This is a genomic window from Streptomyces sp. NPDC020845 (genome assembly GCF_044334165.1).
Classification (GTDB): Bacteria; Actinomycetota; Actinomycetes; order Streptomycetales; family Streptomycetaceae; genus Streptomyces.
On record NZ_JBIRSJ010000023.1, the window covers coordinates 1 to 56,253 of the forward strand.

Here is a 56,253-nt window from a genome sequence, read left to right on the forward strand (position 1 = left end):
GTGTCACCGCCCAGCGCGTAGGCTTCGTCGGCCGCGCGCACGTGTACCGCGTCCCGGTCCGGATCGGCGTAGACCGCAACACTCGCGATCCCGGCGTCCCGACAGGCACGGGCAACGCGGACCGCGATTTCGCCACGATTGGCGATGAGCACCTTGCGCACGATGGCTCCCTCCTTGAAACAAGCCGAGTTTAGGTACTGGCCACACCCCAAGCCGAGAAGAACTCGGGCGTGAGGTTGACCACACGGAGCGTGAACCCTGCCGAGAAGAGGCAGCCGACTCCCCCGTCGTTCCACGGTACGCCCGGTTTTTCGGGCCGCAGGGCGGTTCGCGTTGTGGCCGGGTTCACCGGTGGTCGGAGCGGCGGTCCGGCGCGTTTCTTTGTGGAATCCCTACGAACGGAGGGCGGAAACTTTGCCGCGGCGTTCCGGTCGTACAAGTGTGTTCGCGCCCTCTTGTCGGGGGGCTTACCCGTTAGTAGCGTTCGCGATGTCGAACCTTCGATGTCGAACCTTCTCGGAGGGACGGCCCCGAACCGGTGCAGCGGAAGAGGTGGGCGGGGTGGCGCGCAGACCCGTGGCCGTGGTGACGGCCGTGATGCTGATCGTGGAGGCGGCCGGGATAGCGCTGCTCAACTGGATCCTGGGCCTGGTGGTCGACCGACAGCAGATGTCCCTGGCCGGCCTCGACACGGACGCGATGTCGATCGGCACATGGGTCGCGGGCGGGCTCTTCGGCCTCTACCTGCTGCTGTGCGCCGTAGTGCTGCTGCGCGCCGGCGTACGGGACCGCGCCCCCGGGCGCGTGGCCCGCATTCTGCTCATCACCTGCGCGGTGGTGCACGCCCTGGTGGGCGCCTTCGTGGTCGGCCTGGTCGGCTGGACGGCCTTCGCGCTGATGATGGTGATGCTCGGCCTGATCGTGCTGAGCCTCCTGTCGTACGACGAGTCGGCGGGCGCGGCCGAGCCCGACGCCGCCGCCCCGGGCACCACGGGGGCCCGGGGCGCCTCGGGCGGGGACGCGCCGCATCCGGATCCGGCGTGACGCATCCGGATCCGGCGTGAGGGGCTGAAGGCCGCTGGCGTTCTGCCTGGCCGGGGGCGCCTGGGCTCCCGGGGTCACTGCCCGGCGTCGGCCCACAGGTCGGTGATGCTCACGCCCAGCTCGGCCAGGAGCCGGCGCAGCAGCGGCAGGGACAGCCCGATGACGTTGCCCGAGTCTCCCTCGATGCCGTCGACGAAGGGCGCCGAGCGCCCGTCGAGCGTGAACGCGCCCGCCACATGCAGGGGTTCGCCGGTGGCGACGTACGCCGCGATCTCGGCGTCGGCCGGCTCGCCGAAGTGGACCGTGGTGGAGGCGGTGTCGGAGGTGCGGCGGCCGGTCGCCGTGTCGATCAGGCAGTGCCCGGTCCGCAGCACGCCGGAGCGGCCGCGCATGGACTTCCAGCGGGCGGTGGCCTCCTCGGCGTCCGCGGGCTTGCCGAGCGCCTGCCCGTCGAGTTCCAGGACCGAGTCGCAGCCGACGACCAGTGCCCCGGCCGCCGCCGGAAGCGCGGCCACGGCGCCCGCCTTGGCTTCGGCCAGTATGCGCGCCAGCTCGGCGGGGGTGTCGGCGCTCAGCGCGTCCTCGTCCACACCGCTGACGATCACCTCGAACGCCAGCCCGGCCTGGCGCAGCAGGGCCTGACGGGCGGGGGAGGCGGAGGCGAGGATGAGGGTGTGCCGCGTGTCAGTCATGCGCCCAGGGTAGGCGGCGGCCCCTGCCCCCCAACCCGCCCCTCCCGCAGCATCGACTTGCGCCCGCAGCAGAGGGGCACGCCGGGCGGCCGAGGGGCACGCGGAGCCGAGGGGCACGCCGGAGCCGAGGGCTCCCGCTCACCACTCGCGGACCGCGTCTGCCGGAGGGAGGCGGGCCGCGCGTTGGGCCGGGAGGCAGGCGCCCAGGACGGTGACGGCGATGGTGAGCAGCAGGACTCCGCTGAGCGCGGTGGCGCCGGGGAGGGGGACTCGGTCCGTCAGGTAGGGGCCGAGGTCGGGGCGGTCGCGTAGGCCGGCGGCGGTGGCGGCCGCGCCTGCCGTGCCGAGGGCGGCGCCGAGCGCGGCGCCGCACGCTCCGACGACGGCCATCTCGGTGATCAGCATCGCCAGTACGGACCGGGTGCGGAAGCCGACGGCCTTGAGGATGCCGATCTCGCGTACCCGCTGCCGGGCCAGCGCGCCGGTGACCACCAGTGCGCCGATGAGGGCGAGCAGGCCGAGCACGACGAGGAGGATCCGGCCGGTGGCGCGGATCAGCTTCAGGACCCCGGGCAGCGCGGTCATCTCCTGCTGCAGGCTGGCCGCGGAGTAGCCCTTGGCCTGGACGGAGCGGAGCACGTTGCCGACGTGGTCGGCGGAGTCGGCTACGACGGTGATCCGGTCGTAGCCGACGGTGCGTACGTACTGGTCCGCCGGAACACCGGCCTTGGCGGCGGCCCAGCGCACCACGGTGGCGTCGTCGGCGTAGGCCGCGTCCGGGCCGTCCAGCTGCCAGCTGGGCTGGAAGAGGCCGACGACGCGGATGTGCGCGGCGGCCCCGCGGCCCTGGCCGGCGCTTTCGGCGTGCGTGGTCTCGACGGTGATCTTCTTGCCGAGCAGCGGGGAGAGGTCGTTCCCCTGGGCGTGTTCGGGCAGCACGATCTCTCCTGGGCGCAGCGGGAAGAGCCCGGCGCGTACGGAGCGGGTGACCGGCGGTTTGAGGGCGGGGCGGGCGGTGGTCGCGTACAGCAGGGCGCCCGGCGCGCCGGGGCCCTTGTAGCCGAAGGAGACCTGGGCGCGCGGCTGTACGGAGGCCACGTGCCGGATGTCCGCGAGCTGGCGGACCGCCGTGCCGGTCAGCGGCTTGGCGCCGTGGCGGCCGGCCAGGCGCTCGACGGTGACGCTGCGGTTGGCGGTGCCTTCCTGGACGCGCTGGTCGGCGGCTTCCTGCGCGCGGCCGGAGACCGCGAAGGCGGTGAGGCAGACGGCGACGGCGATGGCCAGCAGGGCGACCAGGCCGACGAAACGCCGCCACATGGAGCGCACATTGGCGGCGGCGAGGCGGTAGAAGGTCATGGCCGGGCCTTTGGCGTCGGGCTGTCGGCCGGCGACAGATCGCGGGCCTCGGGGATCACGTGGCCGTCGGTCACGCTCAGGACGGTGTCGGCGACGTCCGCGACGGCGGGGCTGTGCGTCACCAGCAGTACGGCCCGCCCCTCGTCGGCGGTCTCGCGGAACAGCCGCAGCATCCGCCGTTCGTTGTCGGCGTCCAGATTGCCGGTGGGTTCGTCGGCCAGCACCGTTCCCGCGCCGTTGACCAGCGCGCGGGCGAGGGCGACGCGCTGCTGCTCCCCGGCGGACAGCTCGCCGGGACGGTGGTCGGCCCGCCCGGCCAGGCCGACCCGGTCCAACAGCTCCCGCGCGGCGCGGCGGGCGTGGTGTGCGTCGCCGGGGCGGGGGAGGGCGACATTGCGCAGCGCGGAGTGCTGCGGCAGCAGATTGGCGGTCTGGAAGACGAAGCCGATGCGGCGGCGGCGCAGATCGGCGCGCTCGTTGTCGCTCAGCTGCCAGGCGTCGCGCTCCTCGATCCGTACGGAGCCGGAGTCGGGAGGCAGCAGCAGGCCGAGGATCTGCAGCAGGGTGGTCTTGCCGGAGCCCGAGTGGCCGACCAGGGCGGTGATCCGGCCGGGGGCCGGGCACAGGTCGGCGCCGCGCAGTACATCGACGCGGTGGTCGCGCAGCGCGAAGGACTTGTGGACGGCGCGCGCTTCGGGCGGCTGGGGGAGGGGGTTCACCGGGGTCACCCGTCCGCCTCCTGTTTTCCGCCCTGCGGTTCGTTCTGTGTCCCGCTCTGCGTTCCGCTCTGCTTCGGCTCCCGCGGTCCGTTCTGCTTCGGCTCCCGCGTTCCGTACTGCTCCTTGAGCTGTTTCTTCAGTTGCCATACGTGCCAGGTCGTCTTGAGGTCGCAGCCGCCCTCCGCGTCGGCCCGGTACAGGTTCGGCAGCCGGGGGCAGCCGCGCCGGGCGTCGATGCCGCGCGCGACGGCCTCGCGTAAGGGCGCGTCGGCCTTCCCTCCCGCGAGCAGATAGGCGCGCACCACCGTGGCGTAGCCGCTGACCGAGTCCAGCCGCTTGGGGTCGGTCGCCCACGGGCGGAGTTGCCGCGCGGTGACCCAGCGGGCGGGGCGAGGCGGCCGGCCGGTGTCGGCGAGGCCGGTGGCGAGGGTGGCGGCGGCGGTGACGCGTTCGGCGTCGTTCAGGGGCCAGGGCGTGGTCCGCGGGGCCTGGGCGGGGGCGCCGGCCCGGTCGCAGGCGAGGGCGGTGCGGGCCCACTTCTCGGCGCTGTGCGCGGTGACCGTATGGGGCACCACCTGGGCCGAGCGGCACAGCGCGGCCGCGGCGGAGGTGGTGCGTCCGCCCGCGCCCGCGAGGGCGGCGGCCGCGGCGGTGGTCAGCCGGGTGGCGGGGTCGCCCGCCGCGCGGGGGTCGGTGGCCACCTTGCCCAGGGCCTTGGCGAGGCGGCCGTCGTGGGTGGGTTCGCCGGAGAGCCCGCGCAGCAGGAGGGCGTAGAAGGAGGCTTCGGGGCTGCCGAGGTAGCCGCCGGGGTCGCGGACCGCGCCGCCGGGCAGGGTGTTCGCCCGGATCCGGTCGCGCGCCTTGTCGAGGGCGGCAGCGGGGGCGCCCGCGGCCTTGGCGACGAAGGTGGCGTAGTAGAGGTCGGGGTAGCTGAAGGTGGCGGCGTTACGGCTGAGGACGGTGCCCCACACCTCGGGGTCGAGCTCGGCCTTCTGGCCGGCCGACTCCCGCAGCCGGGCGTACTGGTAGGCGTCCAGCAGCGCCTGGTACCGCTGCTTCCCGCCCAGGGAGGTGAATTCGGCGGTCTTCGGCGGGGTGACGGCGGCGAGCCGGGCCGGGACGGGGGCGTTGAGCAGGCGCAGGCCACGGGCGACGTCCGCCGACTCGCTCAGGGTGCCCGGGTGCGCCGCTGCCTTGTGCAGCCAGGGCAGGGTGGCCCGCCGGTCGGCCTCGGTGATGCCGCCGTGGGCGCGCAGGATCTCCAGCGCGGTGGCGGTGGCCGCGGCCCGGTAGGCGTTTTTGGCCTGTTGACCGGCCGGTTCGGCGGGTTCGGCGGGTTCGGTGGGCTGGGAGCGGGCGGCGCGCCGGGGCAGCGGGGCGCGGTACCAGCCGTCGGCGGTGCGCATCCGGCGTACGTCGGCGGCGTCGCGGTCGTTCAGCAGCCCGTCGGCGCCCGATGCGGCGAGCGGGACCAGCCAGCCGCGTCCCCACAGCGGGGAGGAGCCCAGCGCGTCCTGGCGGAAGAATTCGGCGGTCTTGTGGTTCAGGTCGAGCCGGGGCGGGGTGCCCAGGAGCGCTCGGGTGCGCTGGGCGTAGGCGTTGTCCTGTGGCCCGGTGGGCTCGTCGCGCAGGAAGGGCGGGTAGTACAGCTGGTTCTGAGCGCTCATCAGGATCGACAGCTCCTCGGTCACCGGCCGGCGCTCGCCGCTGTCGGACGCGGCCGACTGGCAGCCCGTCAGCAGGGCGGCGGCCAGCGCGCCGGCCAGTGCGCCGGCGGCGAGCGCGGCCGCGCGGCGCGGCGGTGAGGACATGCGGAAGCTCATGGCGGCGTCGCAACTCTCGAATGTGGGTACGGGGAAAGGGCTGCCGGGCCGGATGACGGCCGGCCCGGCAGTCGGCCGGCCGTGGGTCAGAAGGCCCCGGCGTACACGCACTTCTCCGACACGAAGATGTCGGGCGTGACCTGGCCGGAGCCGCAGCTACGGGTCGAGACGTAGACCGTCGCCCCGCTGGGGTCCATGGTTCCGCTGTTGTCCGCGATCCAGGCGTTGTTGTTGGTCCAGGTGACCTGGCCCAGGGACTCGCTGACCATGGTCAGCGTCGCCTTGGGCTCCTTGGAGATCTCGATGGACACCCCGACGCCGTGGGCCTCCAGCTCCGTGCGGTTGTTGATCCATATGGCGTTGGCCGGGTTGTTACCCAGCAGCTTGACTGAGGCGGTCCAGTCACAGGTGTCCCAGTAGGTCGCGCAGTGCCAGGCGTTGACCTCCCACAGGTCGCCGCCGGGGATCCGCCACTGGCTGGACGCGCTGGTGGCGCCGGCCGGCGAGGTGACCAGCATGACGGCCGCCGCGGCGACCGCGGCGCTCACTGCCGCTCTGGTGATTCTCAGGGATTTGCGCACGATGCACACTCCTCGGTCGAGGCCCTTTCGGGGCAGAACGGACACGAGGGCCATGTGCATTTTGAGTCCCCCGTGCCGCTTGCAACCGTATTGCTCGGTATACGGCATGCGAAAGTAGCTACAACGCATATGACCTGATGTCAGCTCATAGATCTGGAGGGTGTGATGTGTTCAACTGTGTCCGCCGGTGGCCTTTGTGCTGAACGCGTGGTTGTGACCAGGGATCTTCACAGACCGTGATCGTGTACCGGGCCGAACGAGTTGAGAGGGCTCGGTGACCGTTCGGGAGGGGTTGTGATCAATTGAAGCCCAGTTCGAACAGCCTCGGCCGCCGGTCAGGGACCAGGGCTTGGCCGGCGGTCACGGCCGCAGGCTCAGCAGCACCATCAGCGTCAGGGTCGCCACCGCGAGCACCGTGCCCGCGCGGCGGAGCATGTCCTGGGCCCGCCGCAGCTCCTCGGGCGGCTCATCGGGCGGATCGGACCACAGCATGCACTCGATCCTGCGCCGTCCCATGGCCGTGGCGCCTGAGTACGCGTACTCAGGCGCCACGGGCGGAAGGGACAATTTCTGCGAAAAAGGTGCCGTCGCGAAAGCGGTGACCTGGGAAGGGTCGCCTCAGGTCGGTCGCTACTCGGCGCGACCGGCACTCAGCGCGACCGGCACTCAGCTCGGCCAGTACGTCGTACGCCACGCCCGCGGCCCCGGGTGTGGCACCCGGCGGGCGGGGACGGTACGGGCCGGGTCGGACCACTCGGGTGGCGCGCCCTCGCCCTGCGCGGCGGCCGCGGCGGCCGCCGCGCGCGCTTGCACCACCGCGAGCGCGGCGGCCAGCTCCTCTGGGGTGGGATTGCCCCGTACGATCTTGATCATGGAAACAGCCCTTCCTGAGGAGGGATGGGGGATGTTGCCTACAGCGGGATGTTGCCGTGCTTCTTGGGGGGCAGGCTCTCGCGCTTGTTGCGCAGCGAGCGCAGGCCCTTGACGATGTGGCGGCGGGTGTCGGACGGCATGATCACCGCGTCGACGTAGCCGCGTTCGGCGGCGATGTACGGGTTGAGGAGCGTGTCCTCGTAGTCGGCGATCAGCTCGGCGCGGGTCGCCTCGGGGTCGTCGGCGGCGGCGATGGTCCGCCGGTGCAGGATGTTCACCGCGCCCTGGGCGCCCATGACCGCGATCTGCGCGGTCGGCCAGGCCAGGTTGAGGTCCGCGCCCAGGTGCTTGGAGCCCATGACGTCGTACGCGCCGCCGAAGGCCTTGCGGGTGATGACCGTGATCAGGGGGACGGTCGCCTCCGCGTAGGCGTAGATCAGCTTGGCGCCGCGCCGGATGATGCCGTTGTACTCCTGGTCGGTGCCGGGCAGGAAGCCGGGCACGTCCACGAAGGTCAGGACCGGGACGTTGAAGGCGTCGCAGGTGCGCACGAAGCGGGCGGCCTTCTCCGAGGCGTCGATGTCCAGGCAGCCCGCGAACTGCAGCGGCTGGTTGGCGACGATGCCCACCGGGTGGCCCTCGACCCGCCCGAAGCCGGTGATGATGTTCGGCGCGAAGAGCGGCTGGGTCTCCAGGAACTCGCCGTCGTCCAGGACGTGCTCGATCGCCTTGTGCATGTCGTACGGCTGGTTCGCCGAGTCCGGGATCAGCTCGTCCAGCTCCCGGTCCTCGTCGCTGGCCGCCAGGTCGGCGTCGTCGGGGAAGGCCGGGGGCTCGGAGAGGTTGTTGGACGGGAGGTAGGACAGCAGCGCCTTGACGTACTCGAAGGCGTCCTTCTCGTCGCCGGCCATGTAGTGGGCCACGCCCGAGGTGGTGTTGTGCGTACGGGCGCCGCCCAGGGCCTCGAAACCCACGTCCTCGCCGGTGACCGTCTTGATCACATCCGGTCCGGTGATGAACATATGCGAGGTCTGGTCGACCATCACCGTGAAGTCGGTGATCGCGGGGGAGTAGACGGCCCCGCCCGCGCACGGCCCGACGATCAGGCTGATCTGTGGGATGACGCCCGATGCGTGAACGTTTCGCCGGAAGATCTCGGCGAACAGGCCGAGGGCGACCACGCCCTCCTGGATCCGGGCGCCGCCGCCGTCGTTGATGCCGATGATCGGGCAGCCGGTCTTCAGGGCGAAGTCCATGACCTTGACGATCTTCTCGCCGTAGACCTCGCCGAGCGAGCCGCCGAAGATCGTGAAGTCCTGGGAGTAGACGCAGACCGGACGGCCGTCCACCGTGCCGTAGCCGGTCACCACGCCGTCGCCGTACGGGCGGTTCTTCTCGATGCCGAAGTTGGTCGAGCGGTGCCGCGCGAACTCGTCGAGTTCGGTGAACGAGCCCTCGTCGAGGAGCAGGCCGATCCGCTCGCGCGCGGTCAGCTTGCCCTTGGCGTGCTGCTTCTCCACCGCTCGCGCCGAGCCCGCGTGCGTGGCCTCGTCAATGCGGCGCTGGAGATCCGCGAGCTTGCCCGCGGTGGTGTGACGATCGGGAATCTCGGAGGAGATCTCAGGCTCGGACATCGGGATGCGGCTCCTGCTCGTCCTCGGGGGCTTATGGGATCAGGCCCTGAAACGGGGGTTGGCGGGCGGGAAAGGGGGCTTGCGCCGGCTGGGCTACCGGCTCGTAGCGTATCGGCGGGACTGCATGTGGGCACTGCGTCGTTGGCCACACCTCCTGACCCTAGGCTGGCCCTTATGACGCCTTCTGACACCCCGGGGAGCCCGGGAACCCCGGGCGGCCCCGGCGGCCGCTGGTCCGATCTGGAACGTCCCCCGCTGGTCGGCACCGCGCTGCGGCGCGCGCTGGTGCGTCCCGGCAGGCTGTGGACCGAGCTCGACGTGGTGCAGGCGACCGGCTCGACCAACACCGACCTGGTGACCCGGGCGGCCGCCGGGGCCCCGGAGGGCGCGGTGCTCATCGCCGAGGAGCAGACCGCAGGGCGCGGCCGGCTGGACCGCACCTGGACCGCCCCGCCCCGCTCCGGGCTGTTCTTCTCGGTGCTGCTGCGGCCGGGCGCCGCCGGGGTGCCCACCGAGCGGTGGGGGTGGCTGCCGCTGCTCGCCGGGGTCGCCGCCGCCGGGGCGCTCTCCCGGACGGCGGGCGTGGACACCGCGCTGAAGTGGCCCAACGACCTGCTGGTGACGGTCGGCGGGGAGGAGCGGAAGTTCGGCGGGATCCTGGCCGAGCGGACCGGCGACGCGGTGGTCATCGGCGTCGGCCTGAACATCTCGCTGCACGCCGACGAGCTGCCCGTGCCCACGGCCGGGTCGCTGGCGCTCGCCGGCGCCGTCTCCACCGACCGGGACCCGCTGCTGCGCGCGGTGCTGCGGTCGATCGAGGAGTGGTACGGGGAGTGGCGCCGGTTCGAGGGCGACCCCGGGCCGTGCGGGCTGCAGGAGACGTACGCGGCCGGGTGCGCCACCCTGGGCCGTAGGGTGCGCGCCGAACTGCCCGGCGGCGGGGAGCGCGTCGGCGAGGCCGTCGCGATCGACGGCGACGGGCGGTTGGTGCTCGCCACGGAGGGCGGCGTACAGGAGCCGGTCTCCGCCGGGGACATCGTGCATCTGCGCCCCGCGTCATAGCCCCTCGGGTGGCCGGAAAGCAGAGATCGCGAGAAATTTTTGCGCCCCTGAGCAAAGAGTTTTCCCAGCTTCGCAGGGGAGAGTGAGCTAGGGCACACCTGACGTATCGTTGTGGCGGTCCGCCCAGTTCGGGGCGGCCGTGGGCCGGAACCGAACCGGAAGAGGGAACGGAAGGGCAGTGCGCAGGGATCGGACAGGGGGCCGCCGGTGACCGCCGACGACATGGATTCCGGCGCGGCTCCGGAGGCCGGGGCCCGGAACGCGGTCGGCGACGAGGCGACGGTCGGTGAGGCGATGGCCGGCCGGGAGACTGCGGCCGGCGGGGAGACTGCGGCCGGCGAGCGGGCGGCTTCCGGCGAGCGGGCGGTCGTCGATGAGGACACCGCGGCCGACGAGGACACCGCGGCCGGTGCCGACGAGATCGAGCTCGACCCCCTCTCGCTACGGCTCGAGCAGCTGATCCTCGGGGCTGAGCGGCAGTACACGCCGTTCCAGGCGGCCCGCAGCGCAGGGGTGTCCGTGGAGCTGGCCACCCGCTTCTGGCGGGCCATGGGCTTCGCCGACATCGGCCAGGCCAAGGCGCTCACCGAGGCGGACGTGCTGGCGCTGCGGCGGCTGGCCGGTCTGGTGGAGGCCGGGCTGCTGAGCGAGCCGATGGCCATCCAGGTGGCGCGGTCGACGGGACAGACCACGGCCCGGCTGGCCGACTGGCAGATCGACTCCTTCCTGGAAGGGCTCACCGAGCCGCACGAGACCGGGATGACGCGCACCGAGATCGCCTATCCGCTGGTGGAGCTGTTGCTGCCGGAGCTGGAGGAGTTCCTGGTCTACGTCTACCGGCGGCAGCTGGCGGCCGCGACCGGCCGCGTGGTGCAGGCGGCGGACGACGCGGAGATGGTCGACCGGCGGCTGGCGGTGGGCTTCGCCGACCTGGTGAGCTTCACCCGGCTGACCCGGCGGCTGGAGGAGGAAGAGCTCGGCGAGCTGGTCGAGGCGTTCGAGACCACGGCCGCCGACCTGGTGGCCGCGCACGGCGGGCGGCTGATCAAGACGCTGGGCGACGAGGTGCTGTACGCGGCGGACGACGCGAGCATCGCCGCCGAGATCGGGCTGCGGCTGATCGAGACGCTGACCCACGACGAGACGATGCCCGAACTGCGGGTCGGGATGGCCTTCGGGACCGTCACGACCAGGATGGGCGATGTCTTCGGGACGACGGTGAACCTGGCCAGCCGGCTGACCTCCATAGCCCCCAAGAACGCGGTCCTGGTGGACGGCGCGTTCGCGGAGGAGCTGGGGCGGCTGCGGGCGGCCCCGGTGTCGGAGGCCCAGGCCGCCGAGGAGGCGGCCGCCGCGGAGAAGGAGGGCGAGGAGCCGCCCTCGTACCGCTTCGCGCTCCAGCCCACCTGGCAGCGGCCGGTGCGTGGGCTGGGCGTCGTGGAGCCCTGGCTGCTGACCCGGCGGGGGTGAGCCGCGGTGCTGATCCTGCGGGTCTGACCTGGCGGTGCCGATCCGGCTTCCGGGACGGCCGGACGCCGCTCGTGGTTCCGAGTACTAAGGAACTGCGTACTCCTGTGCGCAGTTCCTGTGCCTGTTCGCCGAAGGCCGGGGTGCATCCCCTCCGTCTCGCGCTAGCCTACCTGCGCGCGATGGGAGTGGATCTTGGCGATCCCCGGCGGGCCCTGAGCCCGATGCCCTCGCGCTGTCGGCCTGTACCGAAGACAGAAGCCAGGAGCACTGTGAGCCAGCCTTACGAATCGGTCGCCCAGCCGACTGCCGTTCCCCCGCCGGGCTGCCCGGCGCATGCCGGCGGCACCGGAGCCGAGCCGCTCTACACACCCGAGTTCTTCCGGGACCCGTACGCCGTCTACAAGCGGCTGCGCGAGACCCACGGCCCGCTCGCGCCCGTGGAGCTGGACCCGGGCGTCACGGCCGTGCTGTGCGTCGGGTACGAGACGGCTCTGGAGATCATGCGGCGGCCCGAGATGTTCTCCAAGGATCCGCGGAACTGGCGGGCGATGAACGAGGGCCGGGTTCCCGAGGCCACCCACTCCGCGCAACTGCTCAGGCCCCGGGCCCAGGCCGGCTGGGTGGACGGGGAGGCGCACCGGCGGCTGCGCAGCGCCATCGACGACAGCATGAGCCGGATCGACCTGGGGGCGCTGCGCGGCTATGTGGAGCGCATAGCCGACTCGCTGATCGACCAGTTCGCCGTGGTGGGCGAGGCCGATCTGATCCCCGAGTACTGCCAGCTGGTCACGATGCTGGCCGTCGGCGAGCTGTTCGGTTGCCCGAAGGACATCGCGGACCGGCTGTTCGCGGGCATGGCGCGGCTGCTGGACGGTCGCGACCCGATGGCCGCGGCCCAGGACATCGACGCGACGCTGAAGGACCTGATCGAGCTCAAGCGGGGAGAGCCGGGGCCGGACGTCACCTCCTGGCTGATCGCCCATCCGGCGCGGCTGGACGTCGAGGAGCTGGTCGAGCAGCTGCTGCTGCTGATGGGCATGTTCGTCGAGCCGGTGGCCAGTCTTGTCAGCAACGCCCTGCGGGTGCTGCTGACCGACGAGCGCTTCGCGGGGGACCTGGCGGGCGGGGGCATGCTCGTCGAGGACGCTCTGGACGAGGTGTTGTGGACCGCACCGCCGCTGGCCAATCTGGCCGTGCACTGGCCGCTGCGGGACGTCACGATCAGCGGGACCCGGCTGCGCGCGGGCGAGCCCGTGGTGATCAGCTTCGCCGGGGGCAACCAGGACGCGCTCGACTCCTCCCAGCACAAGCAGGGAAACCGGGCCCACCTGGCCTTCAGCGCCGGGCAGCACACCTGCTCCGGCCGCAGCCAGGCGCGGCTGGTCGCGACCGCGGCCATTGAGAAGCTGCTGGACCGGCTCCCGGACATCGAGCTGGCCGTCGCCGCGGAGAAGCTGGAGTGGCGCCCGGGGCTGTACCAACGCGGGCTGACCGCGCTCCCGGTGCGGTTCGCGCCCGTAGGCGAGCCGCCGAAGAGCGAGCCGGCTGCCCCGGCCCAGCAGATCCCGGCGGCCCCCGCGGCCGCGTCGGCACCTGTTCCGCAGGTTCCGGCGGACCCGCAGGTCCCGCCCGCCCCGACGGGTCTGCCGGCCGTGCCGGGCGCGGAGGGGGCTGCCGCGGCGGAGCCCGGTGGCGCTCCGGGGGACGCGGAAGCGGAGGCGGCCAAGCCCAAGCCCACCGGCGTACTGGCCTTCCTGGCCAGATGGCGGCGCTCCCGCAAGTGACCGGCGCCGCCTGGCCTCCGGCCGGCCCGTACGGCGTCCGTTCGTCGGTCCGGTCGATGTCTCGTCGCCCCCGGTGCCCACTGGCCGGGGGCGGCGCGGGCTGCGATGATCCGTCCCGACGTGTTCACGGTCGTTAACCGGGAGGGTCGTGTGGATGAGCAGCGCTACGGCGAGTGGGTCGCGGTCCGGCGGGAAGGCTTCGTGGCCGAACTGGTGCTGGACCGGCCGAAGGCCATGAACGCCGTCTCCACGGGGATGGCGCGGAGCATCGCCCAGGCGTGCGCCGCGCTGGCCGAGGACGGGTCCGTACGGGCCGTGGTGCTGTCCTCCACGCACGAGCGGGCGTTCTGCGTCGGCGCGGACCTCAAGGAGCGGAACTCCCTGAGCGACGCCGAGCTGGGGCGGCAGCGCCCGCTGGCCCGCGCCGCCTACACCGGGGTGCTGGAGCTGCCGATGCCGACGGTGGCCGCCGTGCACGGCTATGCGCTGGGCGGCGGCTTCGAGCTGGCCCTGTCCTGCGATCTGATCGTCGCGGACGGCACGGCGGTGGTCGGGCTGCCCGAGGTCTCGGTCGGGGTGATCCCGGGCGGGGGCGGCACCCAGCTGCTGCCCCGCCGGGTGGGGGCCGCCCGCGCCGCCGAGCTGATCTTCACGGCGCGGCGGGTGGCCGCCGCCGAGGCCCGCGAGCTGGGCCTGGTCGACCGGCTGGTGGCGGATGGGGAGGACCGTACCGAGGCGCTGGAGCTGGCCGGGCGGATCGCCGCGAACTCACCGGTCGGGCTGCGGGCGGCCAAGCGGGCGCTGCGGGTCGGTTACGGACTGGATCTGCGGGCAGGGCTCGAGATCGAGGACGCGGCGTGGCGGTCGGTGGCCTTCTCCGGGGACCGGGCGGAGGGCGTCGCGGCCTTCAACGAAAAGCGCACACCGAACTGGCCCGGCGAATAACCCGGGACGGGACAAGGCGGAATTCGCCGAACATTCCTACGCTGGACTGTGCGGTGTGCGCGGCAGGGGAATGCGAGGCGTGGTGACGGGCGAGGGTGATGCGCGGCTGATGGCCGTGGTGGGACTGGCGCAGTCGATGGCGGCCGCGCACATCCCGCGGGAGGCGGTGCGGTCCGCGGCGGAGGCCGCGCGCCGCGCGCTGGGCGGGAGCTTTGCGGCGGTCTCGGTGTGGGAGCGGGAGCTGGGGCGGCTGCGGGTGCTGGTCAACAGCGGGGAACTGGCCGCGGGGGAGGAGGAGTTCCCCGAGCACGAGTTCTATCCGGTGCATGAGTTCCCCGAGATCACCGAGTTTCTGCATGAGGAGTGGGCGCGGGGCGGGGAGCCGCACGCCTGGGTGGAGGTGGCTGCCGGGCCGGACGGGGACGGCTGGGGTCCGGGCCCGGGCAGGGATACGAGTACGGGTACGGATACGGCCGGCGGCCTTCGGGGGGCGCTGCGCGGCGTCAGCCCCGGCCGGGTGGCGGCGCTGCGGCGGCGCGGGCGGGGCAGCTGTGTGGTCGCGCCGATCGTGCTGCACGGGCGGGCGTGGGGTGAGCTGTATGTGGCGCGGCGGGCCGGGGAGCCGGTGTTCGGCCGGGCCGACGCGGACTTCGCGACGGTCCTGGCCGCGGTGACCGCCGCCGGGATCGCGCAGACCGAGCGGCTGGAGGAGGCCCGCAGGCTGGCCTTCACCGACCCGCTGACCGGGCTCGGCAATCGCCGTGCGGTGGACATACGGCTGGACGAGGCGCTGGAGGAGCACCGCCGGGACGGGGCGGTGGTGAGCCTGGTGATGTGCGACCTCAACGGGCTCAAGCAGGTCAACGACACACTGGGCCATGCGGTGGGCGACCGGCTGCTGGAACGGTTCGGCTCGGTGCTCTCGCTGTGCGGCGCCATGCTCCCGGGGGCCCTGGCGGCCCGGCTGGGTGGCGATGAGTTCTGTCTGGTGGAGGTCGGTCCCTCGGCGGACGAGGTGGTGCGGGTGGCCGATGAGCTGTGCCGCAGGGCCGCCGAGCTGGAGCTGGGCGAGGGGGTCGCCTGCGGGGTCGCCTCGACCGGCGATCCGATCGGCCCCGTACACACCGCCCGGCGGCTGTTCCGGCTGGCGGACGCCGCCCAGTACCGGGCGAAGGCCGCCCGCTCGGCGAAGCCGGTGGTCGCGGGGCGGGAGGGCGGCCCGGAGGACCCGGTGGTGCGGCTGGCCGACAGCGCCGCCTCGGACCGCTTGGCCCAAGGCCCCGAGCGCCGTCGCTTCAGGGGCCGCCTCTGAGACGTGATCCGTGGCCAGGGCCCGGGACCGGTTCAGGGGGTCGGCGCCCGGGGCCGGCCCAGGGGGCGGGTGACAGACAGGGATTCACTATCTATGGTGCCTGAATATGGATATGCATTCTGTGGTGCTGGGCACCTCCGGGACGACTGCCGCCGATGTGATCGCCGTCGCGCGCGACGGCGCGTGGATCGAGCTGTCCGAGGAGGCCCTGGCCGCCGTCGCCGCCTCGCGCCAGGTCATCGACGACCTCGCCGCCAAGCCCGAACCCGTCTACGGCGTCTCCACCGGCTTCGGCGCCCTCGCCGTCCGCCACATCAGCCCTGAGCTGCGCGTTCAGCTCCAGCGCAACATCGTGCGCTCGCACGCCGCCGGTATGGGGCCGCGGGTCGAGCGCGAGGTGGTGCGCGCGCTGATGTTCCTGCGGCTGAAGACGCTCGCCTCGGGCCGCACCGGCGTGCGCCCGCTCGTCGTACGGACCATGGCCGCAGTCCTCAACGCGGGGATCACGCCCGTGGTGCACGAGTACGGCTCGCTGGGCTGCTCCGGCGACCTCGCGCCGCTGTCGCACTGCGCGCTGACGCTGATGGGCGAGGGCGAGGCCGAGGGCCCTGACGGGGTGCTGCGCCCGGCTGGTGAGCTGCTGGCCGAGCACGGCATAGAGCCGGTCGAGCTGCGCGAGAAGGAAGGGCTCGCGCTGCTCAACGGCACCGATGGAATGCTGGGCATGCTGATCATGGCCTGCGAGGACCTGGGCCGGCTGTTCACCGTCGCCGATGTGACGGCCGCGCTGTCGCTGGAGGCGCTGCTGGGCACCGACCGGGTGCTGGCGCCCGAGCTGCACGCCATCCGGCCGCACCCCGGGCAGGCGGCGAGCGCGGACAACATGCTGCGGGTGCTGGCCGGATCGGGCCTCACCGGACACCACCAGGACGACGCACCGCGCGTCCAGGACGCGTACTCGGTCCGCTGCGCGCCCCAGGTCGCGGGCGCGGGCCGGGACACCCTCGCGCACGCCCGGCTGGTCGCCGACCGCGAGCTGGCCTCCGCGGTGGACAACCCGGTGGTGCTGCCGGACGGCCGGGTGGAGTCCAACGGCAACTTCCACGGGGCGCCCGTCGCCTACGTGCTGGACTTCCTCGCCGTCGCCGTGGCCGACCTCGCCTCGATCGCCGAGCGCCGCACCGACCGGCTGCTGGACAAGAACCGCTCCCACGGCCTGCCGCCGTTCCTGGCCGGGGACGCGGGCGTGGACTCCGGGCTGATGATCGCGCAGTACACCCAGGCGGCGCTGGTGAGTGAGCTCAAGCGGCTGGCGGTGCCCGCCTCCGTCGATTCCATCCCGTCCTCGGCGATGCAGGAGGACCATGTCTCGATGGGCTGGTCGGCGGCGCGCAAGCTGCGGACGGCGGTGGACAACCTGACCCGGGTGCTCGCGGTCGAGCTGGTCGCGGCCACCCGTGGGATCGAGCTGCGGGAGGGCCTCGCGCCGGCCCCCGCGAGCCGGGCGGTGCTGGCGGCGGTGCGCCGGGCGGGCGTCGAGGGCCCGGGGGAGGACCGCTATCTGGCGCCGGACCTGGCGGCCGCGGACGCGTTCGTACGGTCGGGACAGCTGGCGGAGACGGTGGAGCAGGTGACCGGCCCGCTGGCCTGAGCAGGGCCCAGCAGGCGTAAGCGCTAGCGCTGGTGCGCCCCTAGTACGCCTCTGGCCGTGTACGGCGGACGGAGGCGGTCACCATGGCGACCCCCAGCCCCAGGAAGGCGGTGCCGCCGACCAGGTAGGGGGTGACGTCCACGCTGCCGGTGTCGGCCAGGTTCTCGCCGGAGGCGGCGGGCTGGGTGCTCGTCTGCTCGGCGGGGGCCTGGCTGTCCCGCTCGACGGTGGCGTTCGCGGACGGGACGAACCACAGGGCGCACAGCAGCGAGCCCGCGGCGGCGGCGGTCAGCAGCGGTCGGCGTGCGGACAACGGCATCCTCCTTGAGGCTGTGGTGAATTGGCCCCGTGCGTCCGATCGTAGTGACAACTGCGGGTCGCGCGGAAGCGAGACGGCCCGGAGGCATACCCTCCGTCGTATGGGCAGTCCTGAGACGTCATGCTTTGTGCGACTTTGCTTGATTTTTGCCTCGGGGGTCTTGGGGGATCCGCTATCCCGACGCGCCGAGGTGGAACGGAGCGCTGCGCTTCGGCGTCCTGGAGGATAAGAGGGGACGGGACGACTGCGCCGCACGGGTGCCGGGTACCCCGGTCGGGCCACGGGCTTGACCGGCGTCTTTGCTAAGTGGCCTTCCGCACAGTTTTACTGTGCGTGGAACCGGCCAAAAGGTACAGGCGTTCTTGTCAGATAGGTCCGGGGTTTCTGGGGTCCAGATCAATGGAGAAGCGTGTGATGACGGACGGCAAGCGTCGTAGGGGGCTGGTGGCCGCGGCCGCCGTGCTCGGCGGAGTACTGACCCTCGCGGCGTGTGGTGGGGGCGACGACGGCGGCAGCGACGGCAACAAGAACAACGCCGGCGGCGACAAGTCGCAGTCGCAGGTGGACGAGGCGGCGGCCAAGGACGCGTCGGAAGCCCACATCAAGATCACGCCCAAGGCTGGAGCGACCAACGCGGGCATCAACAGCGACGCCAAGGTCACCGTCGCCGGCGGCACGCTCAAGGACGTGACCATGACCTCGGCCGCGACCGGTACCAAGGTCCCCGGCTCCATATCGTCCGACGGGAAGTCCTGGAAGCCGAGCGGACAGCTGGAGCGGTCCACCCAGTACAAGATCACCGCGATCGCCGAGGACTCCAAGGGCCGCAAGGCGACTGAGAACTCCTCCTTCACCACCGTCTCGCCGGCGAACAGCTTCATCGGCAACTTCACGCCGGAGAGCGGTTCGACGGTCGGCGTCGGGATGCCCGTGTCGATCAACTTCGACAAGGTGATCAGCGACAAGAAGGCCGTCCAGTCGGGCATCAAGGTCACCTCCAGCAGCGGTCAGCAGGTCGTCGGCCACTGGTTCGGCAGCCAGCGCCTGGACTTCCGGCCGCAGGAGTACTGGAAGGCCAACTCGACGGTCACCCTGAAGCTGGACCTCGACGGCGTCGAGGGCGCGCCCGGGGTGAAGGGCGTCCAGGAGAAGACCGTCACCTTCAAGATCGGCCGCTCCCAGGTCTCCACGGTCGACGCCGAGGCCAAGACCATGAAGGTCGTGCGCGACGGCAAGCTGTTCAAGACCATCAAGATCTCGGCCGGCAGCCCGGAGAACACGACGTACAACGGTCAGATGGTGATCTCCGAGAAGTTCAAGGAGACCCGGATGAACGGGGCGACGGTCGGCTTCACGGACAACGACGGCAAGGGCGAGTACGACATCAAGGACGTGCCGCACGCCATGCGCCTGACCACCTCGGGCACTTTCATCCACGGCAACTACTGGGGCGCCAAGTCCATCTTCGGCGCGGTCAACACCAGCCACGGCTGTGTGGGCCTGTCGGACACCAAGGGCGCGAACGACCCGAACACCGACGGGACCTGGTTCTACAACGAGTCGCAGATCGGTGACGTCGTCATCGTGAAGAACTCGAAGGACAAGACCGTCGCGCCGGACAACGGCCTGAACGGTTGGAACATGAGCTGGAGCGAGTGGGTCGCGGGCAGCGCCACCGGCGCCTGACGCACCCTTAGCACTCCCGCCCGGGCGGCGGTCGGCCTTCTCAGGCCGGCCGCCGCCCGTCGGCTTTCTTAAGCGTGCTCTCATCCCGTCCTTATCCGCTCATCACATGACGCCCCTACCGTCGCGCGCATGTTCTTCACCTACCTCCGGCGCGAGCTGCGCCGCCGTAGAAAGGCGGCGCTCGTCGTCGCCTCGGGTCTGGCACTGGGCATCGCGCTCGTCATCGTCGTCACCTCGGTGTCCTCCGGCATGGAGCGCGCGCAGGACAAGGTGTTGGAGTCGCTGTACGGGCTGGGCACCGATATGACCGTCACCAAGGCCCGCCAGGCGTCCTCGGGCAGCGACCAGAACTCGCGCCCGCGCTTCGAGTTCGACGCCCGCGACAGCGACGACGACAAAGAGCAGAGCAGCGACCGGGTGATGGTGCAGGGCTTCCAGACCCTGTCCGCCGCGACCGTGACCAAGATCGGAAAGCAGAGTGGGGTCGCCGATGCGGTCGGCGGGCTGAATCTGCAGGTCCTGAAGGTCAGCGGGCAGTTCAAGCGGGGTGAGTTCAAGCAGAACCAGAACTCCGGCGGCAGCAACCGGCAGGGCGGCCCCGGCGGCGCGGGCGGCGGGCCGCAGGGGCAGGTCGAGGGCGGCGGCGCCCAGTTCGACGTCAACTCCTTCTCCGTCTACGGGGTCGACGTCGCCCATCTCGGCCTCGGCCCGCTGACCTCCTCCAAGATCAGCAAGGGCAAGACCTTCACCAGCGCGCAGAGCGACGCCAAGGTCGCGGTCGTCGACGGCTCGTACGCCAAGGAGAAGAAGCTGGCGGTGGGCGACGACATCACCATCTCCGGCACCAAGTTCGAGGTCATCGGGGTCGCGACCGCCGACAGCGGCTCGGCCGCCGCCAATGTCTACATTCCGCTCAAGCGGGCGCAGACCCTCTCCGACTCCAAGGACAAGGTCACCACCGTCTACGTCAAGGCGGCGGACTCGCAGCGGATCGACAGCGTCAAGTCGGCCATCCAGAAGAACGTCTCGGGCACCACGGTCACCACCTCCGCCGACCTCGCCAAGACCGTCTCCGGCTCCCTGTCCACCGCCTCCGACCTCGCCTCCAACGTCGGCAAGTGGCTGTCCATCGCCGTCCTGGCCGCCGCCTTCCTCGTCGCCGGGCTGCTCACCTCCTCGGCGGTCAGCCGCCGGGTGCGGGAGTTCGGCACACTCAAGGCGCTGGGCTGGAAGAGCGGCCGGGTCACCCGCCAGGTCGTGGGCGAGGCCCTGGTCAACGGCCTGCTCGGCGGCGCGCTCGGGATCGGGCTCGGCCTCGCCGGCGCGTACGCGGTGACCGCGATCAGCCCCAGCCTCACCGCCGAACTGGGCTCCTCGGGCGGCGGCATGGGCCTGGGCGGCGGTCCGGGCGGCGGCGGACCCGGGGGCGGCATGGGCGGAGGCATGGGCGGTGGCATGGGCGGCGGGCTGCGCCAGGCCGCGGCCAAGACCCTGGATGTGGCGCTCACCGCCCCGGTCTCCACGGCCACCATCGCGCTGGCGGTCGGCCTCGCCGTCGCCGGCGGGCTCGTGGCTGGCGGCTTCGGTGGCTGGCGCGCCTCGCGGCTGCGCCCGGCGGACGCCCTGCGCCGCGTCGAGTAGCCCGGCATCCGCCCAACCCCCCACCCCCTGCCCCACCCCCTGCCCCACGCCTGAACGCCTGACCAGGAGTCAAGGAGTCACCCCATGTACCAGCTCAGCGGCGTCACCAAGCGCTACCGGCGCGGCAAGGACACCGTCGACGCCCTCGCCGGTGTGGATCTGACCATCGAGGACGGCGGCCGTCTGGTGATCCAGGGCCCCACCGGCGGCGGCAAGTCCACCCTGCTGCAGATGCTCGGCGGCCTGGACCGCCCCACCTCCGGCTCGGTCGAGCTCGACGGCGTCGATCTGGCCTCGCTCAGCGAGGCCAGGCTCACCAAGGTCAGATCCGAGAACATCGGCTTCGTCTTCCAGAGCTTCAATCTGATCCCCACGCTCACCGCGCAGGAGAACGTGGAGACCGCCCTGGTCCCGCTGGGCGTCAAGGCCGTCGAGCGGCGTACGCGCGCCGCCGAGGCGCTGGAGTCGGTCGGGCTCGGCGAGCGGTTCGGGCATCTGCCCGGCGAGATGTCGGGGGGCCAGCAGCAGCGCGTGGCGATCGCCCGCGCGCTGGTCAAGCGCCCCAAGGTGCTGCTCGCCGACGAACCGACCGGCAATCTGGACGAGTCGATGCGCGACGAGATCATGACCCTGCTCGAGGGGCTGTGGGAGGAGCACGGCCTGACGTTTGTGATGGTCACCCACGACAGCGCCCTCGCCCGCCGCGCCCCGCGCCTGGCCACGATCGAGAAGGGCAAGGTGAAGATCACCGAGCGGGCCGCCTAAGACCGTCTGGCGGTCAGCGCCGCAGGTCCTTGGCGCGTACGTAACGCAGCCCGCAGGCATCCTCGTACGGGTCGCCGTCGTCTCCGAACAGGCTCAGCAGCGGCTGCATCGGAAGCCAGGTCAGCCCGTAGGCCCAGCGCCGGACTGCCTGCCAGAAACGCGGCCGCCCGCCGTCCGCGTCGCGCACCACCCGGGCGGCGAACAGGAATTTGCCGATCGTCGTCCGGAAGATCCAGGGCCCCAGCACATGGTGGAGGAAGGACAGCCCGAACACCCCGGCCAGGATGGTGCCCCAGAACGGCTCCGGCCCACCGAGGGCGGGAATCAGCCGTACGGCGATGGCCATGCCGCCGAAGAGTGCGACCAGGCCGTCCACGGTCGCCGAGAACCACCGCCGGAAATCGCCGATGGCCTCGGGGACGGCGGGCGGCTGGGGCTGTGGCTGTGGCTGTGGATGCGGGGGATGGGCGTACGGGTGCGGGTAGGGCTGCCGCCCCTGGGAGTCGATCATGGTGGGCATCCTGCCGTGCGTCTGTGACGGTCTTTTCTCAAGACGGTGCGCGGCCGGTATCGATGCGGTGAGAGGGGTGTGGTGCCGCGCCGAGTGGCGGCGCCGCCGCACCCCGGGAGAATGGGCCGAGGGGATTTCGTCCGGCCGCCGCGACGGCCGGGGCCCGACCCGGAGGCGCCGATGCCCGAAGTCACCGAGCCCTACCAGCCCGGCACCCCCTGCTGGATCGATGTGGTGGCCTCCGACCAGGTCGCCGCCCTCGACTTCTACGCCAAGGTCCTCGGCTGGGAGGGCAGCCCCGGCCCGCCCGAGACCGGCGGATACGCGCTGTGCACCCTCAAGGGCAAGCCCGTCGCCGGCATCATGTCGGCCGAGGCGATGGGCGACCAGCCGGCGCCGCCGCCCGTGTGGACCACGTATTTCGCCTCCGCCGACGCCGATGCCACGCTCCAGGCGATCACCCGCAACGGGGGCACCACGTTCACCCCGGCCGTCGAGGTGATGAACCTGGGGCGGATGCTGGTGGCCGCCGATCCGACCGGGGCCGTCTTCGGCGTCTGGGAGGCGCGGGAATTCCCCGGCGCGGGCATCGCCAACGAGCCGGGCGCGCTGATCTGGAACGAGCTCAACACCACGGACATCGAGGCGGCGGCCGCCTTCTACGCGGCGGCGCTGGGGCTTGAGACCGCCCCGATGGAGGGCGCCGAGGACTACTTCTCACTGTCCGTGACCGGCCGCCCGGTGGGCGGGATGCGGCCGCTGGGCGCAGCGGCCCCGTCCGAGGCGGCCTCGCACTGGCTGGTCTACTTCGCGGTCGCGGACACCGACGCGACCGCGGCGAAGGTGGCCGAGGCGGGCGGGACGGTGTGCAAGGAGCCCTTCGACATGGTGGCGGGCCGGATGGCCGTGGTCCAGGACTCGCAGGGGGCGTCGTTCGCCGTGATCGCCCCGAAGCCGATGAGCGCGTGAACGCAGTGGCTGTCAGGCCCTATCGGCCCGCTTGAGCACGAAGTAGCCGCCGCTGGAGCCGAGATACGCGTACTGGTGCTCCGGGTGCAGCTGTTTCGCGTACGCGATGAGGTCTTCGGCCGTGCGCTCCGGCTCTTGCAGGGCTATGTAGTCCGGCACGACATTCTGTGTATTGCCGACCCACAACACCCGGCAGCGGCTGGTGAGCCTGCTGATCGGCCCCACGTTCGCCTCGACCGACGCCCCGTCCGGGATCCGCTCCAGCAGCCGTTCGACCTCGGTGACTTCCTTCGGCTTGTCGAAGAAGTCCGGGTTGGTGAGGTTTTCCAGGGGCAGTGAGGCGGTCAGCGCCAGCGCCGCGCCGGCCACCATGCCGGGCAGCTGCCGGGCGTACGAGGCGAGCCAGGGGCGGTGGCTGTCGCGGGCGCGGTCGATGGCGTCGACGAGGGCGAGCGCGACGATCGGCATCAGCACCGCGCTGTAGTGCCAGTCCGTGCCCCAGTAGTGGTCGTCGTGGGAGACGAAGCGCCAGCCGAGGGTGGGCACGGCGGCCAGCAGCAGCGGGGAGCGCAGCGCGAGCAGGCCGCTGGTGGGCAGCAGCACCCACAGCAGGGTGCGCACGGCGGTCTCGAAGGGGATGGTCCCGGTCTGCTCGCCGCCGCTGCCGACCTTGTTCCAGTAGTCGTACGAGCCGGAGCCGTTGAAGCTCGGGATGATCACGCCGAGCGCGAGAGCGGAGGCCAGTACGCCGAAGCCGATGAGGCCGAGCGCGAGCGGGACGATCCGCGGCGGGCGCTCCCGCCAGGTGCGGACCAGGATCACGGCGCCGATCGCGGCCACCGTGGCCCCCATGTCCTCCTTGACGAAGACGAGTGGGACGGCCCACAGCATCGCCGCGTACCAGCGCCTGCGCACCACCGCCTCCAGCGAGAAGGCCAGCAGCGGCATGGCGAAGGCGATCTCGTGGAAGTCGAAGTCGACGGCCCGCTGAACGCCCCAGGACAGCCCGTACGCGACGCCGATCGCCAGCCCGCGGCCCCGCCCCAGCAGCTGGGCCGCGACGCGGGTGACGGGGATGGTGGAGACGGCGAAGAGGGCGGCCTGGACGACCAGCAGGGTGACGGGGGTGGGGAAGACCCGGTAGAACGGGGCGATCAGCGCGGTGACCGGGCTGAAGTGGTCGCCGAGGATATTGAAGCCGGGGCCCTTGAGGTCGGCGACGGGGGTCTGGAGATGGGCGTAGGAGCGTATCGCCTGCTCGAAGATGCCCAGGTCCCAGGACATGGTGGCCATCCGCCGATAGCGGGTGATCGAGATGGCCGCGAAGGCCACGAAGAAGGCCGCGGCCAGCCAGTACGGGTCCCGGCGGGAGTGCCGCGGCCCGCCTGCCGGGGCGTCGTCCGGCTGGGCGCGGTCCAAGGTGGCGGCGGTCGCCCCCTCGGCGCTGGTGCCGGGCGGGAGTGCGGCAGCCGTGTCCATCCAGGGTCCTTATCGTGTGGGCGGTCTGTGCGAAAAGATACGCGAAGGAGGCCGGACGGTTGCAGAGACGGTTTGGGCAGGTTCTGATTCCGGGGCTGGCCGTGCTGCTGGCCGTCGCCGGGTGCACGTCCGGGGCCGAGAAGGACGGCGACGGGCGGGACGGCGGAGAGCAGAGCAGCAGCGGTGCGCAACAGGGCGACGGCCGGGCGGTCAGTCCGCTGAAGAACCCGGACGGTACGAAGCCGGGCCTGGCGCCCGTGACGAGCGCCGCGGACAAGGCCGCGGCCCAGCGGCTCATCGACCAGCTGCTCACCAAGGGGCGGGGGCCGAGGACCGGCTATGAGCGGGACAAGTTCGGCTACGCCTGGATGGACACGGCCGACGGGGTGCCGCTCGCGCGCAACGGCTGCGACACCCGCAACGATCTTTTGCGGCGTGACGGTCAGCGGCTGCGTTTCCGGTCCGGCTCCGACTGTGTGGTCGTGGCCATGACGCTGCACGATCCGTACACGGGCAAGACCATCGAGTGGCGCAAGGAGAAGGCCGCCGAGGTGCAGATCGACCATGTGGTGCCGCTGTCGTACAGCTGGCAGATGGGCTCCTCCCGCTGGGCGAAGAGCAAGCGCGAACAGCTCGCGAACGACGTGCTCAATCTGATCCCGGTCGAGGGCCGCGCCAACTCGGCCAAGGGCGACTCAGGGCCCGCGTCCTGGCTGCCGCCGAGCACATCGATCAGATGCGCGTACGCGGTCCGCTTCGCCCAGGTCGCGCTCAAGTACGAGATGGCGGTGACCGCCGCCGACCAGGGGATGATGCGGCGGCAGTGCGGCGGGTGAGGGCTCTGGGGCAGCTGTGGGGGGACCGCCCGTCCCTCGATCGCCCCGGGGCGATCGAGGGACGGGCGGCCGCCTCAGAGCGCTTGAAGCGGTTCGGGTTGTTATGTTCGCGATGGCGGGGGCACTGGCACGGTGGCCATGCCTGCCCAAGTCCGTAGGCGTCGCTCTTCTCCCCGGCGAGGACGGTCACCATCGCGCGCCGCGCGGTGACGATTCCGTCGCGCGCCATGGTGTAGACGCGCATCGTCATCTTTGGCCGTTCGCCCCGGTCGCGTTGGCCGTCGGCGTTCACCGGGTTCCCTTTCCCTCGACCGGGGCGAAGAGCTGGAGCACGGTGCGCAGGCTCCGCTTCACCGCGCCCAGGTGGTAAGCCAGTTCTTCCGGCGCGGCGGTGGCGAGTTCGAGGATTCAGCCCCTGCCAGGGTCTGTCCGGCCACGATGACCACCGCGCTTTCCAGGCCCTCGCGGGTGGGCTTGCCAGCCGTGATGCACGCAGGGCACAGGCCCGAGCGCGGGTCGGCGGGGTCATGGGGCCCGAAGTCCCCAAGGGTGGCGCACAGAGCGCACCCGGGCCCCGGGGAGATGGCGGGCGTGGTCCGGGTGTTGGCGGTCACCGGGCGACCGCCGTGCTTCGGGCCTCGGGCCGCGAGAGGCCCGTACGCGGCGCGGGAGGCACCGTCCCGGCCCGATGACGGCCACGCGGCCGTAAGGCGAGAAGTGCACTCACCCACGCGAAGAACCGCCCGATAGGGTCGCGCATGTTCATCAGCTCCGTTTCAGCTGCTGGGCCATGCCCTCGGACGTTCGCCCGTCGCGGCAGTCTGACCGTCTGTCCTAGGACAGAAAGTAGCGTGACCTAGGACACGATGCCCAGGGGTGTGGTGCCATCTCCCCCGTACGGATTACCTGTGTCCTAGTACAGTCAGTCGTGCCCTAGGACACAGGTACAGGAGGCGCCATGGCCGGCAGCGATCACCCCTACATGCGGGTCGCGGAACGCATCCGGCGCAGCATCCTCGACGGGGCGCTCAAGGAGGGCGAGAAGCTGCCACCCGTGCGGGAACTGGCGCGGCGAGAGGGCGTATCGGTCGCCACCCTCGGCCGCTCACTCGACCAGCTCCAAGTGGAGGGCTACATCACGACCTCGCGCCGGGGCACCTTCGTCGCCAACGCACCCGAGGTCGCCCCCTCCGGCTACGACCGGATCACTCGCGTCCTGCGCACCGGGTCGGTTCTCTCGGAGGGCGAGACGATGGTCGTCACGAATGCGGAACTGATCAAGCCGCCCCAGTACGTCGCCGAGATCTTCGACCTGGAGGACGGCGACCAAGTAGTACGACGCCAGTGGCACACCGGCAAGGGACAGCAGCGCATCGGCCTCTTCGTGACCTGGTACCCGGCGCACTTCGCCGCCGCCGTTCCCGAGCTGCTGTCCACATCCGCACGCGCTGCGGCCGGCCTGCTGCCGAAGATCCAGCAGGCCACCGGGCGCCGCATCCAGGCGGGCCGTGACGACGTCCACGGCCGCGAGGCCGACGCGCGCGAGGCCAACTTCCTCGGCCTGCGCATCGGCTCGCCCATCCTCGCGGGCGCTCACCGGCTGTGGGATGACGAGGGCGTGATCGAGTACGGCGAGTGGTGCCTGCCCTACCGGCTGGTTGTCGGCTACGAGTACAGCTTTGAGGCGGCGCCGGACGCTTCCTGACTCTCATGTGGCCCTGGCCGTCGTGCTCGGGCGCCGATCACTCCCGAACCCGGGTGGGGTGCGCTTCGCTGCGGGATGGGTAGGTCCTGCGCTTCGCTTCGCGCTGGCTGCGCTTCGCTTCGCCTGTGCCTGTGCGCCGCCTCGCGGCATTCGGTTCACGCGGGTACGGGTTTCGTCTCGGACCCTCCGGGTCCAAAGCGCCAGCAGGGGGAGGGAAGGGGGGCGGCTGACCCTGTGTCCTGAGCTCAGCCACCCACCGGGCCAAGGAATCGGGACACGGGTTGGCGGCCCCCTTCCCTCCTCCTGCTGGCGCTTTGGACCCGCAGGGTCCGAGACGACTGCGCCCGCCCTGGGACTCGATCTCCTCCAGCAGCACCCGGACCTTGGCCCGCCCCATCTCCTCCGTGGTCTGCCGGACGCTGGTCAGCGCCGGGTCCACCTGCCGGCCCGCCGCCTGGATGGCCGCGCGGCAAGGATGGGCCCTGGGAGGTGGCGGATGGCTCAGGTGGTCGCGCCCGGTCGCTGCCGGGGCAGTTCGGCGTGCCGTACCGCGTCGGAGGCCAGGGCCATGACCGCGCCCAGGCCGGCGAAGGCGCCGCAGCCGATGAACACCGGGGCGGCGCCCCAGACTCCGATGGCGGCGCCGACCAGTGGATAGCTGAGGGGCGCGAGACCGACCATGGTGAGCATGACGACGGAGTTGACCCGGCCGAGATGGGCCGGGTCCGCCGCGGTCTGGATGAGGGCGTTGTCCAGGCTGCCGAAGACGCCCGCGTTCAGCCCGACCACCGCGGCCAGTACCGCGGCGAGGCACAGGGTGGGCACCAGCGCGATGGTGGCCGCGCCCGCGCAGCCGACGAGCAGCGTCCCGGCCATCATGAGGCCGGCACGGGGCAGCCAGCCGACGATGGCGAGCAGCGCGGCGCTGGCCACGGCTCCTGCGCTGAAGCTGCCGCGGGGAGGGGTCCCGGGGAAGGGGGCGGATGCTGGTGAGCGACGCGCCCTGGTCGGGGTGGGCGTCGTGGACCTGAGGGAATCAGCGGAGTGGGAGGAGCCCGTCCGTGTCCGCAGTGGAGGCGACAACCCGGGTCAGTGGCCGCGCGTTGGGTGCGGCAATCGCGATAGCTCTCATCTTCCTGGCAGTGGCATGCGGTTCGGCCGCGGCCTCGAGCGGCGTACAGGCGCCGTTCGCGACTTGGCAGAGCCACTGTGCGTCCCCTGGCAAGGTGTACAGCCAGAAGATCCTCGTTACTCACAAGGGCAAGCGATTCGAATGGATCACACTGTTCCTCGTATGCACACCAAAACGCAGCGTGGCGATAGTGGACCACGAGGGTCGGGATTACCGGGACCTGGACGATTTCCGCGCGAACAACAAACTTCTCAGCGAGGACGACAAGATCACCTTGCCGCGAGATTTCCCCTCGGTCGAGAGGTCGGGAAACGTCGAGTTGATGACGGTCTCGGGCCACACCGGCACCAGCACATCATGGCTGCGGTGGCTGGGCGGCGGTGCTGCCCTTGTACTGCTCATCGGTGGCGGTGGAATCCATTGGCTTCGTGCGCGTCGGCGAAGCGTCCGGGCTTCGGCCTCTGATGCCGACCCGCAAGAACCGTCACTGTAGAGCGGCTGGGGCGGCCTGGCCTGGGCCCGGTCCGAGGACGGGGCCCAGCGCGCGGGTGGCGGCCGGTCGGCCGAGGTCGTCAGCCGAGGGCGTCGAGGTCGACGATGTCCCCGGTCGGGGCCTTGGCGTCGACCGGCTCGTCGAAGTCGCCGAACGTCACCGTGCCGGGCTCCTTGCCGCCCTTGATGACCATCTTGAGGATGTACGGCTTGCCCTCGGTGGCGACGTAGGTGGTGTACGTCTCGTCGCCGTCGGTCTCGGTGAGGGTGATGGCGGGCTTGCCGTCGACCGTGGTGGTCTCGCCCTTGCGGGCGAGGTTGGGGCCGGACTCGAAGCCGGACAGCATCGTGTCGGAGTCGCAGGCGCTGGCGAAGTCCTTGAAGTCGGAGCCGGATGCCTTGGACTTCGTCCAGCGGTCGCCGATCGTGGCGGCCGCGTCCGCGCCGTCCTTGCCGCCCTGTGCCTTCCAGAAGGCGCGGTCGAACTTCATGTAGATCAGGTCGCCGGTCTTGACCAATTCGACCTTGCCCTCGGTGCCGAAGGCCATGTTGCCGACACACTCGCCTTTGTTGTCCGAGGACATGTGGTATTTCATGGGGCCGCCGTCGACCGTCCCGTCCAGGTCCGTGGTCAGGGATGTCGCCGACTTCATCGCCTTCATGGCTTTGTTGGCGATCTGCGGACCGGTCAGCTTCTCCAGCTCGGAGCCGGGGGCCTTGGCGGACGGTGTGGCTTTCGAACTCGCCGAGACTGACTCCCCGGACTTGCCGGCGGTGCCGCCCTTGTCGTCGTCGGTGCCGCAGGCGGTCAGGGCGAGTGCGGTCACGGCGCACAGCGCCGCCAGGGTCGTGGTGGAGCGCATTAGCTCGTCTTCTTCCAGTTCTTGCAGCCGTTGGTCTTGAAGTATCCGTCGCCGGCGGCGATGGTCACCACGCCGTTTCCGGAGACGTTTTCGTTGGCGATGATCGAGTCGATGCCGTGCAGGGCGTCCTTGCTGCGCTCCCAGTAGCAGGTCGCGTCATTGGCGTTGCCGGTCGACTTGTACGTACCGGGGGCGATGTCGGCCCCGATCCGGTACATGCCGCCGTTCCCGTCCACCTCGGACTTGGGGGTGCCGGAGGCCTTGGCGGGGACGGCTGCCCAGTCCTTGCACCCGTTCGACTTGAAGATCTTGTCGCTCGCCTTGATCGTCACATAGGCGTTGCCCATGACGTTGTCGTTGGCGATGAGCGAATCGGTCTCGCCGCTGGAGTCCTTGGCCCGCTCCCAGTAGCACATGCCGTCGGTGTTGTCCGTGGACATGTAGGTGCCGGGCTTGACGTCGGAGCCGACCTGGAAGGTGCCGTCGCCGCCGATGGCGGGCTCGGCCTTGGGCTTGTCACCGCCCTTGTCTCCGCCCTTGTCACCGGACTTCGAGCCCCCGCCGGACGTGGCCCCCTGGGCCACGGTGTCCTTGCTCTTGTCCTTGTCGTCGTCTCCTCCGCCTCCCGCCAGGGCGCCGCCGATGGCGATCACCACGACGAGCGCCCCCGCCCCCGTCAGGACCTTGTGCCGGGCAAACCAGTTCTGCTTCTGCTGCTGCGACATGCGACAGCCCTCCCCTTCTGAGTCCATCCCGGAGCCGGACCGGCCTCCGCGAACCGATGGGTCAATCACAGCAGAGTCTGTGAACCGAGTCAACAAGAGTCGGCGGCGAGGTAGGATTCACAATGTGAACGGGTCTCTTTGAAGATCGCTATCGGTATGCTCGATGTGACAGCCGCACCACCGGACGGAGTCAGCCAGGTGCCCGACAACGCAGCAGAGGTGACCGCCGCCGGGATCGCCCGGCTGGCCGGGGTCGGCCGCGCCGCCGTCAGCAACTGGCGGCGCCGCCACGCGGATTTCCCCAAGCCGGTCGGCGGCACCGAGACCAGCCCGACCTTCGCCCTCGGCGATGTCGAGCAATGGCTGCGCGACCAGGGCAAGCTCGCCGAGGTGCCGCTGCGCGAGCGCGTCTGGCAGGCGCTGGCCGGGCATCCGGACGGGGCCGCCGCCGCGCTCGGCCCCGTCGGCGCCGTACTCCTCCTCGTACGGGACCGGCCCGCGCAGTGGCGCCGGCTGAGCGACGCCACCGACCCGCAGCTGGCCGAACTGCTCCCGCCCGCACTCGCCCCGGTGCTGACCGCCCGGCTCGGCGAGGACCACCCGGTGCCCGTCGCGGACCCGGCCGGGCTGCGGCCCTTCGTACCGCTGCTGCGCCAGGCCGTCGAACTGGCCGCCGAGACCGGCCCGCGCGAGACGTACGAGTTCCTGATCGGGCGCCATCTGGACGCCAACCCACGGCAGTACACCGTCACCCCGCCCGAACTCGCCGAGCTGATGGCCGCCCTGGCGGGGCCGGCGGGCGAGCCGACGGGTCCGATGAGTCCTGCCCCCACCGTTCTCGACCCCGCCTCGGGCACCGGCGGGCTGCTGTGGGCCGTGCTGCGCACCCACGGCGTGGCCACGCTGTACGCCCAGGAGCTGGACCGCGACCTCGCCGCGCTCACCGCGCTGCGGCTGGCCCTGACCCACGAGGGCCAGGGCACACAGGTGCGGGTGCACGGCGGCGACAGCCTGCGCGCGGACGCCCTGCCCCAGCTCGCCGCCGACGCGGTCGTCTCCCACCCCCCGTTCAACGAGCGCAACTGGGGTCACGACGAGCTCGCCTACGACCCCCGCTGGGAGTACGGCTTCCCGGCCCGCACCGAATCCGAGCTCGCCTGGGTCCAGCACGCCCTCGCACACCTCCGCGACGGCGGCATCGCCGTACTGCTCATGCCCCCGGCCGTGGCCTCCCGCCGCTCCGGCCGCCGTATCCGCGCCGATCTGCTGCGGCGCGGCGCGCTGCGGGCCGTGGTCGCGCTGCCCGCCGGGGCCGCCCCGCCGTACGGGATCCCGCTGCATCTGTGGGTGCTGCGCCGCCCCGGGGCCGGACAGCCCACCGCGCCGCGGCTGCTGCTGGTCGACGCCGCGGCGGCCGTGGCCTCGGCGTCGGGCCCGGCCGACGGCCCGGCGGCGGTCCCCGGATACCCGGCGGGCGCGGCCTCCCCGGGCCGGGACAAGCTGCCCTGGCAGACCGTGCGCGACACCGTTCTCGACGCCTGGCGTGCGTTCGACGGCGACGGCGGCGACGACGACGGCGGCGGCGGTGACGGGGCTCCCGAGCGGGCGGGCGTGTGCCAGGTGCTGCCCGTCATCGAACTCCTCGATGACGACGTCGATCTCGCCCCCGCCCGCCATCTGCCGCCGCCCGCCGCGGGCGGCGGCGCCGGGGAACTGGCCGCCGTACGCGACCGGCTCACCGCCACCCTGGCCCGTACGGTCGAGCTGACCCCCGTCGCGCCCGCCGGCCCGGATGCCCTGGAAGAGCAGCCGCAGGGCGCGCGCTGGCCCATGACCACCGTCGGTGAACTGGCCCGTGCGGGCGCCCTGGTGCTGCGCACCGGCGGCGCGGTGACGGTGCCGGGGCCGGGGCGGCAGTCGGCGGGCTCGGGGCCGGAGGCGCCCCCGGTGCTCACCGAGACCGACGTGCTCGCCGGGACCGGCCCCACCGGCGCCCTCCCCGCCCCCGCGGCCGGTGAGCGGCCCGAGGTGGCCGCCGAGGAGCCGGTGCTGACCGAGCCGGGCGATGTCGTGGTGCCGCTCGTCGGCGGCGGCACGGTCGCCCGCGTGGTGGACGAGGCCGCGGCCGGGGCCATGCTCGCCCGCAATCTGTGCCTGCTGCGGCCCGACCCGCAGGCGCTCGACCCGTGGTTCCTCGCCGGGTATCTGCGCGGCGGCGCCAACCAGCGGCAGGCCAGCAGCTACGCCTCCACCGCCACCCGGCTCGACGTACGCCGACTGCGGCTGCCCCGGCTCCCGCTCGACGACCAGCGGCGCTACGGCGAGCACTACCGCACCCTCGCCTCCTTCGAGGAGGCGCTGAGGCTCGCGGGGCGGCTGGGGGACCAGTTGGTACGGGGGCTGTACGACGGGCTGGCCGACGGTACGGTCCAGCCCCATTGATCACGATTGTGTGATCAAAGAGACGACGGATCCGTACAACCCGGGTTCCGCCTGCCACGTCGATGTATACGCTCAAGCGCGCACGCACGCGCGCGAGCACCCCTCGGCACCAGGTCCTCCAGGAGCAGCCATGCACGGCCCCGCCCCCGCGCCGCCGCCCCGTCCCGCCGCCACCGCGACGGTGGCCGTCCTGCGGGTGGTCTTCGTCGGCCTGACGTTGCTGACCTTCGGCCTGCTGTCGTGGGTGACGATGCTGCGCGTGGCCATCCTGCGCCGCCGCGCGCTGGACTGGCTGCTGTTCTGGGGCACGTGTGTGGTGGTGGTGCTCGCCTTCGTGGAGTTCGGAACCGGCCCCGACGAGCCCGACGCGCTGGCGTACGCGACCCTGACGGGGATGTTCCTGCTGTCCTGTGCCGTGGCGACGCACTTCCTGATCGTCGACATCAAGCACCACCGCCCGGCGCCCGTCGTCGCGCCGGGGGTGGGGCCGTACGTCCCGCCGGGGTATCCGACCGGGCCCGCGCCGTACGGCTATCCGGTCCCGCCCCACCAGCACCAGGCCGTACCGCCGCAGCAGCCGCTCCAGCCGCCGCACCAGCCCGTCCAGCCCCAACCCCAACCCCAACCCCAGGCTCAGCCCCAGCCCCAACCGCAGCCCCAGCCCCAGCCCCAGCCCCAACCCCAACCGCAGCGCATCCAGCGCGTACGCGCCGAGCTGGATGAGCTCAGCGACTACCTCCGCAGAGAGCAGGGCCGTTGAACGGACGCGTCGTCGCCGACCGCTATGAGCTGGCCACGCTCCTCGGCCAGGGCGGCATGGGCCAGGTGTGGACCGCGTACGACCGGCGGCTTGACCGCCGGGTCGCGGTCAAGCTGCTGCGCCCCGACCGGATGGCGATACCCAGCGACGGCGGCGACGGCGTCGACGATCTGCGCCGCCGTTTCGTACGCGAGTGCCGGGTCACCGCGCAGGTCGACCACCGCGGTCTGGTCACCGTCCACGACGCGGGCAGCGACGGCGACGACCTGTACCTGATCATGCAGTACGTCGAGGGCGCCGACCTCGCCGACCACCTCGCCGAACACGACCCCTACCCCTGGCAGTGGGCGGTGTGCGTGGCGGCGCAGCTGTGCGCGGTGCTCTCCGCCGTCCACGCGGTGCCGATCGTGCACCGCGACCTCAAGCCGCGGAACGTGATGATCCGCCCCGATGGCTCGGTGACCGTCCTCGACCTCGGCGTCGCCGCCGTCCTCGACACCGACACCACCCGCCTCACCCACACCGGCTCGCCCATCGGCAGCCCCGCCTATATGGCCCCCGAGCAGGCCATGGGCGGCGCCGTCGGCCCGTACACCGACCTGTACGCGCTGGGCGTGCTGATGCATGAACTCCTCATCGGCAATGTGCCCTTCGCCGGCTCCACCGCCCTGGGCGTGCTGCACCGCCATCTCTACGAGCCGCCGGTCCCGGTCCGCCAGGCGCGGCCCGAGGTGCCCGAGGCGCTGGAGGCGCTGGTGCTGCGGCTGCTCGCCAAGGACCCCCAGCACCGGCCGGCCGACGCCCAGGAGGTCTACCAGGCGCTGGTTCCGCTGCTGCCGTACGCCGCCGCGGCGCCCGGTGTCGCCGCCGCCGGCCCCATGGACCCCACACGCCCCTTCCTGCGCCCGCACGCCCCCTGGCCGGACCGCCCAGGACCGCCGTCCGCCGCCGTTCCCGCGGCGCCGCCCGCAGCCCCCGCCCGGTCGGATGTGGCGGCGGCCGTCGACGAGGTCAAGCGCCTGCTGGACCAGGGGTGGATCACCCAGGCCGTGGACATCCTCGGCGCGATCCTCCCGTCGGCCGCCGCGGAGCACGGCGAGCTCTCCCCGGTCGTACGGTCGCTGCGCAAGCAGTACGCGGTGACGCTCATGGACGACGGGCAGTACCGCCGCGCCCTGCCCGAGCTGCGCCGGCTCGCCGACGAGTACGCCGCCGAGTCGGGCCCCGAGGCGCTGCGCAACTCCCTCCAGTTCCGCTACGAGGCGGCCCAGTGCCTCGAACAGCTCGGCGAGGCGGCCCAGGCGCTGGTCGAATACCGCACCTTGCTCCCGTACTTCGAGCAGTACGCGGCCACCGACCCGGCCACGCCGCTGGAAATCCGCCGCAGAATCGGGCACTTGCTGCTGTCCCTCGGCGACCGCCCGGCCGCCCATGACATGCTCGCCCGCCTCCTGTTCGACGCCGAGCGGCTGCACGGCCCGCACCACCCCTTTCCGGAGGAGATCCGCCGCACACTGCACTGGCTCGGGCAGGTCCGGGGCTAGCGAGGTGGCGGGGAGGTGGCCGGAGCCGTGGCGAATCGTTGTCGAAGCAGTGGCTTAGGCCGCGCCGACTCCATACCATCGATCAAGCCAGGTCGATCTATGCCGGGAGACTTGATGCTGCATCCCTTTGGGGGGCGTCCCCCATACCGCCGCACGAAAGCGGCTTCGCCGCGCGGCCGCGCCACCCTCGCCGTCCCCGCCGCGTCCGCCATGCTGCTCGCCGCCCCGCTGCTCACGGCCTGTGGCAATGACGCGCACCCCGGGGCAGCCGCCGTCGTGGACGGCAGCCGGATCACCGTCTCGCAGCTCCAGGCGCGGGTCAACGACGTCCGGGACGCGCAGCGCGGCGCCGCCAAGTCCGAGCAGCTGGTGGCCAACAGCGGTCAGCTGAGCCAGAACACCCTGATCCGCATGATCCAGTTCCGGGTGATCGAGCGGGCCGGCAAGGACAACGGGGTGGGGGTGACCCGCCGCGATGTGCAGCAGTGCCGCAAGGCCGTCGAGTCGGCGGGCGGCGCCGAGGTGCTGCGCGGCCTCCAGACGGGGCAGACGACGAAGTGCGACCCGACCGCCGGGCCGCAGTCGGGCGGCGCCGCGGCGCTGCGCGACTTCTATCTGGAACAGGGCATCGCCCCGGACCGGATCGACGACGCGCTGCGCATGGAGCTGTTGCGCAACGGCCTGGTGCACAAGCTCGGCACCGCCAAGGTCAACGCGGTCTTCGCCGCCACCTCCAAGAAGCTGGCCATCACGGTCAACCCGCGCTACGGGACCTGGGACGACACCCGGGGCACGGCGGTGCTGACCAAGGAGTCCTGGCTGCGGACCTCCGAGGACGTGAATCAGCAGGCGTAGGTTACGTTTCAAGGGTGACCGCCTCCGAAGCCCCGGGCAGCGCCCCCACCGGCCGTATCGTCCTGCTCACCACCAGCCACCGGGTGGCGCCCGGGCTGCTGTCATGGCCCGCGTGGCAGGCGCTGCGCGGCGCGGACCGGGTGCTGTGCGCGGACTCCGCCCATCCGCAGCTGCCGTATCTGCGGGATGCGGGCATCGAGGTGGCGGAGGCGGCGCCCGGCGCGCGCGAGCTGGTCGACTACTGCACCACCGCGCCGGGCCGCACCGCCGTCGTGCTCACCTCGGCGGACGGGGAGTCCGCGCTGACCGACGGGCTGGCCAGGCTCGCCGGGTCCGGGCGGGAGCGGATGCCGGACCTGGAGCTGCTGCCCGGCGCGTACGACCTGCCGGGCGCCCGGCTGCTCGACCTGGTCCAGGTGATGGACCGGATCCGGGTCGAATGCCCGTGGAGCGGCGCCCGCACCAGCGAGGAGCTGGTGAAGTACGGCATCGAGGAGGCGTACGAGCTCGTCGAGGCCATCGAGCAGGGCGACCGCGAGGCGCTGCGCGAGGAGCTGGGCGATGTGCTGCTCCAGGTCGTCTTCCACGCCCGGATCGCGCAGGAGGACCCGGACGAGCCGTTCTCGATCGACGAGGTGGCGGGCGGGATCGTGGACAAGCTGATCCGCCGCCATCCGCATATCTTCGGCGAGGAGGCGGCCGAGACCGCCGAGGACGTCAGGGAGCACTGGCTGCGGACGAAGGCGGCGGAGAAGCGGCGCGACTCGGTCACCGACGGAGTGCCGCTGGGCCAGCCCGCGCTCGCGCTGGCCGCCAAGCTGGCCTCCCGCGCCCGTACGGCGGGTCTTGAGGTGCCGTTGCCCGAGGGGGAGGACGTCGGCTACGAACTGCTCGCCCTGGCGGTGCGGGCGGCCGAGCAGGGCATCGAGCCGGAGACGGCGCTGCGCGCCGCGGCCCGTACCTACCGCGATGCGATCCGGGCGGCCGAAGTCGCGCGGCGCGGCGGGGAGTAGGGCATAGGGCTCGCGGGCATCTGCTGCCGACGAGCCCTGCTGCTGCGGTGGTTCTGCTCTCGCGAGCCCCTGCTGCCGATGCTGCCGCGGGGCTCGCAAGCAGGTCAGGCGTCCGCGGACCGTCCGGCGGCGATCACCGACGCCATGAGCTCGGCGTCCAGCAGGCTGGCGTCGGCGAGCCGGTTGCCGGCGGCGTAGGAGTTCAGCATGGCCTTGGTGACCCGGAGCGCCGCGGCGGAGCGGCGGACGACGGGCCGGGTCCACTCGTCGACCACCTGGTCCAACTCGGCCTCCGGGACGACCCGGTGGAGCACCGAAAGCCGCTCGGCCTGAGCGGAGTCGAATCCGGCGCCGGTCAGGATCAGTTCGCGGATCCGGGCGGCCCCCGCCTCCTGGAGCAGACGGGGCAGCGAGCCTCCCCAGGCTGCCGGGAGGCCCAGAGCGAGCTCCGGCAGCCGGAAGCGGCAGTCGTCGGCCCCGACGCGCAGATCGCAGAAGAGCGCCAGGGCCAGTCCGGCGCCGATGACCTGACCGTGCAGCCGGGCGATGGTGACGGCGCTCGTGGTGGCCAGGGCGTCGCACACCCGGCGGGCCTTGCCGCTGGTGGTCCGCAGCCCGGTGCCGGAGGGATCGGTGGCGAGTTGTTCGGCGTATTCGCGGCGGTCGCCGCCCGCGCAGAAATTGGGGCCGCCCCCGGAGAGCACGACCACCCGGATATCGGGGCGGTCGTGTACGGCGCCGAGCACCGCGAGCAGATCGTCGAGCACGCGGTCCGTGATGGCGTTGCCGTTTTCCGGGGTGTTGAACCGCACCTGCACTACGGGGCCGTCGTGGGTGACGTACAGGGACTTGAGCGACACGACGCTTTCCTCTTCCCGCGGCTCAGTGCTCGGCGACATGGAGTGCGGTGAGTCGGCGGAATGCCATACGTGGTTCCCAGAATGGCGGTGTGGTGACGCGTAGTGTCGGGAAACGGCGGTTGAGGCCCTGGAGCAGTTCGGTCGCCTCCAGCCGGGCGAGCATCGCTCCGATGCAGAAATGAATGCCGCCGCCGAAACCGAGGTGGGCGGCCGTGCGCCCGATGTCGAAGGTGTCCGGGTCGGCGAATTGGGACGGATCGTGATTGGCCGCAGCGATCATGACGTGTACCACTTCGTCCCGCTCTATTCGCGTTCCGGCGAGTTCGGTGTCCTCCGTGGCGACCCGGGTGGTCAGGTGGATGGGCGGGTCGTAGCGCAGGACTTCCTCGACGGCGTTCGGCGTGGCCTCGGGGTGGGCCAGCAGCCAGGACCTCTGCCGCGGATTCTGGTCGAGCAGCCAGACCATGTTCGACAGCAGGGTGGAGGTGGTCTCCAGCGAGGCGATGACGATGAACATCACCAGGTGGTAAAGCGTTTCGTCAGCGACCTCGCGGTCCGGTTCGAGCTCGTCCCAGGTGCGGATCCAGCGCGAGAGCGCATCGTCGCCGAGGGAGCGACGGCGGTCCGCGACGACCGCGGTGAAATACTCGCGTAGTCCCTCGGCGGCGGTATTGGCCTGGGCCAACTGGCTTGCCGAGGGGAGGAGTTCCTGGGCGTATGCCTGGCCGTGGGTGAGCTCCCTGAGCAGGGCGTGGTCGGCCTGCGGCAGCTTCAGCCAGTGACTGATGGTGGCCACCGGCAGTTCTTCGCCGACCAGGGTGGCGAAATCGGCCTCACCGGTCGCGCGCAGCCGGTCGGAAAGCCGGTCGAGGAGTTCTTCGACGTTCTGCCCGACAAAGGGCTGGAGACCGGCCAGTGTGGAGCGGTCGAATACATTTCCGAGCGAGCGCCGCTGCTGGGTGTGCACCGGCGGATTGAGTCCCTGGAGCGTCTTGCTCAATTGACGTGAGGCGGGCGCGCTCCAGCGATTTCCATCGCCTTGGCGCGCCCGCCACTCGGCATCGAAGGTGGCCCACGCTTTGCTTCGGAGGACCTGGTCGCAGAGTTCGTACGACAGCAAGAGGTGGCCGCCCCAGGGGGCGGGCACGACATCGCCCATGGCCCTGAGTTCGGCGTAGATGGGGTAAGGGTTCGCCTGTCCCCGGGAAGCTCGTAGGCGGGATATGAGTGAAACCATGGAGCGTCGGTCAACAATGGTGCCGGCGGCGGAAGGTTCCACAACCACTCCTTCTGGACTGCACCCCGGTTGGGGTCACACTAAGTCGCTTAATTGACCGGAACTGATCAGTCCGCGACAATTCGCGATACGTACTACCCGCACGATTGAACATCCATTCATACGGAAATTGGTTCGAATTGTGGGCAAGATCACGACTTCCACCAGGCAAGAAAAGAGCTCCACACGCTGCTCTTCTGTGCCTTGCCCTGGGGGCGTGTCTGCGATACGGCCGCGGGAGTGACCGCGGGGCCGGTCTGCGAGGCGGGGCTCATCATCGCGGTCTGCTGGGCGCGAACCGGGGCGAAGCGGGCCGGAAGCGAGGTGAGGGCCCGGTGGAAGGGGCCGGGCCGCCACTGCAGGCTCTCCATCGGCACGGCCAGTTCGACATCCGGCAGCTGGTTGAGCAGGTTCTCGATCGCACCCACCGCGATGAGCTGGCCGGAGTCCTTGGCCGGGCAGGCGTGCGGCCCGGCGCTCCAGGCCAGGTGCGCGCGCTTGCTGAGGACCTGTCGCGACGAGGACAGCGCGGGGTCGGTGTTGGCGCCGGCGAAGCTGATCAGCACGAGGTCGCCGGCCCTGAGCAGATTGCCGCCGAGCTCGACGTCGCACACCGGGTAGTGCGGCGCGTAGTTGGCCATCGGCGGGAAGTTCCACAGGACGTCGTCGATGACGTCCTCGACCAGGAGCCCGCCGGCCTGCGAACCGCCGGCGTGCTTCTCGTCGCACAGCAGCAGATACAGACCGTTGGCGATCAGGTTCCGCTGCGGTTCGGTACCGGCGCTGATGAGCATGACCAGCTGATGGATCATCTCCTCGTCGGTCAGCTTGGCCGGGTGGGCCATCAGCCGCGAGGTGACGTCGTCGCCCGGCTGCCGCCGCTTGAGGGCGATCAGCTCGATCAGCGCCTGGGTGAGCTCCTCGTTCGCCTTCTCGGCGTCCATGCTGGCGTCGAAGATGCCGGAGGTGCCGATGACCAGCCGGTCACCGATGGACGGCGAGCAGCCGAAGAGCTCGTTGAACACCAGCAGCGGCAGCATCTTGGCGTAGTCGTTCAGCAGATCGGCCTCGCCGAGGGCGCTGAACTGGCTGATCAGATACGAGGAGACGCGCTCGACCTGACGGCTGAGCCAGTGGGCGTCCACACCGGCGAGGCTGTCCGTCACCGCCTGGCGCAGCCGCATATGCTCCGCACCATCGGTGAACAGGGCGTTCGGCCGGTAGGCCAGCATGGGCAGCACCGGGTTGTTCGGTGCCACCTTGCCCTCGTTCAGATCGCGCCAGCGGCGTGAGTCCTTGCGGAAGGTGTCCGGGTTCTGCAGCAGCTGGAGAGCCGCCGAGTAGTCCGTGACGAGGGTGGCGTCCACGCCGGGGGCGAGCTCGACCGGCGCGGTCGGCCCGTACTGGCGCATATGGTTGTAGAACGCCTGGGGATCGGCCGCGAACTCCGGCCCGTACATGGGTATCCGCCGGCCACTGTTGTGGGCGGGGCAGCCGGGTGGTGGCTCGGTGAAGGCCGATTGGTTGTTCATGCTTGCTCCTAGCGGGCACGATCCTGCAGATAGCGCACCAGCGTGATCAGCGCGTTGGCCGATGACTTCTCATCGCGCGCGTCACAGGTGACGACGGGGGTCTCCGGAAGCAGATCGAGAGCCTCACGCAGCTCGTCGTCGGAGCGGACCGGTGTGCCGTCGAAGTGGTTCACGGATATCGCGTAGGGGAGTCCGTACTGCTCGACCAGGTCGATGACGTCGAAGGACTCCTTGAGGCGCTCGGGGTCGACCAGTACCAGCGCCCCGAGGGCGCCGCGGGTCATGTCCTCCCAGACCTGCACAAAGCGCTGCTGTCCGGGGGTGCCGAACAGATACAGGACAAGCCGGTCGCTGAGGGTGAGCCGACCGAAGTCCATGGCGACGGTGGTCGTGGTCTTGCCCTGGACACCGCGCAGGTCGTCGATATGAGCCGCCGCCTGCGTCATGGTTTCCTCGGTGCGCAGCGGGGGAATCTCCGACATGGTGCCGATGAAGGTCGTCTTGCCCACCGCGAAATGCCCCACCACCAGGATCTTGGCAGCTATCTGCACATTGTTGCGCAGATAGACGTCCTCATCCGAAGCGGGCCTGGAGACCATCGAGCACCTCCTGAAGGACCGATACGTCGACGAGTTGGGCGGGGGGTGCCGGGGCGCGCGTGACGAGATAGCCGTCCGAAGAGAGATCGGACAGCAGAACCTTCACGATGCCGATGGGAAGTCCCAGGTGTCCCGCAATTTCGGCGACCGAGAGATAGCCGCCGCCGCACAGGTCCAACAGGCGGAGCTTCTCCGGGTCGTAATGGCTGGGCGGCCGTCTTTCGGAGGCGGTGACCAGCGTGATCAGATTGAACTGGTCGTTCTCCGGCAAACCGCGACCGTTGGTGATGACGTACGGTCGCACTAAGGGCGCGGCCTCTGGCTCTTGCTCACCCGGTGTAATCATGCCTGAATACTTGTGTTCTCTCGAGGCGGAGTGCTGAGGGCCTTGCCGAGCTGGCCGACGAGCTGCTGCATCCGGAAGGTGATGTCCGCCATGTCGACATCGGGGGCGGACGAGACGGCCAGATAGGCGCCTTCTCCGGCGGAGATCAGAAAGACCCAGCCACCGTCGAACTCCACCAACGTCTGACGCCAGCTCATCCGGGGATCGCCACAGAAGCTGGACATCGTGCGGCTCAACGACTGGATGCCGCTCATCGCCGCGGCGATCGAGTCGGCCTCGTCCTTCTGGACGTCTTTGGATCGGGCCATCAGCAGACCGTCGGCGGAGACCAGGAGCGCATGGCGCGCGCCTGGTACCTCCAGGGCGCTGTCAAGCATCCATGACAGATCGTTGTTCACGAAAGATCGTGCCCTTCCCTGCTCGGGTTTGCGGAGCGGCCGGACTGAGTGCCGCGCTGGAAGGCGCCCATGATCGAGGCGGTTTCCTCGCTCGACCGGGCCTGGGCGGGCGTGAAGTCCGCTTTGGGCACGATGGAGATCGAGCCCTTGCGCCGGCGTTTGGGCAGTCCCCCGGGGGTGGAGGAGTCGGCGGGAGTCTCCTCGTCGCGGCCGCGGGCCGCGGGCTGGGCGACCGCCGGCGGCTCCTCCGGCTCGGGCATGTTGGTCAGAAGGTCCTCGGGCAGAAGTACCACCGCTCGCACACCACCGTAGGGAGAGGCCGAATCCACGGAGACAGTGAAGCCATATCGGGCGGCGAGCACACCGATGACCGCGAAACCGAACTGCGGGGGGTTTCCCAGGCCCGTGACGCCCGACGCGCGCTTGGAAGACAGGAGCTCATCGGCCCTGTTCTTCTCTTCCTCGTTCATACCGACACCGGCGTCGTCGATGATGATGCAGACGCCCTTGGGCACGGTGCGGATGGTGATGTCGATCGGGGAGTCGGGCGCCGAGTAGCTGGTCGCGTTGTCCAGCAGTTCGGCCAGCGCCAGCGCGACCGGTTCGACGGCGCGGCTGACCACCGCGAAGTTGGACTGGGAGCGGATCTCGACGCGGGTGTAGTGACGGATACGGCCCTTGGCGCTGCGGACCACGTCGTACACCGAGGCGACGGTGCGCTGACGGCCGAGCCAGCCGTCGCAGAGCACCGCGATGGACTGGGCACGCCGACCGAACTGCGAGTTCATGTGGTCGATCTCGAGGAGGTCCTGGAGCATGTGGTGCTCGCCGTACCTCTCCTGGGTCTTGGAGATCGCCAGCTGCTGCTCGTTGGCGAGACCCTGGAGCGTGCGCATCGCGGACTTCAGCGCGCTCTTGGTGGCCTCTTCCGCGCGGGTATGGGCTTCCTGTACCGAGGCCGAATAATTGCTCTCAAGCTCGGTATAGCGATTCTGGAGCTCGGTCTTCTCGTTGACGAGCTGTGTACGCGCCTTTCTCCCGCGAAATATGGCGGTTGCGGCGAGAGGGGTACCAACGATCAGAGCCCAGAGCGCTGGATCCTGTATGTATTGCGTCATGAGACTCTCTTTAAGCGACTAGACCGCCAGGGACTGAAAGGGTTTCGCACGGTGCGTTCCGAATTCGTGGGCGGGACGGCGGCGAGTCAGTGTCCGGACGGCGCCCGCTCGGCTCGAGGACAGCGCGCTCGTCTCCACGGCGCCAGTGCGGGGGCGTCGGTCTGCCGGATCGGCTCCACATGCCCGACTGGCGGCATAATGCTCCTCAGAGTGATGACCCTTTTCGGCTTTTTTGCCGGATCGCCGCGTGTCTACGCGCCCATGGCTCGCCTGGCAAGCGCGGTGATCGTATCACCAGGGTCAGGGGCCGATGTGCATGTGCCTCCGGCTCATTCGCGTACCTGACGCCGATTCAGCCATCTGCCCTTCGCCGTGTGTTCACGGGGGCGGCCGGGGTGCGGCAGGACATCGCGCGGCCGGACGGGCCGAGGGTGCCGTCGGGGGTGCGGTGGCGGTCTGATATCGGCCAATCACGCTGTGCTGGAGCGGCCGATCGGGCATTCGCACACGCATCGGATAAACGCCCGGCGTTTATGCCCTTTTTCTATGGAATCAGGGATTCCGGGGCTTTGCCGTATTGTCGGGGGATGTCAGACCGGCACCACCCTGCCTGCTCCCCGGCCCTTTTCAGCTGGGAGTTCGCCACCGATCCGTATCCCGCGTACGCCTGGCTCCGGGAACACGCCCCCGTCCATCGGACCACTCTGCCCAGCGGAGTTGAGGCGTGGTTGGTGACCCGCTACGCCGACGCTCGGGCCACGCTCGCCGATCCCCGGCTGTCGAAGAATCCGATTCATCACAGCGAGGCCGCGCACGCCAAGGGCAAGGTGGGCATTCCGGGCGAGCGCAGTGCGGATCTCATGACGCATCTGCTCAATATCGACCCACCCGACCACACCCGGCTGCGGCGGCTGGTGTCCAAGGCGTTCACCCCCCGCCGGGTGGCGGCCTTCGCCCCGCGGGTGCAGGAGTTGACCGACGGCCTCATCGACGGGTTCCGGATAAGAGGAGAGGCGGATCTGATCCATGAGTTCGCCTTCCCGCTGCCCATCTACGCCATCTGCGATCTGCTGGGCGTCCCCCGCGAGGACCAGGACGACTTCCGGGACTGGGCCGGGATGATGATCCGGCACGGCGGCGGGCCGCGCGGCGGGGTGGCCCGGGCGGTGAAGCGGATCCGCGCCTATCTCGCCGATCTCATCCACCGCAAGCGGGAGTCGCTGCGCGAGGATAGAGAGGGGAAGGCCGACGACCTGATCTCCGGGCTGATCCGGGCCAGCGACCACGGTGAGCAGCTGACCGAGAACGAGGCCGCGGCCATGTGCTTCGTGCTTCTGTTCGCGGGTTTTGAGACGACCGTGAATTTGATTGGCAATGGCACCTATGCGCTGCTGCGCGACCCCGTCCAGTGCGACCGGCTGCGGCGGGCCGCCCAGGGAGGGGACGAGGGGCTGCTGGCGACCGGTGTCGAGGAACTGCTCCGCTTTGACGGGCCGGTGGAGATCGCGACCTGGCGGTTCGCCACCCAACCCGTGGTGATCGGCGGGCAGCGGATCGCCGCGGGCGAGCCGGTGCTGGTGGTGCTCGCCGCCGCCGACCGCGACCCCGAGCGCTTCGACTCACCCGATGTGCTCGATCTCTCCCGCACCGACAACCAGCACCTCGGTTACGGCCATGGCATCCATTACTGCCTGGGCGCGCCACTGGCCCGGCTGGAGGCCCAGACCGCCATCGGCACCCTGCTGCGGCGCCTGCCCGATCTGCGGCTCGCGGTGGAGCCGGAGGAGATCCGCCGGCGCGGCGGTCTGATCATGCGCGGGCTGCGCGAACTGCCCGTGACCTGGGGCCCGATCACCTAGCAAACGCCCTTGGCACTCGGCATATGTGACATAACGTCAACGGCGTGATCACCGCGTGACCTGGGATACATCTGCTTGTGATGATCAGATGGCGTCGCTATGTTCAACCGACGACTCAGCCGCCACACGAGAGGCAGAACGCATGCGCTCCGGGAACGGTCGACACCGCCGCCCCCGTCAGGCTCCGGCAATCGTGGTCGCCGCGGGGGTGACGGGTGCGAGCATCGCCATGCCGCTCTTCGGCGCCGTCGGCGCCCAGGCCGCGGACACCACCCAGACCTGGGACCGTGTCGCCGAATGCGAGAGCGGCGGGATGTGGAGCGCCAACGGAGGCAATGGCTTCTATGGCGGTCTGCAGATCACCTTGGACATGTGGAAGAAGTACGGCGGCCAGCAGTACGCCCCGCGCCCCGACCTCGCCAGCCGCTCCCAGCAGATAGCCATCGCCCAGGCGATCCTCGCCGACCGCGGCCCGGACGCCTGGCCGAGCTGTGCGCTGGACGCCGGGCTCGCCGGCCTCGCCGACGCGCTGGATGTGAACCCCGGCGGGAAGGGGACCCCCGAGGCCAAGGATTCGAGCGAACCCACGGGGATCGACGACTCCGATACGGACGAAGCGTCCGACAACTCCAGTCGGGGCGATCGATCGGACAGCTCGGACAGTTCCGGTAGTTCCGAAGATTCCGATACATCCGACAAAGTCGATAAGCCGGATCCCTCCGCGACCCCCGACGACAAGTCCGGTGAAAAGGGCGAGAAGTCCGGCGATTCCGACGAAGCGTCCCGCGGTAAGGGTGACGAGCGCTCCGACCGCGACGCGAAGGGCGAGGACTCCGCCACCTCCCCCACCGGCCGCCACCGCGGCGCGCCCGACGCCCGCGAGCAGGACTCCGCGGGTACGGCGGACGACGACACCCGGTCCTCGGGGCGCCATGCCTCGCGCGACGACGCGGAGCACACCGAGACCCCCGTTCAGCCTCTCGGTCGCGAGGACTACACCGTGCGCGGCGGTGACAACTTGTCAGACATCGCGGACGACCAGAAGGTGGACGGAGGGTGGCCCAAGCTCTACGAGGCCAACGAACCCCTCATCGGAACCGACCCGGACCTTATCCACCCTGGTCAGCGTCTCGATCTCAGCGCCAGATAGCGGCATTTCGGGGTGAATTGCCCGATCTGGCGGCAGTGAGACATACATCTCGTCACATCGCCCGGCGTGCGTCGGCTGTCCGATCTTTCCGCACCCGGCCTCACCTGCGTGGATGTGGGATGGCTGGGTGCGGATACGGCCTCATTCGCTGGGATGTCGGTGTTTGAACCTCATCGGAAGGTGTGTTTAACGTCTTTCCGCTCGCCACCGCGGGCACCGTCGATCGTCACGCCGAGTCCTGCCGGCGGTCGGGGGGAAACCGACGCATTTGCGCCGAAGGCAGGAGCGGGGGAACCAAGGTAGGCGCCGTAGCGGCCTGGAGACGGGCCCGTTCGGCTCGGGGTGAAGCCAGGTGCGGTCAGCCGCATCCGGCCGGGCAACTCACAGTCCGAACCCGACAGCTCACCTCGTAGGCGTCGGTGAGGAACGAACATGCGTAACGACAAGGGTAAGCACCGCCGTCCCTCCAAGGTCACCCGCATCGCCGCGCTCGCCGGCGTCGCTGGTGCGGCCGTCGCCGCACCGCTCCTGGGGGCCACCTCCGCCTCGGCCGCGACCACCGCCCAGTGGGACGCGGTCGCGCAGTGCGAGTCCGGCGGCAACTGGTCGATCAACACCGGCAACGGCTTCTACGGCGGCCTTCAGTTCACCAACTCCACCTGGGCCGCGTACGGCGGCACGGCCTTCGCGGCCCGCGCCGACCTGGCCACCAAGGACCAGCAGATCCAGATAGCCGAGAAGGTCCTGGCCGGACAGGGCAAGGGCGCCTGGCCGGTGTGCGGCACGGGCCTGACCACCACCGGCACCCCGACGCCTTCCACCTCCACCACCCAGCCCTCGAAGCCGGCCGCCAAGCCCGCCCAGCCGGCCGAGACGGCCAAGCCCGCGCAGCCCGCCAAGCCGAAGGCGCAGCCCCGCGAGGAGAGCGAGCACGCCGGGCGCGGGCACGCCCGCCACGCGATCAAGAAGGGCGACGGCGAGTACAAGGTCAAGTCCGGCGACACCCTCTCCAAGATCGCCGACGCGCACCACGTCGACGGCGGCTGGAAGAAGCTCTTCGAGCTGAACAAGGACATCGTCGAGGACGCCAACCTCATCTTCCCGGGCCAGCTGCTCCACCTCTCCTGACCCACCCGGCCGGGCCTCCCCCCACCCCGGTACCCCCGGCCCCCGCACCCCCGAAGACCGCCCCGGCCGGGCGCGCCGCCCCCACGCGAGGCGCGCCCCGCCGGGGCTTCGTCGGGTGGGCCCTCCGGGCCCGTTAGGCTCGTGCTGCAGAGACAGACCCATACGAAGGAGATCCTCGTGCCGTCCATCGACGTCGTCGTAGCTCGCGAGATCCTCGACTCGCGAGGCAACCCCACGGTCGAGGTCGAGGTCGGCCTCGACGACGGCAGCACCGGCCGTGCCGCCGTGCCTTCCGGTGCCTCGACCGGTGCCTTCGAGGCCCTTGAGCTCCGCGACGGCGACAAGAGCCGTTACGGCGGCAAGGGCGTCGAGAAGGCCGTCCTGGCCGTCATCGAGCAGATCGGTCCGGAGCTCGTCGGCTACGACGCCACCGAGCAGCGCCTGATCGACCAGGCGATGTTCGACCTGGACGCCACCCCGGACAAGTCCTCGCTCGGCGCCAACGCGATCCTCGGTGTCTCGCTCGCGGTCGCGCACGCCGCCTCCGAGGCCTCCGACCTCCCGCTCTTCCGGTACCTGGGCGGCCCCAACGCCCACCTGCTGCCGGTCCCGATGATGAACATCCTCAACGGCGGCTCGCACGCCGACTCCAACGTGGACATCCAGGAGTTCATGATCGCGCCGATCGGCGCCGAGTCCTTCTCCGAGGCGCTGCGCTGGGGCACCGAGGTCTACCACACCCTGAAGTCCGTGCTGAAGGAGCGGGGCCTGTCCACCGGCCTCGGCGACGAGGGCGGCTTCGCCCCGAACCTGAACTCCAACCGCGACGCCCTGGACCTGATCGTCGAGGCGATCAAGAAGGCCGGCTACCAGCCGGGCCAGGACATCGCGCTGGCGCTCGACGTGGCCGCCTCCGAGTTCTACAAGGACGGCGCCTACACCTTCGAGGGCCAGACCCGCAGCGCCGCCGAGATGACCGCGTACTACGCCGAGCTGGTCGACGCGTACCCGCTGGTCTCCATCGAGGACCCGCTGAACGAGGAGGACTGGGACGGCTGGAAGACGATCACCGACCAGCTCGGTGACAAGGTCCAGCTGGTCGGCGACGACCTGTTCGTCACCAACCCGGAGCGGCTGGCCCGCGGCATCGAGAGCAACACCGCGAACGCGCTGCTGGTCAAGGTCAACCAGATCGGCTCGCTGACCGAGACCCTGGACGCCGTCGAGCTCGCCCAGCGCAACGGCTTCAAGTGCATGATGTCGCACCGCTCCGGCGAGACCGAGGACGTCACCATCGCGGACCTGGCCGTCGCCACCAACTGCGGCCAGATCAAGACCGGTGCCCCCGCCCGCTCCGAGCGCGTGGCCAAGTACAACCAGCTGCTGCGCATCGAGGAGATCCTCGACGACGCGGCGGTGTACGCGGGCCGCTCCGCCTTCCCGCGGTTCAAGGGCGCGGTCCTCAAGGGCTGAACTCCGCCGAGCCTGATGCACGTCCCCGGCCACGGTCCCGTACCGTGGCCGGGGACGGCGTACGTAGCGAAGTCACGACCGGGGAGGCGACGTGCCGGCGGATCGGGATCGGTTCTCCACCGCGACCAGGCTCAGGGCGCTCGGCGAGCACGCCGCCGCCCGCGTCTACCGCGCCCGCATCCGACGCCGCCGCAGCCGGCTCACCGGCCGGGCCGCGCTGCTCGCGCTGGTCGTCTGCTCGCTCGTGGTGGCCCTCGCGTATCCGATGCGGCAGTACATCTCGCAGCGCTCGGACATCTCCGACCAGCGGCGCCAGGCCCAGAAGGAGCGCGAGGACGTCAAGCGGCTGCGCGAGCAGAAGGCCAGGCTCCAGGACCCCGCGTACATCCAGCAGCAGGCCCGTGAGCGGCTGCACTTCACGCAGCCGGGGGAGACGGGCTACAGCGTGGTCGACGGCAGCGGCCAGACCGAGCGCTCCGCCGACCAGGGCGCGGCCGACCGCCCGTGGTACAGCAACATGTGGCGGACTGTAGACAGCGCTGACAGCGCTGATGCGGCAGACGCCGCTGACAAGGCCGATAGCCGTGTGAAGCGCTGACCGAAGAACCGGCCGCCGGAGGCGACCGGCCCCGAACCGATCGAAGAGAACTTCCGACCCATGCACACGCCCCCTCCGCAGACGGAGCCCACCGCGCCCACCGACGCGGACATCGCCGCCGTCAAGGAGCAGCTGAACCGCCTTCCGCGCGGGCTGCGCGCCGTCGCGCACCGCTGCCCCTGCGGCAATCCGGACGTCGTAGAGACCGCGCCGCGGCTCGAGGACGGCTCGCCCTTCCCGACGCTCTACTACCTGACCTGTCCGCGCGCCGCCTCCGCGATCGGCACGCTGGAGGCCGAGGGCGTGATGAAGGAGATGACGGCCCGGCTGGCCACCGACCCCGAACTGGCCGACGCCTACCGGGCGGCCCATGAGGACTACGTCGCGCGCCGTGACGCGATCGAGGTGCTGGAGGGCTTTCCGAGCGCGGGCGGTATGCCGGACCGGGTCAAGTGTCTGCATGTCCTGGTCGCCCACTCGCTCGCCGCGGGCCCCGGGGTCAACCCGCTCGGGGACGAGGCCATCGCCATGCTGCCGAAGTGGTGGGCGAAGGGGCCGTGTGTGGCCCCGTGCGGCGGTGCGAAGGGCGCCGAAAAGGGCGCAGCGGACGCCGAGAAGAACGCGGGGGACAGAGCGTGACCCGCGTCGCGGCCGTGGACTGCGGCACCAACTCGATCCGGCTGCTGGTGGCCGACGCCGACCCGGCCACCGGCCGGATCACCGAGCTCGACCGCCGGATGCGCATCGTCCGGCTCGGCCAGGGCGTGGACCGCACGGGGCGGCTGGCCCCCGAGGCGCTGGAGCGCACCTTCGCGGCCTGCCGTGAGTACGCGGAGGTGATCGGCGGGCTCGGCGTGGAGCGGGTCCGCTTCGTCGCCACCTCCGCCTCGCGCGACGCGGAGAACCGCGAGGAGTTCGTACGCGGGGTCGTGGAGATCCTGGGCGTGGAGCCCGAGGTGATCAGCGGCGACCAGGAGGCGGAGTTCTCCTTCACGGGCGCCACCAAGGAGCTGACGGACCGCGAGGGGTTCGCCCGGCCGTATCTGGTGGTGGACATCGGCGGCGGCTCGACCGAGTTCGTGGTCGGCGACGACCATGCGCGGGCCGCGCGCAGCGTGGACATCGGCTGTGTGCGGATGACCGAGCGCCATCTGGTCGTGGACGGACGGATCACCGATCCGCCGACGGTCCATCAGATCGCCGCCATACGGGCGGATATCGAGCGGGCCCTCGACCTCGTCGAGGAGACGGTGCCGATCCGGGAGGCGGGTAGTCTGGTCGGGCTGGCGGGCTCGGTCACCACCGTCGCCGGTATCGCGCTGGAGCTGCGGGAGTACGACCCCGCCGCCATCCACCACTCGCGCGTCTCCCTGGACCAGGTCCGTGAGATCACGGACAAGCTGATCGGCTCCACCCACGCCGAGCGGGCGGCGATCCCCGTGATGCACGAGGGCCGGGTGGATGTGATCGCCTCGGGTGCGCTCGTACTGCTGACGATCATGGAGCGGTGCGGGGCCCGGGAGGTCGTGGTGAGCGAGCACGACATCCTCGACGGGATCGCCTGGAGCCTCGCCTGACGGGGTCCGGAGGGGGTGTGGACCCCCTGTAAGGGGCCGGTGGAGACCCGAGCGGGAAAAAGTTCGTGAAAAGCTTCACATGAAAAAGGCCCCTGGTGACCGCCTGGTGTGAGCCCCGGGGCCGGTTCGGCGGCGGTTTCGGGGGCCGGGCCCGTCCGGCGGCCCCGACGACACCTGTTTCGGTCATATGACAGACCCGTCCCGGACCCCGGTGGTCTACTCCCGCGTTCCCTCACAAGTGCAGATCAGCGGGGTTGTCAACGCGCCGCCCGGGCTGGTGGTTCCCCTGTGCGGATATGGCATGTGTCACGGGGGCCGCGGAGTGTAGCAGACCCTCTCACCATGCTTGTGAAGGGGCTCACGAGGCACCCCCCTGAGGGTGCTGGATACTCGAAACATGAGCACCACGGAGCGTCCCAGGATCCTCGTTGTAGGCGGTGGGTACGTAGGCCTGTACGCGGCACGCCGCATCCTGAAGAAGATGCGGTACGGCGAGGCGACCGTCACGGTCGTCGACCCCCGCTCGTACATGACGTACCAGCCCTTCCTCCCAGAAGCTGCGGCCGGCAGCATCTCCCCGCGCCACGTTGTGGTCCCGCTGCGGCGCGTGCTCCCCAAGGCGGAGGTCCTCACCGGCCGGGTGTCGACCATCGACCAGGACCGCAAGGTCGCCGTCGTCCAGCCGCTCGTCGGCGAGGCGTACGAGCTGCCCTTCGACTACCTGGTCGTCGCTCTCGGCGCCGTCTCCCGCACCTTCCCGATCCCCGGCCTCGCCGAGAACGGCATCGGCATGAAGGGCATCGAGGAGGCCATCGGCCTGCGCAACCACGTCCTCGAGCAGCTCGACAAGGCCGACTCCACGACCGATGAGGACATCCGCCGCAAGGCGCTGACCTTCGTCTTCGTCGGCGGTGGCTTCGCGGGTGCGGAGACCATCGGCGAGGTCGAGGACATGGCGCGCGACGCCGCGAAGTACTACCCGAACGTGAAGCGCGAGGACATGCGCTTCGTCCTCGTCGACGCCGCCGACAAGATCCTCCCCGAGGTCGGCCCGAAGCTCGGCCAGTGGGGCCTGGAGCACCTGCAGAAGCGCGGTGTCGAGGTCTACCTCAGCACCTCGATGGACTCCTGCATCGACGGCCATGTCGTGCTCAAGAACGGCCTCGAGGTCGACTCCAACACGATCGTGTGGACCGCGGGCGTCAAGCCCAACCCGGCGCTCGCCCGATTCGGCCTGCCGCTCGGCCCCCGCGGCCATGTGGACACCGCGCCGACGCTTCAGGTGCAGGGCACCGAGTACATCTGGGCCGCGGGCGACAACGCCCAGGTGCCGGACCTCGCCGTCGGCGAGGGCGCCTGGTGCCCGCCGAACGCCCAGCACGCGCTGCGCCAGGCCAAGGTGCTCGGCGACAACGTGATCTCGGGTATGCGGGGCTTCCCGCAGCGCGAGTACAAGCACGCCAACAAGGGCGCGGTCGCGGGGCTCGGTCTGCACAAGGGCGTCGCGATGATCGTCCTCGGCAAGACCAAGATCAAGCTCAAGGGCCGGCTCGCCTGGTACATGCACCGTGGCTACCACGGCATGGCCATGCCGACCTTCAACCGCAAGATCCGGGTCTTCGCCGACTGGACGCTGGGCATGTTCCTCAAGCGCGAGGTCGTCTCCCTCGGCGCCATGGAGAACCCCCGCGAGGAGTTCTACGAGGCCGCCGCCCCGGTCTCCGCGGCCGCCGCCGCCAAGCAGGCCGAGAAGGCCAAGGCGTCCTGACACCCCATTTTTCAGGGGCTCGGTTCTCCCCCAGCTACCGCTGGGAGGTGCCCCCGCCGGGGCGCCTCAGCCCCTGAGGCTCACTCGCCGCGACAACCGCAATACATCTGAACGCCGAAGGGCGTCCGCCATCCGTGGTGCGGACGCCCTTCGGCGTTGTTCCAGTGGATGGTTTTGCCGATTCCAGACGTGTCGGCGGGACTGTACGGCGGGCCTCATGGTGTTTACGTGGTGAGTGAATCTTCCTGACTCACCATCACGGAGGTGTCTGATATGCCCGACGCCGCCCAGCGGCTCGCCGCACTGGCCGAGGAGGTGCTGGGAGCCCCGCTCCCGATCCGGATCCGCGCCTGGGACCACAGCGAGGCGGGCCCCCCGCACACCCCCGTCCTGGTCGTAAGGCGCCGCAGGGCGCTGCGCAGGCTGCTGTGGAAACCGGGCGAGCTGGGCCTCGCCCGCGCCTGGGTGGCCGGCGACCTCGACGTCGAAGGCGATCTGTACGAGGCCCTGGACCTGATGGCCGGACTGGTGTGGGAGCGCGACCCCACGACTCAGCGGCAGTCGAAGGCCGCCGCCGCCCTCAAGGCGCTGCGCGACCCCACGCTGCGCTCCGCCGCCCGCACCCTGGTCGGCCTCGCCGGGCCCGGGCTGCCGCCGCCCCCGCCCCGCGAGGAGGCGCGCCGCGCCTGGCGCGGACCGCTGCACACGCTGCGCCGCGACAAGGAGGCCATCAGCCACCACTACGACGTCGGCAACGACTTCTACGAGCTGGTGCTCGGCCCCTCCATGGTCTACTCATGCGCCTACTGGGAGGGCACCGAGGCCGAAGGCGCCACGCTCGAGGACGCCCAGCACGCCAAGCTCGACCTGGTCTGCCGCAAGCTGGCGCTCCGCCCCGGCCAGCGGCTGCTGGACGTGGGCTGCGGCTGGGGCTCGATGGTGCTGCACGCGGCGCGCGAGTACGGCGTGCGGGCCGTCGGCATCACGCTCTCGCAGGAGCAGGCGGCGTACGCCCGTAAGCGCGTCGCCGACGCCGGGCTCACCGACCAGGTCGAGATCCGGGTCCAGGACTACCGCGAGGTCACGGACGGCCCGTACGACGCGATCTCCTCGATCGGCATGGCCGAGCACGTCGGCTCCGCGCGCTACGCCGAGTACGCGGCAGACCTCCACGCCCTGCTGAAGCCCGGCGGCCGGCTGCTGAACCACCAGATCGCGCGGCGCCCCGAACCGGACGAGGAGGCGTACCACGTGGACGAGTTCATCGACCGCTACGTCTTCCCCGACGGCGAACTCGCCCCGGTCGGGCGGACCGTCACCCAGCTGGAGCAGGCGGGCTTCGAGGTGCGCGACGTGGAGGCGATCCGCGAGCACTACGCCCTCACGCTGCGCCGCTGGGTCGCCAATCTGGAGGCCCACTGGAAGCAGGCCGTACGGCTCACCTCACCGGGCCGGGCCCGGGTGTGGCGGCTGTACATGGCGGCCTCGGCGCTGTCCTTCGAGCGCAACCGGATCGGGGTGAACCAGGTCCTGGCGGTCCGTACGCCGGACGGCGGCGCGTCCGGTATGCCGCTGCGCGCCCGCGACTGGCGGGGCTGAAACGCCCGAGCGCCGGACGGGCTCGGCCCGTCCGGCGCTCAGGGGTTGGGGTTGGGGTTGGGGTTGGGACGAGCGGCTACTCCGCCTTGATGGCCGCCAGCATGTTGAGCTTCGCCGCCCGCCGGGCCGGCCACAGCGCGGCCAGGATGCCGACGAACGCGGCCAGCACCAGGAAGACGGTCATCCGCCCCCACGGCAGCACCAGTTCGTAGGTGGGCAGCCCGTTCGAGATCAGCTCACCGGCCGCCCAGCCGAAGAAGACGCCGAGGCCGATGCCGAGCACCCCGCCGAAGAGCGAGATCACCAGCGACTCCAGCCGCACCATGCGCTTGATGCCGCGCCGGTCCAGACCGATGGCCCGCAACATGCCGATCTCCTGGGACCGTTCGAAGACCGACATCGCGAGGGTGTTGATGACGCCCAGCACCGCGACGATGACGGCCATGGCCAGCAGCCCGTAGAGCATGTTCAGCATCAGGGTGAAGAACTGCGCGATGCCGTTGGAGATGTCCTGCTTGTCCTGGACCTGGATCGCGGGGTTGTCGCCGAGCGCCTTCTCGATGGCGTTCTTGGTGGCGTCGGAGGCCCCGTCCTTGGTCTTCAGCATCACCTGCATATCGGTCACGGTGCGCATATGCGGGGTGAGGGTGGAGTTGTCCAGCATGATGCCGCGGATCATCTGGTTGCCCTCGTAGACGCCCGCGACACTGAGCCGGCCCTTGCGGCCGTCCTCGTAGGTGACCGTGAAGGCCGAGCCGCGCTTCCAGCCGTTGCGGTCGGCGGTCTTGTGGTCCACCACGACCTTGTCGCCGCCGAGCCCGGCGAAGGAGCCCTCCTTGAAGTCGACGCCGACCAGCTTCTGGATGGTCTTGCCGTTGACGCCCGTCAGGTACTCGGTGTCGCCGTCGATCCGGGAGGCGGAGTTGCGCAGCGGGCTGAGGGCGGTCACCTGGTCGAGCTTGCCCAGGGTCCGCTCCACATCGGGCGACAGCGGGCGGACGCCGTCGAAGCCGCCCAGGCTGACCACGTAGTCCGACTTGAGGGCGCCGGTGGCCAGGTTGTCGATGCCCTTCTGGACGCTGCCCGCGATCACGGTCATGCCCGTGATCAGCGTCAGCCCCACCATCAGCGCGGAGGCCGTGGCGGCGGTACGGCGCGGATTGCGCACCGCGTTCTGCCGGGCGAGCTTGCCGGAGATCCCGAAGGCGCGCAGCAGGGGGGCGGCGGCCGCGATGAGCGGCCGGGACAGCAGCGGGGTGAGTACGAACACCCCGACCACCAGGACGGCCGCGCCAAGACCCATGGGGAGCTTGCCGTCGCTGCCCATACCGCTTCCGGCCAGTACGCCCGCCGCACCGCCCCCGGCGAGGACGGCGCCGATGGTGTTCCGTACCACCAGGCCGCGGGTGGTCGGCGCGGCGTGCACGCTGTTCATCGCGGCGACCGGCGGGATCTTCGCGGCGCGGCGGCCCGGCAGCCAGGCGGCGAGCACCGTGACCACGACGCCGACCAGCAGCGAGACCGCGATGGCGGTCGGGGAGACGACCAGCGGGCCGTCGGGGACGGTGGCCCCGGTGGAGTTCAGCAGCGAGCGCAGCCCGGCGCCGATGCCGATACCGGCCGCAAGACCGGTGACGGCCGCGACCGCGCCGACGGCGGTGGCCTCGATCAGCACCGAGCGCGTCACCTGGCGGCGGGAGGCGCCGACGGCGCGCATCAGGGCCAGTTCGCGGGTGCGCTGGGCGACCAGCATGGTGAAGGTGTTGGCGATGATGAAGACGCCGACGAAGAGCGAGATCCCGGCGAAGACCAGCATGCCGGTCTGCATACCGCTCATCTGCGCCTTGATCATGGCGGCCTGGTCGTCGGCGAGCTTCTGACCGGTGGTGGCCTCGGCCAGCTTCGGCAGGATCTTGTCGACGCCCGACTTCAGGGTGGCCTGCGAGGTGCCCGCGGCGGCCCTCAGGTCGATCTCGTCGAACTCACCCGGCTTGGCGAACAGCCGCTGGGCGGTGGGGGTGTCGAACAGCACCAGGCTGCCGCCCGCGGCGACATTGCCGTCGTCGGTGGTGAAGACGCCGACGACCTTCTCCTTGCGCACCGGGCCGTCCACGGACAGCCGGACCGCGTCGCCCACCTTGTAGTGGCCGCGGTCGGCGGTCTTGGAGTCGAGCGCGACCTCGCCCGCGGACTTGGGGGCGCGGCCGTCGGTCAGCGTGTAGCGGGGATCCTTGCCGCCGGTGCCCGGGTAGTAGTTGCCGCCGGTGTTGGCGAAGCCGTTGCCCAGCA

50 protein-coding genes, 1 pseudogene and 1 riboswitch (1 of these 52 only partly in view) are annotated in these 56,253 nt (G+C 71.0%); of the genes and pseudogenes, 28 read left to right on the forward strand and 23 right to left on the reverse strand.

Features of this window, described 5'->3' with window-relative positions; all coding sequences use genetic code 11:
• A partial coding sequence (locus tag ACH4U7_RS45085) for a biotin carboxylase N-terminal domain-containing protein (RefSeq protein ID WP_385349699.1) occupies positions 1-161 on the reverse strand: 161 nt, incomplete at its 3' end.
• A 391-nt stretch (positions 162-552) separates the two neighbouring features.
• On the opposite strand from ACH4U7_RS45085, the gene ACH4U7_RS45090 reads away from it, so the two are divergent.
• Entirely contained in the window at positions 553-1,044 is a 492-nt protein-coding gene (locus tag ACH4U7_RS45090) for a hypothetical protein (protein WP_398533583.1), read from the forward strand.
• A gap of 74 nt (positions 1,045-1,118) precedes the next feature.
• Here ACH4U7_RS45090 and ACH4U7_RS45095 read toward each other — a convergent pair whose 3' ends face one another.
• The 8 genes from ACH4U7_RS45095 to ACH4U7_RS45130 form a co-directional block, all read right to left on the reverse strand.
• Positions 1,119-1,736 carry a nucleoside triphosphate pyrophosphatase gene (locus ACH4U7_RS45095; protein WP_398533584.1) on the reverse strand — a complete coding sequence of 206 codons (618 nt, stop codon included), beginning with the start codon at positions 1,734-1,736 and terminating at the stop codon, positions 1,119-1,121.
• 138 nt (positions 1,737-1,874) lie between these two features.
• On the reverse strand, positions 1,875-3,092 hold the full coding sequence (locus tag ACH4U7_RS45100) for an FtsX-like permease family protein (protein WP_398533585.1): 1,218 nt from the start codon (positions 3,090-3,092) through the stop codon (positions 1,875-1,877).
• Positions 3,089-3,820 carry an ABC transporter ATP-binding protein gene (locus tag ACH4U7_RS45105; RefSeq protein ID WP_398533586.1) on the reverse strand — a complete coding sequence of 244 codons (732 nt, stop codon included), beginning with the start codon at positions 3,818-3,820 and terminating at the stop codon, positions 3,089-3,091. Before ACH4U7_RS45105 ends, ACH4U7_RS45100 begins: the two co-directional genes overlap by 4 nt.
• Positions 3,817-5,622, reverse strand: coding sequence for a hypothetical protein (locus ACH4U7_RS45110; protein ID WP_398533587.1), 1,806 nt, complete (start codon positions 5,620-5,622; stop codon positions 3,817-3,819). The genes ACH4U7_RS45105 and ACH4U7_RS45110 overlap by 4 nt, the downstream gene beginning before the upstream one ends.
• 98 nt (positions 5,623-5,720) lie before the next feature.
• Positions 5,721-6,215, reverse strand: a complete 495-nt coding sequence (locus ACH4U7_RS45115) for a hypothetical protein (protein ID WP_398533588.1) — start codon at positions 6,213-6,215, stop codon at positions 5,721-5,723.
• Positions 6,216-6,575: 360 nt separating this feature from the next.
• Entirely contained in the window at positions 6,576-6,707 is a 132-nt protein-coding gene (mmpB, locus tag ACH4U7_RS45120; RefSeq protein ID WP_014177193.1) for a morphogenic membrane protein MmpB, read from the reverse strand.
• A 174-nt stretch (positions 6,708-6,881) separates the two neighbouring features.
• Positions 6,882-7,088 carry an acyl-CoA carboxylase epsilon subunit gene (locus tag ACH4U7_RS45125; protein ID WP_319695883.1) on the reverse strand — a complete coding sequence of 69 codons (207 nt, stop codon included), beginning with the start codon at positions 7,086-7,088 and terminating at the stop codon, positions 6,882-6,884.
• Positions 7,089-7,126: 38 nt separating this feature from the next.
• Positions 7,127-8,722 (reverse strand): acyl-CoA carboxylase subunit beta, encoded by a 1,596-nt coding sequence (locus ACH4U7_RS45130; RefSeq protein ID WP_398533589.1) that lies wholly within the window; start codon positions 8,720-8,722, stop codon positions 7,127-7,129.
• Between the two features lie 174 nt (positions 8,723-8,896).
• On the opposite strand from ACH4U7_RS45130, the gene ACH4U7_RS45135 reads away from it, so the two are divergent.
• From ACH4U7_RS45135 to hutH, 6 genes are all read left to right on the forward strand, one after another.
• Positions 8,897-9,784 carry a biotin--[acetyl-CoA-carboxylase] ligase gene (locus ACH4U7_RS45135; RefSeq protein WP_398533590.1) on the forward strand — a complete coding sequence of 296 codons (888 nt, stop codon included), beginning with the start codon at positions 8,897-8,899 and terminating at the stop codon, positions 9,782-9,784.
• A gap of 207 nt (positions 9,785-9,991) precedes the next feature.
• Positions 9,992-11,254, forward strand: coding sequence for an adenylate/guanylate cyclase domain-containing protein (locus tag ACH4U7_RS45140; protein ID WP_398533591.1), 1,263 nt, complete (start codon positions 9,992-9,994; stop codon positions 11,252-11,254).
• A gap of 269 nt (positions 11,255-11,523) precedes the next feature.
• Positions 11,524-13,038 (forward strand): cytochrome P450, encoded by a 1,515-nt coding sequence (locus ACH4U7_RS45145; RefSeq protein WP_398533592.1) that lies wholly within the window; start codon positions 11,524-11,526, stop codon positions 13,036-13,038.
• A gap of 105 nt (positions 13,039-13,143) precedes the next feature.
• A complete protein-coding gene (locus tag ACH4U7_RS45150) occupies positions 13,144-13,983 on the forward strand; it encodes an enoyl-CoA hydratase/isomerase family protein (protein ID WP_398533593.1) in 840 nt (279 codons plus the stop codon).
• A gap of 70 nt (positions 13,984-14,053) precedes the next feature.
• Entirely contained in the window at positions 14,054-15,295 is a 1,242-nt protein-coding gene (locus ACH4U7_RS45155; protein ID WP_398533718.1) for a diguanylate cyclase domain-containing protein, read from the forward strand.
• Positions 15,296-15,401: 106 nt separating this feature from the next.
• Positions 15,402-16,946, forward strand: coding sequence for a histidine ammonia-lyase (hutH, locus tag ACH4U7_RS45160; protein WP_398533594.1), 1,545 nt, complete (start codon positions 15,402-15,404; stop codon positions 16,944-16,946).
• Between the two features lie 40 nt (positions 16,947-16,986).
• On the opposite strand, the gene ACH4U7_RS45165 is transcribed toward hutH, so the two are convergent.
• Complete coding sequence (locus ACH4U7_RS45165; protein ID WP_398533595.1) at positions 16,987-17,265, reverse strand: hypothetical protein; 279 nt, start codon at positions 17,263-17,265, stop codon at positions 16,987-16,989.
• A 399-nt stretch (positions 17,266-17,664) separates the two neighbouring features.
• Here ACH4U7_RS45165 and ACH4U7_RS45170 point away from each other — a divergent pair, with 399 nt between their 5' ends.
• The 3 genes from ACH4U7_RS45170 to ACH4U7_RS45180 all read left to right on the forward strand — a co-directional run bounded on the left by ACH4U7_RS45170 (position 17,665) and on the right by ACH4U7_RS45180 (position 21,357).
• Entirely contained in the window at positions 17,665-18,951 is a 1,287-nt protein-coding gene (locus tag ACH4U7_RS45170) for an Ig-like domain-containing protein (protein WP_398533596.1), read from the forward strand.
• A 129-nt stretch (positions 18,952-19,080) separates the two neighbouring features.
• Positions 19,081-20,592: an ABC transporter permease gene (locus ACH4U7_RS45175; protein WP_398533597.1), complete on the forward strand. Its 1,512-nt coding sequence runs from the start codon at positions 19,081-19,083 to the stop codon at positions 20,590-20,592.
• Positions 20,593-20,676: 84 nt separating this feature from the next.
• Positions 20,677-21,357: an ABC transporter ATP-binding protein gene (locus ACH4U7_RS45180; RefSeq protein WP_398533598.1), complete on the forward strand. Its 681-nt coding sequence runs from the start codon at positions 20,677-20,679 to the stop codon at positions 21,355-21,357.
• A 13-nt stretch (positions 21,358-21,370) separates the two neighbouring features.
• Here the strand turns inward: ACH4U7_RS45180 and ACH4U7_RS45185 are convergent, their stop codons facing one another.
• Complete coding sequence (locus ACH4U7_RS45185) at positions 21,371-21,868, reverse strand: RDD family protein (protein WP_398533599.1); 498 nt, start codon at positions 21,866-21,868, stop codon at positions 21,371-21,373.
• 180 nt (positions 21,869-22,048) lie between these two features.
• On the opposite strand from ACH4U7_RS45185, the gene ACH4U7_RS45190 reads away from it, so the two are divergent.
• Positions 22,049-22,837 carry a VOC family protein gene (locus ACH4U7_RS45190; protein ID WP_398533600.1) on the forward strand — a complete coding sequence of 263 codons (789 nt, stop codon included), beginning with the start codon at positions 22,049-22,051 and terminating at the stop codon, positions 22,835-22,837.
• A 12-nt stretch (positions 22,838-22,849) separates the two neighbouring features.
• Here the strand turns inward: ACH4U7_RS45190 and ACH4U7_RS45195 are convergent, their stop codons facing one another.
• Complete coding sequence (locus ACH4U7_RS45195) at positions 22,850-24,316, reverse strand: DUF2079 domain-containing protein (RefSeq protein ID WP_398533601.1); 1,467 nt, start codon at positions 24,314-24,316, stop codon at positions 22,850-22,852.
• Between the two features lie 59 nt (positions 24,317-24,375).
• On the opposite strand from ACH4U7_RS45195, the gene ACH4U7_RS45200 reads away from it, so the two are divergent.
• On the forward strand, positions 24,376-25,152 hold the full coding sequence (locus ACH4U7_RS45200) for an HNH endonuclease family protein (RefSeq protein ID WP_398533602.1): 777 nt from the start codon (positions 24,376-24,378) through the stop codon (positions 25,150-25,152).
• 958 nt (positions 25,153-26,110) lie between these two features.
• Positions 26,111-26,857 carry a GntR family transcriptional regulator gene (locus ACH4U7_RS45205; protein ID WP_398533603.1) on the forward strand — a complete coding sequence of 249 codons (747 nt, stop codon included), beginning with the start codon at positions 26,111-26,113 and terminating at the stop codon, positions 26,855-26,857.
• A gap of 501 nt (positions 26,858-27,358) precedes the next feature.
• Here the strand turns inward: ACH4U7_RS45205 and ACH4U7_RS45210 are convergent.
• A pseudogene (locus ACH4U7_RS45210) lies at positions 27,359-27,808 on the reverse strand (MFS transporter); the annotation flags it as partial.
• Positions 27,809-27,918: 110 nt separating this feature from the next.
• On the opposite strand from ACH4U7_RS45210, the gene ACH4U7_RS45215 reads away from it, so the two are divergent.
• Complete coding sequence (locus ACH4U7_RS45215) at positions 27,919-28,482, forward strand: hypothetical protein (protein ID WP_398533604.1); 564 nt, start codon at positions 27,919-27,921, stop codon at positions 28,480-28,482.
• 79 nt (positions 28,483-28,561) lie between these two features.
• Here the strand turns inward: ACH4U7_RS45215 and ACH4U7_RS45220 are convergent, their stop codons facing one another.
• On the reverse strand, positions 28,562-29,344 hold the full coding sequence (locus ACH4U7_RS45220) for a hypothetical protein (protein WP_398533605.1): 783 nt from the start codon (positions 29,342-29,344) through the stop codon (positions 28,562-28,564).
• Entirely contained in the window at positions 29,344-30,069 is a 726-nt protein-coding gene (locus ACH4U7_RS45225; RefSeq protein ID WP_398533606.1) for a hypothetical protein, read from the reverse strand. The genes ACH4U7_RS45220 and ACH4U7_RS45225 overlap by 1 nt, the downstream gene beginning before the upstream one ends.
• Before the next feature lie 156 nt (positions 30,070-30,225).
• On the opposite strand from ACH4U7_RS45225, the gene ACH4U7_RS45230 reads away from it, so the two are divergent.
• From ACH4U7_RS45230 to ACH4U7_RS45250, 5 genes are all read left to right on the forward strand, one after another.
• Positions 30,226-32,511, forward strand: a complete 2,286-nt coding sequence (locus tag ACH4U7_RS45230; RefSeq protein WP_398533607.1) for a class I SAM-dependent DNA methyltransferase — start codon at positions 30,226-30,228, stop codon at positions 32,509-32,511.
• Positions 32,512-32,641: 130 nt separating this feature from the next.
• A complete protein-coding gene (locus tag ACH4U7_RS45235; RefSeq protein WP_398533608.1) occupies positions 32,642-33,271 on the forward strand; it encodes a hypothetical protein in 630 nt (209 codons plus the stop codon).
• Positions 33,268-34,815, forward strand: a complete 1,548-nt coding sequence (locus ACH4U7_RS45240; protein ID WP_398533609.1) for a protein kinase — start codon at positions 33,268-33,270, stop codon at positions 34,813-34,815. The genes ACH4U7_RS45235 and ACH4U7_RS45240 overlap by 4 nt, the downstream gene beginning before the upstream one ends.
• A 114-nt stretch (positions 34,816-34,929) precedes the next feature.
• Positions 34,930-35,670: a SurA N-terminal domain-containing protein gene (locus tag ACH4U7_RS45245; RefSeq protein WP_398533610.1), complete on the forward strand. Its 741-nt coding sequence runs from the start codon at positions 34,930-34,932 to the stop codon at positions 35,668-35,670.
• Between the two features lie 14 nt (positions 35,671-35,684).
• A complete protein-coding gene (locus ACH4U7_RS45250) occupies positions 35,685-36,683 on the forward strand; it encodes a nucleoside triphosphate pyrophosphohydrolase (protein WP_398533611.1) in 999 nt (332 codons plus the stop codon).
• 104 nt (positions 36,684-36,787) lie between these two features.
• Here the strand turns inward: ACH4U7_RS45250 and ACH4U7_RS45255 are convergent, their stop codons facing one another.
• The 7 genes from ACH4U7_RS45255 to ACH4U7_RS45285 form a co-directional block, all read right to left on the reverse strand.
• Positions 36,788-37,582, reverse strand: a complete 795-nt coding sequence (locus ACH4U7_RS45255) for an enoyl-CoA hydratase/isomerase family protein (protein WP_398533612.1) — start codon at positions 37,580-37,582, stop codon at positions 36,788-36,790.
• Complete coding sequence (locus ACH4U7_RS45260; protein ID WP_398533613.1) at positions 37,566-38,780, reverse strand: cytochrome P450; 1,215 nt, start codon at positions 38,778-38,780, stop codon at positions 37,566-37,568. Before ACH4U7_RS45260 ends, ACH4U7_RS45255 begins: the two co-directional genes overlap by 17 nt.
• 191 nt (positions 38,781-38,971) lie before the next feature.
• Positions 38,972-40,351, reverse strand: a complete 1,380-nt coding sequence (locus ACH4U7_RS45265) for a cytochrome P450 (protein ID WP_398533614.1) — start codon at positions 40,349-40,351, stop codon at positions 38,972-38,974.
• Between the two features lie 8 nt (positions 40,352-40,359).
• The gene (locus tag ACH4U7_RS45270) at positions 40,360-40,950 is read right to left on the reverse strand and encodes an ATP/GTP-binding protein (protein ID WP_358629159.1); all 591 of its coding nucleotides are present in this window, start codon (positions 40,948-40,950) and stop codon (positions 40,360-40,362) included.
• The gene (locus tag ACH4U7_RS45275) at positions 40,925-41,296 is read right to left on the reverse strand and encodes a DUF742 domain-containing protein (RefSeq protein ID WP_043487028.1); all 372 of its coding nucleotides are present in this window, start codon (positions 41,294-41,296) and stop codon (positions 40,925-40,927) included. Before ACH4U7_RS45275 ends, ACH4U7_RS45270 begins: the two co-directional genes overlap by 26 nt.
• The gene (locus ACH4U7_RS45280; protein ID WP_014177157.1) at positions 41,293-41,694 is read right to left on the reverse strand and encodes a roadblock/LC7 domain-containing protein; all 402 of its coding nucleotides are present in this window, start codon (positions 41,692-41,694) and stop codon (positions 41,293-41,295) included. The genes ACH4U7_RS45275 and ACH4U7_RS45280 overlap by 4 nt, the downstream gene beginning before the upstream one ends.
• Positions 41,691-42,812: a sensor histidine kinase gene (locus ACH4U7_RS45285; protein WP_398533615.1), complete on the reverse strand. Its 1,122-nt coding sequence runs from the start codon at positions 42,810-42,812 to the stop codon at positions 41,691-41,693. The genes ACH4U7_RS45280 and ACH4U7_RS45285 overlap by 4 nt, the downstream gene beginning before the upstream one ends.
• A 587-nt stretch (positions 42,813-43,399) precedes the next feature.
• Here ACH4U7_RS45285 and ACH4U7_RS45290 point away from each other — a divergent pair.
• The 9 genes from ACH4U7_RS45290 to ACH4U7_RS45330 all read left to right on the forward strand — a co-directional run bounded on the left by ACH4U7_RS45290 (position 43,400) and on the right by ACH4U7_RS45330 (position 53,964).
• The gene (locus ACH4U7_RS45290; RefSeq protein ID WP_398533616.1) at positions 43,400-44,671 is read left to right on the forward strand and encodes a cytochrome P450; all 1,272 of its coding nucleotides are present in this window, start codon (positions 43,400-43,402) and stop codon (positions 44,669-44,671) included.
• A gap of 142 nt (positions 44,672-44,813) precedes the next feature.
• A complete protein-coding gene (locus ACH4U7_RS45295; RefSeq protein WP_398533617.1) occupies positions 44,814-45,821 on the forward strand; it encodes a transglycosylase family protein in 1,008 nt (335 codons plus the stop codon).
• Positions 45,822-46,082: 261 nt separating this feature from the next.
• Positions 46,083-46,252, forward strand: a riboswitch (cyclic di-AMP (ydaO/yuaA leader).
• Position 46,253: 1 nt separating this feature from the next.
• The gene (locus tag ACH4U7_RS45300; RefSeq protein ID WP_398533618.1) at positions 46,254-46,949 is read left to right on the forward strand and encodes a transglycosylase family protein; all 696 of its coding nucleotides are present in this window, start codon (positions 46,254-46,256) and stop codon (positions 46,947-46,949) included.
• Between the two features lie 177 nt (positions 46,950-47,126).
• The gene (gene eno, locus ACH4U7_RS45305) at positions 47,127-48,422 is read left to right on the forward strand and encodes a phosphopyruvate hydratase (RefSeq protein ID WP_398533619.1); all 1,296 of its coding nucleotides are present in this window, start codon (positions 47,127-47,129) and stop codon (positions 48,420-48,422) included.
• A 91-nt stretch (positions 48,423-48,513) separates the two neighbouring features.
• Positions 48,514-49,020 carry a septum formation initiator family protein gene (locus ACH4U7_RS45310; RefSeq protein ID WP_398533620.1) on the forward strand — a complete coding sequence of 169 codons (507 nt, stop codon included), beginning with the start codon at positions 48,514-48,516 and terminating at the stop codon, positions 49,018-49,020.
• A gap of 60 nt (positions 49,021-49,080) precedes the next feature.
• Positions 49,081-49,659 (forward strand): DUF501 domain-containing protein, encoded by a 579-nt coding sequence (locus ACH4U7_RS45315; protein WP_398533621.1) that lies wholly within the window; start codon positions 49,081-49,083, stop codon positions 49,657-49,659.
• Complete coding sequence (locus tag ACH4U7_RS45320; protein ID WP_398533622.1) at positions 49,656-50,597, forward strand: exopolyphosphatase; 942 nt, start codon at positions 49,656-49,658, stop codon at positions 50,595-50,597. Before ACH4U7_RS45315 ends, ACH4U7_RS45320 begins: the two co-directional genes overlap by 4 nt.
• A gap of 397 nt (positions 50,598-50,994) precedes the next feature.
• Positions 50,995-52,365 carry an NAD(P)/FAD-dependent oxidoreductase gene (locus tag ACH4U7_RS45325; protein ID WP_398533623.1) on the forward strand — a complete coding sequence of 457 codons (1,371 nt, stop codon included), beginning with the start codon at positions 50,995-50,997 and terminating at the stop codon, positions 52,363-52,365.
• Between the two features lie 273 nt (positions 52,366-52,638).
• Positions 52,639-53,964, forward strand: a complete 1,326-nt coding sequence (locus ACH4U7_RS45330; protein WP_398533719.1) for a class I SAM-dependent methyltransferase — start codon at positions 52,639-52,641, stop codon at positions 53,962-53,964.
• Between the two features lie 76 nt (positions 53,965-54,040).
• Here ACH4U7_RS45330 and ACH4U7_RS45335 read toward each other — a convergent pair whose 3' ends face one another.
• A protein-coding gene (locus ACH4U7_RS45335; RefSeq protein ID WP_398533624.1) for an ABC transporter permease crosses the window boundary here: on the reverse strand, positions 54,041-56,253 show its 3' portion. 331 nt of this gene lie beyond the right edge of the window; only the last 2,213 of its 2,544 coding nucleotides appear in the window; the start codon falls outside the window, past its right edge; its stop codon occupies positions 54,041-54,043.

What these genes read in the sequence shown, in the direction of transcription:
- ACH4U7_RS45170 (WP_398533596.1), top strand. Translation starts at nt 17,665, where the DNA reads ATGGAGAAGCGTGTGATGACGGACGGCAAGCGTCGTAGGGGGCTGGTG.
- ACH4U7_RS45245 (WP_398533610.1), top strand. Translation starts at nt 34,930, where the DNA reads ATGCTGCATCCCTTTGGGGGGCGTCCCCCATACCGCCGCACGAAAGCG.
- ACH4U7_RS45255 (WP_398533612.1), bottom strand. Translation starts at nt 37,582, where the DNA reads ATGTCGCCGAGCACTGAGCCGCGGGAAGAGGAAAGCGTCGTGTCGCTC.
- ACH4U7_RS45130 (WP_398533589.1), bottom strand. Translation starts at nt 8,722, where the DNA reads ATGTCCGAGCCTGAGATCTCCTCCGAGATTCCCGATCGTCACACCACC.
- ACH4U7_RS45315 (WP_398533621.1), top strand. Translation starts at nt 49,081, where the DNA reads ATGCACACGCCCCCTCCGCAGACGGAGCCCACCGCGCCCACCGACGCG.
- ACH4U7_RS45165 (WP_398533595.1), bottom strand. Translation starts at nt 17,265, where the DNA reads ATGCCGTTGTCCGCACGCCGACCGCTGCTGACCGCCGCCGCCGCGGGC.
- ACH4U7_RS45125 (WP_319695883.1), bottom strand. Translation starts at nt 7,088, where the DNA reads ATGATCAAGATCGTACGGGGCAATCCCACCCCAGAGGAGCTGGCCGCC.
- ACH4U7_RS45275 (WP_043487028.1), bottom strand. Translation starts at nt 41,296, where the DNA reads ATGATTACACCGGGTGAGCAAGAGCCAGAGGCCGCGCCCTTAGTGCGA.
- ACH4U7_RS45290 (WP_398533616.1), top strand. Translation starts at nt 43,400, where the DNA reads ATGTCAGACCGGCACCACCCTGCCTGCTCCCCGGCCCTTTTCAGCTGG.
- ACH4U7_RS45100 (WP_398533585.1), bottom strand. Translation starts at nt 3,092, where the DNA reads ATGACCTTCTACCGCCTCGCCGCCGCCAATGTGCGCTCCATGTGGCGG.
- ACH4U7_RS45135 (WP_398533590.1), top strand. Translation starts at nt 8,897, where the DNA reads ATGACGCCTTCTGACACCCCGGGGAGCCCGGGAACCCCGGGCGGCCCC.
- ACH4U7_RS45325 (WP_398533623.1), top strand. Translation starts at nt 50,995, where the DNA reads ATGAGCACCACGGAGCGTCCCAGGATCCTCGTTGTAGGCGGTGGGTAC.
- ACH4U7_RS45300 (WP_398533618.1), top strand. Translation starts at nt 46,254, where the DNA reads ATGCGTAACGACAAGGGTAAGCACCGCCGTCCCTCCAAGGTCACCCGC.
- ACH4U7_RS45110 (WP_398533587.1), bottom strand. Translation starts at nt 5,622, where the DNA reads ATGTCCTCACCGCCGCGCCGCGCGGCCGCGCTCGCCGCCGGCGCACTG.
- ACH4U7_RS45175 (WP_398533597.1), top strand. Translation starts at nt 19,081, where the DNA reads ATGTTCTTCACCTACCTCCGGCGCGAGCTGCGCCGCCGTAGAAAGGCG.
- mmpB (WP_014177193.1), bottom strand. Translation starts at nt 6,707, where the DNA reads ATGCTGTGGTCCGATCCGCCCGATGAGCCGCCCGAGGAGCTGCGGCGG.
- ACH4U7_RS45260 (WP_398533613.1), bottom strand. Translation starts at nt 38,780, where the DNA reads ATGGTTTCACTCATATCCCGCCTACGAGCTTCCCGGGGACAGGCGAAC.
- ACH4U7_RS45205 (WP_398533603.1), top strand. Translation starts at nt 26,111, where the DNA reads ATGGCCGGCAGCGATCACCCCTACATGCGGGTCGCGGAACGCATCCGG.
- hutH (WP_398533594.1), top strand. Translation starts at nt 15,402, where the DNA reads ATGGATATGCATTCTGTGGTGCTGGGCACCTCCGGGACGACTGCCGCC.
- ACH4U7_RS45235 (WP_398533608.1), top strand. Translation starts at nt 32,642, where the DNA reads ATGCACGGCCCCGCCCCCGCGCCGCCGCCCCGTCCCGCCGCCACCGCG.
- ACH4U7_RS45230 (WP_398533607.1), top strand. Translation starts at nt 30,226, where the DNA reads ATGCTCGATGTGACAGCCGCACCACCGGACGGAGTCAGCCAGGTGCCC.
- ACH4U7_RS45185 (WP_398533599.1), bottom strand. Translation starts at nt 21,868, where the DNA reads ATGATCGACTCCCAGGGGCGGCAGCCCTACCCGCACCCGTACGCCCAT.
- ACH4U7_RS45285 (WP_398533615.1), bottom strand. Translation starts at nt 42,812, where the DNA reads ATGACGCAATACATACAGGATCCAGCGCTCTGGGCTCTGATCGTTGGT.
- ACH4U7_RS45270 (WP_358629159.1), bottom strand. Translation starts at nt 40,950, where the DNA reads ATGGTCTCCAGGCCCGCTTCGGATGAGGACGTCTATCTGCGCAACAAT.
- ACH4U7_RS45195 (WP_398533601.1), bottom strand. Translation starts at nt 24,316, where the DNA reads ATGGACACGGCTGCCGCACTCCCGCCCGGCACCAGCGCCGAGGGGGCG.
- ACH4U7_RS45220 (WP_398533605.1), bottom strand. Translation starts at nt 29,344, where the DNA reads ATGCGCTCCACCACGACCCTGGCGGCGCTGTGCGCCGTGACCGCACTC.
- ACH4U7_RS45180 (WP_398533598.1), top strand. Translation starts at nt 20,677, where the DNA reads ATGTACCAGCTCAGCGGCGTCACCAAGCGCTACCGGCGCGGCAAGGAC.
- ACH4U7_RS45190 (WP_398533600.1), top strand. Translation starts at nt 22,049, where the DNA reads ATGCCCGAAGTCACCGAGCCCTACCAGCCCGGCACCCCCTGCTGGATC.
- ACH4U7_RS45265 (WP_398533614.1), bottom strand. Translation starts at nt 40,351, where the DNA reads ATGAACAACCAATCGGCCTTCACCGAGCCACCACCCGGCTGCCCCGCC.
- ACH4U7_RS45150 (WP_398533593.1), top strand. Translation starts at nt 13,144, where the DNA reads ATGATCCGTCCCGACGTGTTCACGGTCGTTAACCGGGAGGGTCGTGTG.
- ACH4U7_RS45225 (WP_398533606.1), bottom strand. Translation starts at nt 30,069, where the DNA reads ATGTCGCAGCAGCAGAAGCAGAACTGGTTTGCCCGGCACAAGGTCCTG.
- ACH4U7_RS45330 (WP_398533719.1), top strand. Translation starts at nt 52,639, where the DNA reads ATGCCCGACGCCGCCCAGCGGCTCGCCGCACTGGCCGAGGAGGTGCTG.
- ACH4U7_RS45095 (WP_398533584.1), bottom strand. Translation starts at nt 1,736, where the DNA reads ATGACTGACACGCGGCACACCCTCATCCTCGCCTCCGCCTCCCCCGCC.
- ACH4U7_RS45155 (WP_398533718.1), top strand. Translation starts at nt 14,054, where the DNA reads ATGCGAGGCGTGGTGACGGGCGAGGGTGATGCGCGGCTGATGGCCGTG.
- ACH4U7_RS45295 (WP_398533617.1), top strand. Translation starts at nt 44,814, where the DNA reads ATGCGCTCCGGGAACGGTCGACACCGCCGCCCCCGTCAGGCTCCGGCA.